Here is a 55825-nt window from a genome sequence, read left to right on the forward strand (position 1 = left end):
AAACAAGTGCTGATGCAGCAAGAATATATGCTGCATGATGTACAGCGCGTACCTCTTTATTAAACAGTCCTATGAGGTTCCGCACCATAGCGGCTATTCTTCAGTTTCCCCTTCGCTTCCAGTAGTATCTTCTTCTGTGTCAATAGCTTCCTCTGCCTGAATTGCTCGTGAACCACTTGAAAGTGAACTTGAGAGCGCTTGCACATCTGTGTTTTCAGGGTTTGTTGTAAGCAAGATGTCTGTAAGCATTCGAGCCTCTTCGTTTCTTCCTAGTTCCCTGTATGTAAGTGCCAAGAAATACTGCGCGTTTGCATACTGAGGATTAATGATAAGTGCTCGCTCAAAATCACGTGATGCCCCCTCAAAATCATCTATGTTGTACTTAAGAATTCCAACCTGGAGATGTGCATCAGCATTTGTAGGAGCAGTGAGTGCACCAACTTCAGCAGCTTCGATTGCCTTTTCTATTGAATTCTCTTGGATGTGGAGCTGTGCCTTGAAGAAATATGCGTCTGTGTAATTTGCCTTGAGTGCAATTGCTTGGTCAGCATATTCGAATGCCTTAGAGACATTACCGTTATTCCTCTCAAGTTGCGCAAGCGCAAGCTTAATCAATGGATTAGATGGGGAAAGCTTCTGTGCTCGATCATACGCAGCGAGTGCTTGATCATATGCACCTTCAACCTTATACGCCGCAAGGACTGAGTATGTGTCTCCTAATGACAACCAGTTTACATAACTATCTTCATTAAGTGCAACTGCCCGTGATGCGATACCGGTAACTTGCTGCACAATTGCTTGTCCTTGTTCCTGGAGTGCCTGTTGTTGGCTCTGGCTAGCGTTTTGAGAACTTGAGACGAATGTTGAAAGCTGTTGCAAACCAACACTGATCAACTCTCGGTAATACGAATCCCTTTCATCGAATTGAAGTGCTCGATTATATCGTGATGTTGCTTCTGGAACATTTCCCTGAGCGAGTGCAGTTGAAGCACGATTCACTTCATATCGAGCATACGCTTGTGTTGTGAAGAGATATCCAAGCATGATGATACCCAAAAGAAGGAGAACAAGTCCTGCAACAGAGGCAAACGCTGCTCGTGGATCAGAGAGGTATGAGTACGCACGAGTTCGAACAATTCCCATCGCAAGAGCGACCGTGATAAGAAGCCCGAGAAAGACAAACAAATATGTGTACAGTACTAATCCAGGGTTGCTGAATAGGAAGATCAAGATGAGATATACGACGCTAAATGAAAGCACTGCACCGTGATTACGCTCATGTTCTTCTCCGACTGTTCCAAGTAATAACCTAAACATAAGGATTGCAGCAAACGCAATGAGTGCGATCCACGCCAATAGTCCTGGGATACCGAGAGTTACAAGTGAACTTAAGACTGTGCTAAATCCAAATGAAAAATCTGAGCTCCAAAGAATTGTGTTGTTGACTTCAATTGGCTTGAATTGGTTCCATGCGACATTAAATTGTCCTGGGCCCACTCCAAACACCTTTCCTTCCTTAATAACATTCCAACCAAGTTCAAGTGTTGCAAGTGGAGAAAGCTTTGCTTCAATGTGCGGTGCATTGAAATTATTCAAAAAGCCTAGTCCAGGAACGTTTGACGCGATTGAGAAGACACTTGCACGTCCTGAAATCAAAATCATTGCAAACGACACAAGCACGATAACAAGCGGAGCTGTTGGTATTTTTGTAATAAAACGAGACACAGGAGTAGCTGTTCCAGGAATCACCTCAGCAGCACGTTCTGCCATTTGCTGATTTGCCTGCCGTGTCATTTTAAGGAATGAGTACACGAAGATAAGAACTGCTGAAACACCCACCAACCACCAAACAGTGTTTATGTTAACAACTGAGATAGCAAGAGCTGAAATAACGATCGCAGCCGTTGAGATAACTACCCACAGACGCTTTCGCGCTAAGAACTGGTGGTATGCAAGTGAGAGCACAAGCAAGAAGCCCGCAAAGAGTCCGACATCTGGCCATGCACCAAGTGGAGATGAGAGGAGGTTTCCAAAAATTCCAAAGTTAAGTGTTGCAGGTCCCATCAAGAAACGAATAGTGTGGAAGAGGACAAGAATCGCACCACCGATCCATGTGGCAATAAATACCGAGCGAACAGTTCGGAGGGTTGTAAAAAATCGAACTGTAGCAAGAAGGAAAATAAGTCCCGCAAACACATAAGCAGCAGAATCAACCGTTGCAATATCAATAATTGTTGATGCACGGAGCGCAACAAGTGCTGAACTGATTATGGTAATAAGGAACAGTACCACAACTGCAGTTAATACGTGTGTTCGAGGAAATTCAAATGAACCGAGCTTAAGATCGCTAATAACAACTGATAATGCGAGAAACAACATCACAAGCAAGACCATGATTGGCTTACTTGCAAATAACATGAACGTTGAAGGAATAATGAAAAAGGGTAACGCTGCAATTAAAACAAGCAGTGCACCTCGCGAAATAAATGTAAGCATGATGTATAAGTATATAGTACAACCGCTAAAAAAAGCACAGCTCCCCATGTGGAGAGCTGTGGTGCACTGTAAGCCGAATTCTGTTCTAAGAGGTATTGCTACGTACTTAGAGATATATATATGTCTGGAGAATAGATCGCTCTATCCTTCTTGCGTCTCTCTATGCTCTTGCGCCTCGTACGAGACGTCGCAAGAACACAGCACGGACTTGCACTCAGGCAAGGATTTAGCCGTTTCATTCCCTTATTCAGTATTAGGGATTCACCCACAAGTGGGTGCCTCTGGCTTTCACCTCGGGCGTCACTGCTCGCACCTCGCGGATTACTCCGTGCAGGGGTTACCTGCTGCCTTTCTCCAGGCGGACCTGGGAGTGTTCGGACTTTCCTCACGATGTAGAAAATCTATATCGCGCATATACCCGTGCACATATATATCATGACACAAAAAAGAACTTTATTCAATACTTACGGTGTACCCTCTTTTTTGGTGCTAATGGGAGTGCCCCGCCGGCAACAATCATTGATCCGATGATAATCATGAGGTACATAAGAGCCATGTCTCGTGGTGTTCGTGTTTGTCCAAAGGCAGCGAAAGTGGAAGCGCCAGCACCTGAGCGGATAAGATTATCTTCTAAGAAATCTTCTGTTTCAGCGATCCAGGGAAAAGTCTCCCAGGGAAGCAGGCCGTTTGGAGTCCATCCACTGTCCCAAATAACAATACCATCCACATTAAGCGCTTTTAACGTATCAAGTTGTAGTCGATAAAAATCAAGTGGTAACTGTTGTAGCGCCAATCCTCCCGCTGTCGATTCATGATACCTTGGCCAAATAAATGGATACACCGGTTTACCATATCGCTCTGCAATAGCAACTGTATACTCGGCGTAATACAACCAATCTTGTTGACTATTGTTTGACGTATATAGAGATGGAAAAATATAATCTACCGCATTTGCAATTGGTGCAAGAAAATCACTTGCAGCAACAACCGCTTCGTACGCTGCAGTAAATTGTGCAGCTTGAGAAACCGCCCACGCATCACCATCTTGGAGTAATCCATAGTTAACAGCGTGCGTAAGCTCTGACAAAGGGATAATAGAGTAAATACCGACCTTTAAATCAGGTCGCTCGTCTCGTATCCACCCAATAACTCGCAAATATTTTTCTGTTGAACTTGCTACAGCCACCTCACTATGAAAGTTAATGTTTGCAGGCCAACTTTCGATATCAGGAACAGCTACAGCATTTAACGGGACTGTTTGTGCCCACGCACGAGTTGCAACTTCACTTGGCTCACCCGGGTTAGTTGCAGACGCATTATCAAAGAAATATCCTCCCCAACCTACATAAATCGGATTTACTGCTGCACTAAAGATTGTTGGTTTATCGGTATACCCACCTATCGCATCAAATATTTTAAATATAGTGTTGTAAACAGGATCTGGAGGAGCATTGTCGTTTGAATTATTTCGACCTCCACCACCTCCACCTCCACTCCTTCTACGCTTAACTGTAGTTGTCGCCGTAGAATTTGTTCCCGTGTTTTTTGCAAGCGTTTGATTAACTAAAGTTGCATAGGCAAGATTTAATGCCGATCTTGTTTGTGGTCCAATTGATCCAACTGGTTCAAGTCCTTTCGATAGCTGAAAACTTGCTACCGCCTGAGCGGTGATAGGGCCAAAAAATCCTGTTGGCGGTTCAGTCATAAAACCAAGCGCAACAAGCAATTCCTGAAGAGCCGTTACCTCAGCACCCCGAGCTCCAATTGTTTGTGGAAGAGTAAATGTAAATGAAGGAATTATTGTTGTGCTGGTTGTAGCTGGACTAGTAGGAAGAACATTCTGTGGTGCTCCACACACAAACAATCTAGTTAGAGGACCAAAAAATCCAGTTGCAGGAGTTATATTGACTGCCATTTGAAAATTTTTCAAAGCTTGCTGGGTCTTAAGTCCAAACGATGTAGTCTCTTGTCCAGGAGAACCGAGACCGGTTTGAGAAATGACATAGCCGTTGGCATTTAAGAATTGTTGGAGTGCGCGGACATCTTCACCTTCTGAATCAACCCTTAAATCACGAGTATAGATACAGGTTGTGTTTGTTTGAGCATTACTTTCTTTGAAAATAAATGCATCGTGCGTTAGCGATAGCCCAAAAATCAATCCGCTAATAGTTACATAACACACCAATCTCAAAAACTTAAAATTATTCATTTGTTTCTTCTGCTACTGACTGATTTTCTGCCTCTCCTGAGTCATTGCTTTGTGGAGACCTATTTGAGTCTACTTGCACCTCTTCAGTTATTTCTGTTGATACTTCTATAGATTCAAGTATATCCTCTTTTTCAACGTGCGATCCACCCACAACCTGTTCTTCACTGATGGGATCAATTGGGAGTGGAATTGGAGTAGGTGCCGGACCTGGATCGTCTATTGGTTTAGCCCCACACTCTAATTCAGTCGTTGTCATTTTTCCATTTTTAATCTTCACACAATATGGCTCTCCTGTTACTTCATCGTATAACGTAATACCTGTTGGGTTTTCTTGAGAGCCCACAGTAAACGTCTCGACAACTAATTTCTTTAAGGAAGTGAGGGTGTTCGCCATAAAACTTTCATATGAAATCGTTTCTAGTTGCTCATTGATTGTCTTAACTTTCAGGTCTAATTCTTGGATAGAGTTAATAATAAATGGAGTGAGATTTCCATACGCAACTGATTTATATCCAGTTTTTGAATCAGTTGAGACAAGCTCTGGGAATATCTTTTCTACTTCTTGAGCAATCAATCCAAACCGCTTTGTATCATCAGACTGAGAATTCCATTGGAATGAAACCGGGCGAAGTGCTGTGATACGTTCAAGTGATGTTAGTGGATCAATTGAAGCCACGTCTTTCTTTAATCGTTCGTCGGAAGTACATGTCCACGTTGTTGATGTTGGGTTGATTTCACAATACCCGTTTGTATCTTCAAATCGAACGGGAGCATCATCACTTGAAACATATACATGAAGTTTCTTTGCAGGAGAGGTTGTACCGATTCCTAGGGAACCAGCTGCAGTTATATTTAAGAGAGTATTCGAGGAACTATCTTGAATTTGAAAAAGATCAGCACTTTGTGCCGCAACACCTCTGATTATAATACCAATTCTACTATTCGTACTTGGAACAAATGTAACATTCCCAACTCCATTTCGAATATTTCCTCGTAGATCTGCATCTGGGCTAACAACAAATGAAGTACCACTAACAAGAAAACTATACGCAGACCCGGTATTGATGTTGGTATTAAAAAACAAAGTTCCACTACTTCTTATGTCGTTGGTAATCAACCTAGTATTTGCAGTAACTATGTCACCACTAATATTACCTCCTACAGTAAGAAGCGAGCCTGGTGTCGTAGTGCCAATTCCAACGTTCCCACTAACAATCAGTCCATTACTTGGCGCAGCGGTTACACCACCATATGTACCAATAGACACCCCTCCAACAACATCCAATGCTGACTTAGGAAAACCGGTCTTGAGACCGAGACGAATGTCCATTCGATCGTTGTCGTTTACCCATAACACTGACCCAGTACTCGTCGATGAAGCACCGTATGGAAACATATGAATATACTGACCACTTGCAATCGTTGTACCATTTCCATATCCTGTACCCAAAATACGGTTTGCGGTTCCATTTACAGCAACCTGAAGCCCGTATCCAGTATCAATTGCAATATCTCCTTGTAACACATTGAATCGAGAAGGATAAGTACCTCTGCTGGTAGTTCCAACTGCAACACGCACATCTCCCGCCACAGTATCGCTACCTGAGATTGTAATACCTCTACTAGTTGCACTTGTTCCACCCGGAACGACCAATGTTGCATACCAACCGTATGGAATAATTGTTCCGTCACCATATCCTGCCGTAAGATTCGTGCCTGTCACGGTACCCCCGAATGATCCGCTACTTGAAACCGTTAATGCTCCAGTTTGTGAAACGGTAAGTAAAGAGGTGCCTGTTGATGACGCAACCACTAACGGATTAGAGCCCGCTGATCCAACAATTGACAGCTTGGCGATTGGCGAAGTAGAACCAATACCGACGTTTCCTACAGAAGTTATTCTTAATTTTTCTCCTATGGTATTTGAACCCCTTGTAGAAAAGGCCAGGTAAGAATCATTAGTTGATGCAGCTTCCCAAGCACCAGTCACCAGTCCAGTAGTAAAATTACTTCCTGCTGACCAACCGTAAAAACCAAGTGATGATCCTACGTTTGCTGCCGCTACCGCATTATTAGTTATTCCTAGTGCAGGTGCAATACCTGAGGAAGTTGTAGCTATTGTTAAAGTAAATTGTGGAGAAGTTGTTCCAATCCCGACATTACCACTACTTCCTTGGAATCTCAGATACGGTGTACCACCCACTGTTGTTACAAAATCAACATTTCCACCTGTTGATCCATTACGTCCAGTAAAAAATTCAATATTTCCTGAATTGGTTGTTACATCCTGAGAAAATTTAATGTGAGCATTGTAGTAAGAGTTTTGAGCATAAAATTTTATAAACGATGAACTGTTATATGTAGGCTGTCCAAATCGGATATTTCCATTGTAAATATCAAATTTTTCCGCTGGAGTCGTTGTGCCAATTCCAATACTTCCGGACGCATTAATTACCGTAAGTGCCGTGCCAGCAGAATTTTGCCATTCTTGTAAAGTAGAACTTTGATTTGAAGCACCACGAATAATTAATCCTTTAGTTGTGCTTGCTGTTGCTGTTACATGAAGTTGTGCCAATGGACTTGAGTTACCGATACCAACTAATCCTGAACGATCAATTATTAACCGAGTAGTTGGGTTATATGTTGAGCCTGGCGTTAGTTCAGAATCAGTTCGTAGCTGTACATATCCATTATTAAAAAATAAATCTGATGCATATGTTGCTCGAGCAACAAATCCTGAAGAGTTATACTCTCCACCTTGCATTACAAGACCAATAGAATCACCTCCTGCACCAAGAAACATTCCCCCTCCCAAAGTGTTCGAACCATTGAAAAAACGAACACTGGTATAGCCTCCACCATCCACAGTAAGTGTATGTGTTGGTGTGTTAGTCCCCACCCCAACATTTCCACTCGCCCTCCAGACATCAGTTCCATTCGATGCCCAGTTTCCAACGGCAGCACCAGCTAGGAGGTTTCCTGCCCAGTACAAATTACCCCCATCGTTATAGAGAGAGTTTGAGGTATCAGAAGGGGGAGTAATTTCCGCAAGGACAACATACTGTGCCAAAGAGAGTAGCCCTGCAATTGATGAAGTAGCGGTGTCCGTAACTGAAAGCGCACGAGAGAAGTCAATGGCACCTATGTCATCTTGAAGGTCTGAGATGTCCCCATTGACATCACTGAACCGATCAGCCATATCTTCACGAAATGAATCGATGCGCTTGTTCACACGATCAAGAGAGACATTCGGTTGAGCTCGGAGGAGTTCTCTCATACGAACATCGATTTGAGCAATCACTTCTTCACGGGTGATCCCTGGTACTGTCACTTCACGGATGGTTTGGACAGTGTGGGTATCATAGACATATTCTGTTGATCCCTGAGGATACACAATGATAGGGGCAGTTTGTGGAGTTGCAACGTATGCAAAAGACGACGGCCCTTTCATTTCACATGAACCGAGGGTGGTGCAGTATATTCCACCAATATAATTTCCAAATGAAAATGCACGTAATTTTTCAACCGGAACCGCAGAAAGGAAGATAGTTGATACAGCTATTAATCCAAAGAAAAAAGCCGTAATTCGGAAGTACGATTTCACGGGTTAATTTTACCAGCAAAAACCTTTATTTTTCTTCCAATTTATTAAGATTTGGGGATATCTGACGGCACATCAAAAATAGATTTTTCCTGTATTTGTCCAGCCAACACAGACGCTATTTTTCTTCCACCATGAAGTGACGGTAAAATACCCACTCCGTTACAACCTAAGTTATACATCAATGGTTGATGCTTTGGGTCTGGTCCAATTAGCCTCATGCGTGATCTTGTGTACCCCATAAGACCGTGCCACGTAAATCCATATGACACCTTTTCTCCTTTTTTTAGAGTTTTTTCAACAAACTTTTGTATTCCTTCTGCTGCAATTTCCGGATATTCGTCGTTTGTTGAATACCCCTCATGATCAGCCAGTTCTCCCTCTGGTCCTCCAATGCAAATAAGACTCTGACTATCTGTTACAGGTGCTTCATCGGCATATTCAAATTGCCTGCGTGTCATGTAGAAATACGGATCATCATTCGTGTGGGCAGGATCAATGAAATAACTAATTGCCGTTGGTGGCTTTGAAGTATTTTCAACATATCCTGACATGTACCCAACTGTACCCTTTACCAAGTGGTGGAATTTCGCATTGGATTCCAGTCCGTCTTCCCCAATAATGGTTAAATGTTTGAAACCATTGGTGCACAACACAACTTTTTTTGCACACACTTCATATGTACCAACATCGAGCACTGCATTGTCTTTTCTAAGTAAAATTTTACCCACCCGACTGTGTTCAAAAATGCGAAATCGATCTTTGTATGCACGAAGCATATATGACGCAGCTTCATAACAAAACAGTGCGCTGTTCATGCACCCTTTTTGAAATGACATGCTCGCAATATACGAATCGTCTTCTGTCTCAAGCATCTGAAGAATCTTTTCTTGAGGGATTCGTTCGTACAATCCTTCATATTGATCAAGTGGCACACCAACATCGACATGATCAGCAATTCTAATAAATTCGGTTGCAGTACCACCTTCCTTTCTGACTATATTTTCTTTCAAGAAATGTAATATTTGAGAAGTACTCGAAAGGCCACTATGTCCAATGAACCGTGCAAATGGAATGGTTAATTGTGCATCAGTATATATCTCATCAAGTAATAACCACGCAGTATCAATTGCCTTTTGTGCCGCGACTGTCTGCTCTAGTCCATATTCTTCCTTGAGGCTTTGGAGTGACCGTTCGAAATAGCTCGTAATTTGCCCAGCGTTGTGTCCGGTAGCTCCGTGTGCGATCTTATATCCTTCTAAGAGTACTACTGACTTATTGGTGTATTTGAGTGTAAAAAAGGCAGTAGCGATTCCAGCAATACCCCCACCGATAATCGCAACATCAGTTTCGATGTCCTTGCCTTCAACCTGACTAGTTAAGTTATAGCCTTGTTTATTGACTTGATAGATCCACGGAGAGTTATTTTTAAACTCACTCATGACTATGAAAGCTTAGCGGTAAATATTTCTTTGAGCATGACTGGGTTTGCAGAACCCTTTGATGCTTTCATACCTTGTCCAATGAGGAATTGTAGTGACGCAACTTTTCCAGCTTTAAATTCAGCAACAGGTCCAGGGTGAAGTGAAATAATTTCTTCAACAATTTTCTCAATTGCTCCACTATCATTTTTCTGTATCAAACTATGTGCCTCAGCAATAGCACGAGCACTACCTGCATTTTCTTCTTTTACAATATGTGCAATGACATCTTTTGCACCGCGCGATGAGAGCTCGCCACCAGTAAACATACCAACTACCTCTGCAATGTGTGCAGGCGTTACACGAAGTAGTACCGCTTCAGCACCACCATCCTCATTCTTTGCAATACCAGCAATATCAGAAACTATAAAGTTTGAAAGTGTCTGTATTGCACTCTTTTCTTTTGAAACGAGTGCAACCACCGCCTCTTCAAAATACGTGTCCCACACTGGATGACCATACACATAAAATTCTACATCCTGTTCTTTGAGGCCAAATTCTTGTGCATATCGAATTCGCTTCTGTGCAGGAGTTTCTCGGATTTCCTTTTCTAATACTTCACGAGTAAACTCTGGAATTTGAGAAAGGTATAATTTAGGCAAATCAGGGTCTGGGAAATATCGATAATCGTGAGAGTCTTCTTTCTTTCTCTGTGAAAAAGTTGTACCAGTACTTTCATCGAATCCTCGCGTTTCTTGTGTGACTGTTTCTCCTTTTTCGAGAAGTGCGATGTGTCGTGCAACTTCATATTCAATTGCCCGCTCTGCTGACTTAAATGAATTTAGGTTCTTAACCTCAACTTTTGTTCCAAATGTTTCTGTCTTACTCACTGAAATGTTTGCCTCAACACGCATTTCTCCTTTTTCCATGTTTGCTTCAGCAACACCTAGATACTGTAAAAGAATTTGTAGCTCACGTGCAAAACGAGACGCTTCAGCGGCACTACTAATTACCGGCTCAGTCACAAGCTCCATAAGAGGAACTCCTGCGCGGTTAAAATCAACAAGACTTCCACCTTCTGATTCATGACTTGATCGAGCTGTGTCTTCCTCAAGATGAATACGAGTGAGTTTCACTCCAGCAAGTTCACCACCTGAAACAAGTGGATACTTGTACTGACTCAACTGATATCCCTTTGGAATATCTGGGTAGAAATAGTTCTTTCGGTCAAATTCTGTAAAGTCTGGCAGTGTTCCACCAACTGCAATACCAACCTTTAATACATTCTTAACTGCCTGGGCATTGATTGTTGGAAGTGTTCCAGGGTGTCCCATACAAACTGGACAAATATTCTGATTCGGACGACGTTCGTCTGGATCGTTCTTACACGAACAAAACATTTTTGTAAGCGTTGCTAGTTCAGCGTGTATTTCAAGTCCGATAGTAGTTCGATACATGAGAGTATTTTACCCAGCCCGTAATATTTTAACCAGCGTATCTTTTGCTTCTTTCATTTTCTCATCATCGAGAATTGTAACCGCCATGCATGCGCGGATACGATCGGCAGCTGTTTTTCCTGCAGCTTTACGAACCTGTTTCTCCGCATCCTTGATACGCTTTGCAAGTACTTTCGGGTCTTCAATAATATCTGACTTGGTAAACAAAATAACTTCAGGCTTTTCTGCGAGTGCGTGGTCATAGAGCTCGAGTTCTCCACGAATAGTTTTATACGCCCCTTCCATGTCTTCATTTTCAAGAGAAATACAGTGAAAGAGCATTTTTGTCCTTCTGATGTGTCGTAGGAATTTATGTCCCAATCCTTTTCCTTCTGAAGCACCTTCAATCAATCCCGGAATGTCAGCGACAATAAATCCTTCCATGTCACCGAGGTTTGGTTCAAGTGTCGTGAATTGGTATGCGGCAACTTTTGCGCGAGCACGAGTCAGTGCATTGATGAGACTAGACTTACCAGCGTTTGGAAATCCAACGAGACCCGCGTCAGCGATAAGTTCAAGTTCAATAGAAAATATTCCTGACTCACCGTCTTTTCCAGGAGTCCATTCAATAGGTTTTGTATTTGTTGAGGCTTTGAAGTGTTCGTTACCATATCCGCCATTTCCACCTTTCAAGACTTCAATCTCTTGTCCTTCAACATCGAGACGATATTCCTTGCCGGTTTCTTTGTTCACAATAATGGATCCAATTGGCAACTCAAGTACAAGGTCTTTTCCACTTTTCCCGTGCATGCTGTTCTTCATTCCAGCTTCACCAGGATCAGCTGCGAACTTGTTGTTGTTTCTGTAGCGCATCAAAAGAGCCACATCTCGAATTGCTCGAAGATGTACATCGCCGCCGCGTCCACCATCACCACCAGAAGGACCTGAATACTCCTTTCCCTTCTCATGCCTCCAGCGAACTACACCATTTCCACCCTTTCCAGCTGACAGTTCCAGCTCAATTTCATCAATAAATGCCATATCCCTGAGTATCCCAAGAAAATGCCTTAAATACAAGGTTTTTGAGGTATTTTTACGTCATTGTTTATATAAATCGTAAATATTGACAATACTAGTCATATATGCTATAATATACATAATCCTACGTAAAGGCATAAGTTTGCCTATACAGGTACGGGATACGGAGTTGGTACGCATGATGTGTATCAAACAAATGGAGTTCGTTATGATCCGTCGTTCTTTGTCACTGTTTGCAGTTACCTTCGCTTTGATCGTTTGCGTAAGTCAGGTGGCTTCTGCGGCATTTGTGAATCAGTCGTACCATCTGCCCAGCATCGGCCACATCTACACATGGGGTGAAAACCATTCAACCAGTGAAACCACCCTCAGTCTCGACCTTCAATCTCCGGAATACGAGGTGCGAAGTACGGGATCAAGTGTGCAGTTTACCAATGATGGACAAGGGTACGTATTCCTGTCAATCGGCGCAATCAAGCGCGATTCGGGAGTTCGTAACCTCTCCAACATGAACTCGAACAGCAATGTTGTCTTTGATGACGTGGTGCTTTACAGCTACGCATCAACCGGCCACTACCTCGACGAGCACACCGGCGCCAAGATGAGCACCGGAAACGCATTCATTGAAATGTCGCCGTTCATTGCCACCTGGTCTGATTTTCAGCTCAGTTCGCACTACGATGACGTTGACGCTGCACGCTATCTCTGGCTCAGTCTCTCGGCCCGTATCGAGTACATCGGTACGAACCCAGACACCATCGCAATGCTCGACGGTTTCAGCACCATGAGCATGGTGCCCGAACCGAGCTCGCTCGGCCTTCTCGGCGGCATGGTGATTTCCACCTTACGTCGTAAGCGCTGAAAACTACAAACAGTGAAAACCCACCTAAGACGTGGGTTTTCTTTTTGCCAAAAAATTACTCTAATGGTTTAGCAGGTGCGTCAGCTGCAATCTCTGCAAGTTTAATACACGTCTCTTTGTCTTTTGCGGTTATAAGAAATCGTTTGTTGTGGCAGAATATTGATCCTGGAACACCAGTAGCTGCTTCAAGTACACCATCTCTCTTTCCTCCCCATGATTTTGGAAGCCACTTTCTATTTTCAAATGAAGCTAGCTTTGCTGGCACGCACTCAACTTTCCATGTTGTACTTTGAGTGTTTGGTCTAACAACATATAGCGGCTCTGGAAATTGAATGAGTGCTTCTGCGTATGGATAATTGCTATCAATGACAATAATTCGTTTGTCAGGTGCAGCATGGTACGCCTCAAGTACTTTATCTCTTGCTTCAAGACCCGCTTTTGCATGAGCAATTTCACGCACAAGAATGATCTCTGCAAATTCACTGACTTTTAAGAAGTTTTGATCTGCGAGTTCATCTCCTTCTTTCCATGTTGGATTCATCGCAATAACAACATTGAAAAATAAATACGGATGAAGTCCAGGTCGTGTAGCTTCATGGAGTGAAAGTCCATTATCCATTGCGTCTATTGCCTGAACTAACCGAGAGTCCACTCGATCTGCTACTTCTTGAGACCCGCAAATACCAGCACCGAATTTTTTCCAGACTAATCCAAACGATGCATATGGAACACCATTTGCTCTCTCTCCTGCTCCACCAAATTGATGGTGATCAAAACGAAGTGTTTCATCGTCATGAATGTCCCCCACATCAAATACGAGATCAGCTTGTGCAATCTGATCAGGATCACGAGTGCGTATGAATTTAATTCCCGGACTTACCAGCCTTATTACCGCTGATGCAAACACATCATCTGCATGGAACCGTGCGTTGTGTGTAACTGCGACTTGGATTTGTGTAGTTGATCCTGCTCCGCGAAGGTCTTTATTGTCGAGGGGTTGATGTAGGGACATTTCCGTTAGAAGAGAATTTCGGATAAAGCTTCAGAAGCTCAATTGCAACAACAAGCAAGATTGGACCTGCGAGGAAACCTACTGGACCAAAGAATGCCAAACCACCCAATACTGAAAGCAAGATGAGGAATGGATGTACCTTTACTTTTTGTTCAATGAGTTTTGGACCGAGGAAATTATCTACAAGTCCTACAATAGCAACTGCCCAGATGAGGTATCCGATAGCAGCAAATTGATCTCCGGTTGCAAAGAGAATGATTACCGTTGGAATGTTAATGAGACCTGTTCCAACACCGGGAATGAGGGATGCGATAGCAATTACAACTCCCCAAAGAGCAGGGTTGGCAATACCAAAGATTGCAAAACCGAGTGCCGCGAGTAATCCTTGGATAATAGCAATAATAAGTGAACCTCTTATTACAGAGTTAATAGTCAGCTCAATTCGCTTCATCAACTGTTCATCGTCTGAAGAATCAAGTGGTGAAAGACGGATCAAATATGTACGCCACTCCTTTCCATCTCTGAAGAGATAGTAGAGAGCGATGAGGAGAATGAATACATCAAGGATGAGAGTAATAGCACTTGAGAACAATACCCCTGTGTTATTAATCAACCACGCCAACGCACTTTGTACATACGCAGAAATATCTACCTGGATTCCAGGGATAATCCTTTCTGCAAACTGCTGAATGCCCTGCTCTGCAGTTCTATATAACGATCCGGCAGAGTCGCTTGCAAGAGAAATGTAAAGATCACGTGCTTCATTGAATACAAGGAAACTAATAATTGAAACCGGAATAAGGATTATACAAACTACAGTAAGTACCGAAAGGATTGCTCCTAGACTCTTGTTTCCTGTCTTTTGGATCAACCGCTCATGCCATTTCTGGAAAAACACTGAGAACACAAGCGCAAGGAGTACTGGTACAAGAAATGGTGCCAAGACGTTGTACATCAATACCCAGGCTAAAACGAAAATTGCAAAGAAAAATATATGTTGCGCGAGGGAATTATTCATAAACAAGAATTAACTATACTAATCGCCCTATAACGACCTCATACTACCAGATTTCTTCCCGTCATTTGAGTAGGGGTCGGAATTTCAAGAAGTGAGAGTACGGTTGGGGCAATATCAGCAAGTGATCCACCAGAAGATACTTGTGCTCCAGGATGTAGTCCTGTGATGATTGCTGGTACCGGATTTAGGGTGTGAGCAGTGTGCTTTTCTCCCGTCACCGCATCAATATTCACTTCTGCATTTCCATGGTCGGCTGTCACAAACGCACTTCCACCACGAGTATGAAGCGCATCAAGTACCCGTCCTAACTGAGTATCTACCGTTTCAACAGCGGTAATTATTGCTGGCACATTTGCGGTATGCCCCACCATATCTGGATTTGCAAAGTTAATGAAAATGAAATCTACACCTGCTTCTATTCGCTTAATTGCTTCATCAGCAATCGCCTCTGCACGCATCTCAGGAGCTTGATCATGCGTTGACACATCTTTACGTGATGCAAGAAGAACATGTTCTTCTCCTTCGTGTGGTTGCTCTCTACCTCCATTTAAGAAGTACGTTGCATGTGGAAATTTCTCAGTCTCAGCAAAATGAGCTTGGGTTAGTCCCGCCTTTGAAACTTCAGCACCGAGTGTGGTTTCAATTGAAATTGACGGGAACGCAACGAGCGATGGGTACTCACTTCCATATGACGTCATTGTTGTAAACAACACATTGTGAGCTGATACCTTTTCAAGAAACTTCTTTGAAAGCATTCTGGCTCTATCTGGTCTGAAATTAAAGAAAAATACTGCATCACCATTAGAAAGTGCTGAACTCCTTCCAAGTGGTGATGTTCCAATCGCCCCCTCTTCTTCTTGAGTAAACACCAACGGCTCAATGTGTTCATCAAGCTTTCCATCTTTATATAATTTTTCAACATGTGCTGAAGCAGGCATGTCTTTTAACTCACACACATTACCTTCACAATGGAAAATGGCCTTCTCAGCTTTCGCCAAACGGTCCCAGTTGTTGTCTCTGTCCATTGCAAAGAATCGGCCAGAAAGTGTGGCGATAAAACCAATCTGAATTTCTGCCAGTACTTTTTCTAAATCACGTAAGTATCCTGCCGCACTTTGAGGCGGCGTATCTCTTCCATCAGTAAAAAGATGTAACGCAACCGTACCAATTCCATGTTTCTTTGCCGCACGAAGAAAAGCAAACAAGTGTTCACTGTGTGCATGTACTCCACCATCACCAAGTAGCCCCACTGCATGAAGTAATGATCCGTGTTTTTTTACATGATCAAACAATGCAATAAACGACGGGTTGTTTTCAAACTCCCCATTTTTAATCGCCTTTGCAATTCGAACAAGGTCCGTATCAATTGGTTTTCCAGCACCAATCGTTGTGTGCCCAATTTCACTGTTCCCCATCTGACCTTCTGGAAGACCAACAGCCAGTCCTGATGCTTCAAGTAGCGTATGTGGGTATTCTTTCCAAAGCGCATCAAAGACAGGTGTCTTGGCCTCTGCAACAGCATTGTGCGTAGCGTCTTCTCTATAGCCCCACCCATCAAGAATAATTAGTGCGGTTTGCTTTTTCGACATACAAGTTTTTATCGCTTCTGCTTGATAGCATTTGCACCAGCATACTGTGCTTCCGCACCGAGTTCCTCTTCGATCCTCAACAACTGGTTGTATTTTGCCAACCTATCACTTCGTGAGAGTGACCCAGTCTTGATCTGTCCAGTACCAAGTCCAACTACAAAATCTGAAATGGTTGAATCTTCGGTCTCACCTGAACGATGTGAAACGATAGCTGTGTACCCCGCTTTGTGTGCCATCGCGATTGCATCAATAGTTTCTGAAACTGTTCCAATTTGGTTGAGCTTAATGAGGATTGAATTTCCAACATTTGTGTCAATTCCCTTCTGTAGACGTGTGATATTTGTTACAAACAAATCGTCACCGACAATTTGCACATTCTTTCCAAGCTTTGATGTGAACTCAACATATCCATCCCAATCATCTTCACCGAGACCATCTTCGATAGATACGATTGGATATTTCTTCACCCAATCTGAGTAGTACCCAACCATTTCAGTTGAGGTGAGCTTTTTGTTTTCTGTCTTTAGGTTGTAAATTCCATTTTCATATATTTCTGCTGCCGCTGCGTCAATTGCAATGCACATATCTTTTCCAGGAGTATATCCAGCCTTTTCAATAGCCTGAAGAATGACCTCAATTGCAGCTTCATTTGATGGAAGTGATGGCGCGTAACCTCCTTCATCCCCAACTGAAGTGTTTAATCCTTTTGATGAAAGGATTTTCTTGAGCGCATGGAATGTTTCAGCACCATACCGTAGGGCCTCTTTAAATGATTCTGCACCAAGTGGCATAACCATAAACTCTTGCAGATCGGTTGAGTTTTCAGCATGTTTTCCACCATTTAATACGTTCATCATTGGTGCTGGCATGAGGAACTTGTTTCCAAGTCCGGCAACATCATGGAAGTATCGGTACAAAGGCTTCTTCTCTGAAGCGGCTGTTGCATGGGCAAATGCCATAGAAACACCAAGGATTGCGTTAGCACCTAGGTTTCCTTTGTTTTCTGTTCCATCAAGTTCAATGAGTGCATTGTCGATTGACCGCTGGTCATATTCTTTACCAACAATCTCAGTTGAAATAGTGTTATTTACATTTCGAACGGCATGCTCAACACCCTTTCCACCATATCGCTTTTCACCATCTCGAAGTTCCACTGCTTCATGTGACCCAGTTGAGGCCCCTGACGGTACCGCAGCACGGCCGAATGAACCATCATCGAGCCACATCTCAACTTCTACAGTCGGATTACCTCTTGAATCGAGAATTTCACGTGCCCAAACTTTTTTGATGGTTGCCATATACAGATTAATTAGTTGTAGGGGAATATTGTAACAGGTTATAGGAAGTCGTGCAGAGGCAGGCACAAGAATTCAGTGAACCTTGAAGCGAGCGATCGCTTTTTCCACGACTCTTTAGTCAGTTCTGTGGATTGTGTAAAATCTTCCTCCGCATGACCCTGAAGCATCGAGATTAGAGACATGTCTTCAGTTCCAATATTCAATTCGTGGTTAAACCTAAAGCTTAAGTTATCGAAATTACATGATCCAAGTGTTGCCCATTCTCCATCAATGATGGCGTATTTTGCATGCATAAAACTTGGTCGATATAGGAAGACCCTTCCTCCTTCACGAAGTATTCGAGTGACATACCAAGGCTGTGCATAGCTTACGAGTGGGTTATCTGACACTTCGGGGACTGTGAGTCGCACATCAACACCTCGACGCATTGCAATACGAAGTACTCGCATAAATCGTTTATCAGGAACAAAGTATGGTGTGAAAAGCCAAATGGACTTTTTTGCTGCGCGAATGTGTTCAATGAGTGCGTAGTAGATCAAACGTTGTTTAAGACGTGGAGAGTTGATGAGAACTTCGTGCTTTTTATCAAATACAGGAGGTTTTTTATACCGCTTATATTTACCGGTAAGTACACGGCTCCATGTTAGGTCGAATGTAAAGATTAAATTTTTTACAAACTCACCACCAACCTGGATAACAGTGTCCCGCCAATCTTTCATGTCTTCACGGAAATTAACACCACCAACATATGCGTCCGTTCCATCAACGATCAATAACTTCCTGTGATCACGAAAGAAATTACCGGTAAAATTTAAGTTCACGAATCTCCAGAGACTGACTGGATTGAAAAACCTAATATCGATACCAAGTAGTCGCAATTCATCTGGAACAGAGGAATAGTACAGTGAGTTACTTCCAACCATATCGCACAGCACCCGAATTTTCACACCAGCTTTTGCTCGCTCCACAAGTGACTGTAGCAACCTTCCGCCAACCGAATCAGCTGCAATAATGTATTGCTCAATATCAATACTTTTCTTGGCATTTGCTATTGCTTGAAACATTCCTTCCCATGCTTCATCTGTACGAGTAAACACCTTCCCCATTTCCATCATGGAGATCTGTACTTCACTACCAGGTGTTTTGACGGTCACTACACTATCGTTGCCATCCGTCTTTGAGGTATTTATCAAGGTGTTTAAATTTTATTTCTTTTTGCTCACCACCCTTACGAACAATAATTTTATCGTTCCTTCCTAATTCTTCACCGTGTGTTTCTCCTCCGGACTTAGATACTCCTCCACTCCCATCGTCTGTAATAAATGTTGCCTTGCGTTCAATGTCTTCCATTGCTTTCTCTTCTTTTGCAAACGCACCTGCTCCAATTCGAGGAATTGTTTCCATCACCTGGGAAATCAGGACTGATTGCATTGACTTGAAAATTCTTAGACCCTCTCGCTTGTACTCTATAAGTGGATCGCGTTGTCCGTATGAACGGAGATTTACTGAACTTCGGAGATACTCCATTTCTTCTAGGTGATCTATCCACAACATATCGTTTGTCTGGAGAAGCAACCGACGTATTCCCGCACTGGCTTCTTCTTTTCCAAGTGCCTGTACACGGTCCTCTATTACTTTATCAACTTCCTCTACTGAAACCCCGTAATCTCCTTTAGTAAGAAACTCTTTTGCAATCTCAAGAACCTCGTCACCTTCAGCCGTAAGAAGCTTGCGACGACGTTCATACATAATCTTACGCTGATGGTTCAAAATGTCGTCATACTGGAGTGTCTGCTTTCTGCTATCGAAATTAATTCCTTCGATTTTTGTCTGTGCTGATTCAAGTGACCTACTCAACATTCGATTTTGGATAGCCTCATCTTCTGGAAGTCCCAACCTACCGATCATTTTCTTTACCGTGTCAGCCGCAAACACACGCATAAGCATGTCATCAAAGGCCACAAAGAATTGAGTTGATCCTGGGTCACCCTGACGTCCTGAGCGACCTCGGAGTTGGTTATCAATACGACGTGCAGTATGACGCTCGGTACCAATAACATGTAGTCCTCCAAGGCTTTTTACCTCTTCAGACAATTCCTTTGGTGCCATTGCTCCTCCGAGTTTAATGTCGACTCCACGACCAGCCATGTTTGTTGCCACCGTTACAGCGCCTTTCTTTCCAGCCTCTGCCACAATTTCTCCTTCTCGCTCGTGGTTCTTGGCATTAAGCATTTGGTGCGGAACACCAGCAACTTTCAAGTACTCAGAAAGTTCTTCGTTCTTTTCAATTGAAACCGTACCAATAAGTACCGGTTGTCCTGTCTGGTGGATTTTTTTTACATGTTTCGCAAGCGCAGTGAACTTTCCATGTTCTGTTTGGAAAATGAGGTCATTTTTATCATCACGAACTACCGGACGGTTTGTTGGGATTGGAACAGTATCAAGTCCATATACCTTAAAGAATTCTTCTCGTGAAGTATATGCAGTACCAGTCATTCCTCCTAACTTTTCGTACAGCCTGAAATAGTTTTGGTATGTGATTGAAGCAAATGTTCGTGTCTCACGTTGCACAAGCACTCCCTCCTTGGCTTCAACAGCCTGGTGAATTCCACCTGACCATCGTCGTCCTGGTTGCAATCGTCCAGTGTATTCATCAACGATAATTACTTCGTTATCTCGCACAACATATTCTTTTTCTCGCTTGTAGAGTGCCTTTGCCTTAACCGCAGTCTCAAGGTGATACGCATATTTAATTCCAGCGTCAGTATAAATATTTTCTACACCTAACTGCTTTTCAGCTTCGCGAATACCCGCGTCAGTTAGCGCGATCTGGTGGTGCTTTTCATCAACCGTGTAATGCTCTTCTTCTTTTAATCTGTCAGCAATCTGTGAAAATCGAGCGTAGAGATTTTCTGATTCTTGTGCGGGTGCAGAAATGATAAGTGGAGTACGTGCTTCGTCGATCAAGATTGAGTCAATTTCGTCCACGATTGAAAATGGATGTCCGCGCTGCCTCAGGTTGCGCTTATCGTACTCAATGTTGTCTCGGAGATAGTCAAAACCGAATTCAGAGTTTGTTCCGTATGTAATATCTGCTTGGTACGCTTCTCGTCTTGTGCAAGGCTTTAGAAATTCATACACAACCTTAAACGCAGCAACTTCATCTCGATGTTCGTCTGCTTCTACATGAGTTGGATCATAGAGATATGATGCCTGACCGTTGATGACACCGACAGTCATTCCAAGAGCGTTATAAATCTGACCCATCCATACACCGTCACGACGTGCCAAATAGTCGTTAACCGTTACAACGTGTACACCCTTTCCTGCAAGTGAATTTAGGAATACTGGAAGTGTTGCAACGAGTGTCTTTCCTTCTCCAGTTTTCATTTCAGCGATCGCACCTGAATTAAGTACAAGTCCTCCAACAAGCTGCACGTCATAGTGACGCTGACCAAGAGTTCGTTTTGCTGCTTCACGGGTAAGTGCAAAAGAGCGAGTGAGTACTGAGTCTAGTGACCTACCTTCTGCCTGCACTTCTTTTTTAAGCACAATAGCTTCATCCTTCAACTGTTCAAGTGAAAGTGGTTCGTATTTCTTCTCAAGAGTGTTTATTTCAGCAATCTTAGAGGCGTATTTCTTTACAGCCCGCTTTTCTGGGCTTCCAAACAATTTTTCCAGCATCGGGATATTTTAGCACAAAATATGCACGTTTTCAGCTTATTTTCGCTTGAATTTCTCCAATATATTCAACCTCAGGCTCGATGGTAATGCCGGTCTTTTCATGTACCTTTTTTGATACAAAATCCGCTAACTTAGCAACATCCTCTGTCCTTGCGCCACCATGGTTTACGATGACCAGTGCCTGCTTTTCATAGAGACCTACAGACCCTTCGGTGTATCCTTTTAACCCACACACCTTATCCAATATCCATCCAAGTGGAACTTTCATTCGTCCTCCATCAACTGGAAACCCCGGTATTTCTGGATATGTTCCTGTAAGTGTTTCGTATATCCCACTTTCTATAAATGGATTTTTAAAAAATGACCCTGCGGTACCAATGTGTTTCCAATCAGGCAACTTTGCCATACGGATTGCAATGACTGTGTTGCGTATGTCTTGTATGAGTGCTTCTTTTTTTCCTCCTAATTTTTCTTCAACTTCTTTAAAGGTGATTTTTCCACTGTTACTTTTTGAAAATCGTAATGTTGCACTGGTAACTATCCAATTTCTTCCTTCTATAGTTTTAAAAAATGAATACCTGTATGAAAACAAACATTCTGCTTTGGGGAATATTCGCTTTTCTTGCGTATGAATATTAATGGCGGTAACCGTAACGACAACATCTGCAATTTCTCCCCCGTACGCTCCGATATTCTGAACAATCGCTCCTCCTAGAGTTCCTGGAATATACGAGAGCATTTCAATACCCTGAAGATCATTCATCACTGCAAAGTGCACAACGTCATCCCAGTTTTCACCCGCACCAAATTCATATTCAGTTTCAGCTATCTCATTGCGAGCTTGAATATTATTTTTAATGACGAGTCCAGGAAAGCCCGTGTCAGATATCAAAATGTTTGAGCCACCACCTAAAACAAAAACTGGATACTGCTTCTTTGTATTCCAATCTAAAACTTCTATTAATTCTTGTTCATTTTCAACTTCTACAAAAAACTCTGCCTGTCCTCCAGTTTGAAAAGTAGTTAGTGAAGCAAGGGGTTCGTGTTCTCTAATATGCATGCTCTGTACTCAGTCGGTCACCGGGGCGAGCTCCAATGACAAATGTAAAATGTGAGTGCGACCGGTGACCGACTGAAAACAGTGCTCTAAAAGTATACCGCGTAGAAAATGAAACGTCCAAAAACACGAAAGCCCGCTTTCGCGGGCTACGTGCTACATTTGTCCTGTAGTACGCTTTTAAGCGCACTCACCTACATAATTATACTTCACTTTCCTCGCGAGTCAACCGTTATTGCTTTGGAATAATACTTTTTGTTCCGGCGTTAATTGCGCCTTCATATGAAGTAATTTCTTGAACGATCTGGGTGTTACCCGCTGTTGCTGCTTGAGTCTTAAGTTCAGCCAAAAGTTCGAGTGCGCCCTTTCTGTTACCAACCTCAAGTCGTGCCGCAGCAAGAAGAATGTGAGATGTTGGAGAAATCCTCTCTTGTTTCTTCAGTTCTGCAACCTGTGCTTCAAGTACCGGAAGTACTCGTGCTGTGTGTCCTGTTATAAGAAGTGCTTGTACTACTCCACTGTTTTCCATGACTTGTGGGTATTTTTCAATAGTATCGAAGGCGAGTTGATCTCTATTGCTATAAAGCGCTGTAACTACATACAACCCTTCAATAGAAATATTTTTCTCTTGAACACTGACTGCATACTCAGCTCGCTTAAATGCTTCTTCAAATTTATCCTGGGTAAGCAAGAAAGATATTTCATCAGAGATAAACATCTGCTTCTTTGGAGACAATTCCTGTGCTTTTCGGATTAATTCCATTGCCTTATCAATTTCTCCTGTCCTTGAGTAACTTGTTGAAAGAATGTAGTACGCACGTGGATCATTTGGAGACTCTTCAATTTGATCCTGACCCGCCAAACGAGAGTCATTCAAGAAAGCCATTCCAACTTCATTTCCAGCACCAGCTTGCGAAGCAACATTTACAGCATTTGTAATGTATTGCTCTCGAATTTCTTGGTTTCCAAACGAATCATATGAAAGCGCCTTATCGAAATACATTTTGGTGGCTTCGAAATTTGCCATTTGCTCTGCCTGGGTCTTGGGCGGCTGGGCCATAATGCGTAGCGCAGAGAGAAGTGACCTATTTGCTGCATACGGCTTATATGTACCGGCGTATAACGTATACGGAACAACAACAAGTGAAAGTACTGCGCATACAAGCATGACTTGCGTCTTGAGTACTGAATCACCTGCTTCTGCGTTTCCCTTTTTAGAAACAACATCTCGAGGAACAATTTGTGAATGGAAGAATGCAAGTATTCCAAAGAACAAAATATAACTTGCCAAGTTATCAAACACGAACAAGTTATGGATAAAGTAACCAACGAGTATTCCAGTGAATACTGATTTCTGTAGAATTGAGAGGCGATCGCCTGGTATTTTCCAGAGCGTGTACCCAAGCATTGCAATTAGTGCGATATAGGCCAAGAAACCAACAATTCCTGTTGTGACCAACCACTCGATAAACATATTATGTGAGCGGTCAAACCATTGTTCGTGAGAATAAATTGCAGGATCGTAGTAGGTAGAAAAGATATAGTTAAAACTTTCCTGTCCCCAACCAAAGATTGGTCGATCCTTTACTCCCTCAAATGCCATTTTCCATAGTGTTGGACGGGCCTGAGTTTCAGCGTTTGTGAGTGTTACCTCTGTAAATCTCCTAAGAATTGAAACGTTCTGCACAACGCCCGTATCCTTTAACAAGAAAAACAATCCGACAAGTGCAGTGACGCCAATAACCATTCCAGCTGCAATTTTCTTCAAGAGCGGATGATTACGTTCATAGATTGCGAGAAAAATTCCAGCAACAAACGAGCCACCTAATATACCAAGTACTGTTCCTCGAGTACCGGTAAAGAATACACCTGCAATAAACGCAATGATTCCAACAGCATAGGCTGCAATACGCCATTTTTCTTGTCGTACTTTTTTATCAGACACTGCAATCAGTAACAATATGCCAGCGTGAATGAAAAAGTATGCACCAACATATGTTGAGTTTCCGAGCATAACATTAATACGTGGGGCAACACCATTACTTAGAAGTCCTCCAATTGCGTCAGACAATCCAACTAAGAGCATGATTGCGCTTATTGAAAGCGATGTAACCGCATACCACAACCACTCTTTTGTTGTACGAAAAACATTTGAAGCGATGAATGCAAAGGCACCGAGGTGCAAGAGTGCAATGTACCCTTCCATTCGCTCATAGTTACTCCAGAAACTCTTATATGGATTTTCACTAAAGATATTTGCAACACCTACAATCACCACAAAAACCAAAAGTGACCACATAAGACCAGACGCCTTTGGCCTAAAACGTGCGTCCCTCCACGCAAGAAACAAATATGCCACCAATGCAATTTCTACAAGCGCCCTAAATGCAAAGTTTTTTCCAGCGATATATGGGAAAAACATTTCATTTGAAACATATAGCGGTACTGCCAGCACCAGTCCCAAACAGCCGATAACAATATATTGTAGTGTTTTATTCAAATTCATGGGCTACACTATACAGTATGGATCAAAAAAGGAGGAGGAAGATTCTCTTTGTTATCACCAAGTCTAACTTTGGGGGTGCACAACGATATGTATTCGAATTAGCCACAGAGCTTCACCAACAAAAGTCAGAGGAATTTGAGATTTGTGTTGCTTTTGGAGGCTCTGGGTTACTCAAGGAAAAGCTGGGGGTAGCTGGTATTGGGACAATTGAGATTAAAGGATTAGAGCGTGACATTGGAATTTTTAAAGACCTCAAAGCATTTTTCTCACTGCTATCAATCTTAAGAAAAGAACGACCCGACATCATTCACTTGAATAGTTCTAAAGCTGGGTTACTTGGCGTACTCGCTGGACGTATCGCACGTATTCAGAAAATAGTATTCACGGGACATGGTTGGGCATTCAACCAAAAGCGCTCGTGGATAATGAGCACAATCCTTAAGGCTTGTTACGTTGTAATCATCTCCCTCTGCCACAAAGTGATTGCAGTTTCCCAAAAAACAAAAGAGGATGTACTCCAGTTACCGTTCATTAATGAACAAAAAATTATTGTGATCCATAACGGCATTCCACAGCAAGAATTATTATCAAAAGAAACGGCTCGAGAAAAACTACTTTCACATACACCTGGACATGTGCCCACCTCCCCAGAAACACTATGGATTGGCACACTTGCAGAACTCCACCCGAGAAAAGGATTAGATATACTTATCAATTCTCTTACGAATGTTTCTCGTCCATTTCACGCATGGATTATCGGTGCAGGAGAAAGCAAAGATTCACTTATTGAATTGGCGACTACCACTCGGCTCCAAGATAAAGTTTCTTTCACAGGTTTTATTTCTAATGCGTCAGCGCTATTACCTGCCTTCGACATATTTATTCTGCCTTCACGAGACGAGGCACTCCCATACGTGTTATTAGAGGCTGGTGCCGCGTCCCTTCCAACTATCGCAACAGCAATTGCTGGAGTGCCTGAAATCATTGAACACAATAAGACAGGTATACTTATTCCACCAGAGAACATCGGTGAACTTACTCGAGCAATTGATGCGCTATGTACTAACCCAGAACGTTCTCAATTTGGTATGAATTTACGAACTACAATCCTAGAAAGATTTTCTCTTACTGGCATGGTAGAAAGAACTATCAAAGATGCATACTAAAACCCAGAGACTCCAGACCTTCCTGGGAAGTGCTGGTTTTAAGAAATACTTTAATAACACCTCGTGGTTATTTATTGGTCGCCTGACAAACATGGTAGTTGGCTTTATTGCCACAACATATGTCATCCGAACACTCGGACCAGAGTCATATGGAACGGTTAGTTATATCCTTAGTTTCGCTGGCCTTGGATCAGTATTGGCAAACTTAGGAATAGATCAGATTTTGTCTCGTGAATTATTAGTACAGAAAGAAAATCGTGGAACATTGTTAGGCACAGCGTTTATTATAAAAACAACCGGTGCTGTTGTCTCGACACTACTCTTAATTACCACCAGCATCGCGATCGACAACAGCGCGTTCTTGACGCTTTTGATTGCATTTATGTCGTTTTCATATTTCTTTTCTGCGTTCGGTGTCTTTAATACACTATTTCAAGTTGATGTTCGTTCTAAATATCCATCGCTCCTTTCGATATGGGTCGTGTTGATTTTGAGTGTCCTTAAAATTATTGTTGTCTTCTCAGGTCTGCCAATTGAGTTTATTATCGGGGTGTTCTTCATCGAACCAATTCTCTATGCCGTTGGACTAGTCTTTCTATATGTAAAACACTACAGCAGGCATATCTACAAACTAAGTTTTGATATGAATATTGCAAAAATATTCATCAAAGAATCATGGCCACTAATTTTATCGAGTGCCTTTATCGTCATCTACTCACGCATAGATCAAGTGATGCTTAAAAACATGGTAAATGAAACATCTGTAGGATTTTATGATTCTGCTGTTCGTATTGCAGAACTGTGGTATTTCATTCCTGGAATTTTAGGATCAGCACTGTTTCCTGCAATGGTTAATGCCCACCTAACAGACACATCTATATATACCCTTAGGATGAAACGCCTATATTTCCTACTCTGGTGGCTTGGAATTGCGATTAGCGCCTCAGTATTTGTCTTAGCGCCATTTATCATTCACACACTCTATGGACCAGCATACGATATGTCGATATTAGTCCTTAGGATTTATGTGTGTGCAACCATACCAATATTCCTCGCAATGATTATCCAGCAACACCTTGTCACAAAAGGATTGACACGAGTAACATTTTTCATGACATTCCTTGGAATGGTTGCGAACATTGTTTTGAACATTTTCTTAATTCCTCGCTACGGAATATACGGTGCTGCAGTCGCAACCCTTGTTTCATATTCACTCATGCCGCTGTCGATATTGCTACTGAAATCAACCCGCGAACACGCGCTCCTTGTGCTAACATCTATTTCACATTTCCGTTAATTAATGGATTAACCAAAACACTATGGAAAACGTTTCTTGTTCAATCATCACTTCCCTCTACAAGACAGACGAGCATATTGAAAATTACGAGCGACATATTCAAAAATGTGCAAAAAAACTACTGAAAGACAACGTCTCGTTTGAAGTGATCGCAATAACAAACGACGCAACGGAACTTGAAACTGCAGTATGTGAGCGACTACAAGCAAACCCATGGTTTAGATGGATCGATGTGCCAAGAGAAACACTTTATGCAACTTGGAATAGGGGTGTCCGAGAATCAAAGGGATTTGCATGTACGTTTTGGAATGTAGATGATATTCGAACAAGCGAAGGAATCGTTGATGGAATAGAGCGAGTAAAAAGCGGTGCACCAGTTGTGTACTTCCCGTTTACATACAAGCGATATGTAAAAGTTGGACCATTTAAACTCTTGGCGAAGATAAAGAAAATTGATTTGCCTGCATTTTCAAAAGAAACATTTACCAAACACATGAACTGCGGACCGTTCTTTATGTTTTCTAAGGACTTTTATTCAAAAGTTGGTCCGTTCGATGAGTGGTTTACGATCGCTGGAGATTTTGAATGGTGTACAAAAGCAGCACACATGGCAGTGTTTCAAAAATCAGAAATTATCGGCGGAACATTTACGAGCGACGGACAAACTCTTTCTGGAAAAAGGAGCGAGCGACTCACGAAAGAAAACGAAAAAGTTGCCGAAAATATTAAAGTTCGGAACGGTAATTAATGCATGAAAATAATTGCAGTTACACCAGCACGAAACGAAGCTAGGCTCTTACCTTCATTTCTTACATTCTTGTCCTCTTTTGCTGACTATATAATTATTGCCGATCAAGAATCGACAGATGGAAGCACTGAAATATACAAGCAGTTCCCAAAAGTATCAGTCATACAAAACCATCGCCCGTCACACTCAAATGAAGTGAGGTGGGATCTGCTTACCAAAGCTCGAGAAATTGAAGGAGAAAACATTATTGTTTGCCTTGATGTCGACGAACGGATTCCGGCACATTCTGTTCCATTAATTATTGATCACCTTAAACAGAAGGGGTCAGGCTTTAACGTTTCACTTCCCTGGATACAGTTATGGAAAAAACCAGAGGTGTACCGAACTGACTGGCCGTGGGGAAATAACTACAAAGCGTGCATATTTTATGATGACCGAATCATGTCGTATGAACAATCTGTTGTGATCAATGATCACACCAATCGCATCCCAACCATTACTGCTGAAAAAAATACCATACTACCCTCACCACTTCTTCATCTTCAATACCTTTATTGGAACGAAGTGCAGCTTAAACAAGCGTGGTACAGGTGCAAGGAATACATTGCTGATCCCACAAAAATAAAGGCTATTAATTTAAAGTATGAATCCTCTCTAGACACTTCCCGAACAAAATTATCAGCAACACCCCCCGAGTGGATTGATGAGAAGTCTTTCATTCCCACAAACATTGTAGAGACCACAAATCCGTGGCACCTACAAGAACTGCACGAAATGTTTAAGACACATTCCATTGCATACTTTGAGCCAATAGATATGTGGCACATTCAGACACTACAACAAGAATTTCAAACACAAGTTGGAAGAAAGCCTCACCCTACAAGATATAACTCAATACTCCGTACACTGTATTATATTCTTCAATCCATCCGACAAAACCTTAAACACCAATGAACACCTGCATCATCACATCCGCATCCAATAAATTCTTTCCATCGGTTCTGAATTTAATTGGTTCTATAAAAACAAATCACTCTCCAGTGATTCGGATTTTTGTATACGACCTAGGACTATCAAAAATCTTTAGAAAAGAACTTGAAACGATTGAAGGCGTGACAGTTATTACCCTTCCACCGTTTGTATCGTTCTGGCGTAGCTGCTACACATGGAAGTCCTACATTTTCTGCAATCCATTTGCAGAATTAAACTTCTATCTTGATGCTGGTACTCAAGTACTCCGCAGTCTCGATGAGATTTTTTCTATAATAAATAAGGATGGGTACATTGCTGTCTCACAAGGTGTGTCGAATAAGGAGATCATCCCCGTCGATTACATTGAGACATTCAAGGCAGATCCTGCGATTTTAAATGAATCCTCTGTTACTGCTGGAGTGTTTGGATTTAAAAAAGACGGCTCTGTTTCGAACCAATTATCCTCAATGCACGAAGCATCAAAACAAGGATATTGCCTTGGTTTTTCAAAAGGTGACCAATGGAGAAACAAAGGAGTTAACAAAACAGACATTGTTCGATCCTGCGAAAAATTTAGACACGACACCACCCTGCTTAATATCTTCCTCAGAAAAGACAATCCAAATTTCTACGCACATGACGGTACTAAATATGCAGGCTGGAACACTCCACAGGACCATCCAAATCAACTTATTTGGAACATGCGTATGAATTACACCCATTTACAGTATCTCCCTATTCGATACACACATAAAAAATTTTCACTCCTTGCAATTGTAAACCGAACCATCATTTATGTGTTTATATTGCTTAAACGTATGCGGTTAGTGATTAAAGGAAAATAATGAACCACGATTTACTATCAACACTTAGCATCCCTCAAATGGATCAGTTCCACGAGTATCCTGATCCATGCGTAAACAATCGATATTACCACCATCGTAAAGCACAAATTGTTTCTACGTTCATACAAAAGTATGCAAACCCATCTCACACACTACTTGATGCAGGGGCAGGTCGCGGTCCATACAGCGCGTTTGCTGCACCACTCTACAAATCAGTGTATATGTTTGAGTTCGATGCCTCTGAGCTTGAACACGCAAAAAAACATACAAAAAATATTTCAAATATTCATGGAGAAGCTGTTGACCTTAGGCAAATTCCTCTCGGTGACGCAATGGTTGATGTCTGTATCTGCTCAGAAGTGTTAGAACACATTCCCAACCACGAAAAAGCAGTTTCTGAGCTTTTCAGAACACTTACACCAAACGGTGTCGCACTAGTCTCTATTCCTAATGCTTTTAGTCTGTTTTACATAAAAGTACGTTTCGGAAAAAGACACAGAGAATTACTCACTCGACTTGCACAGAGAGACACAAATGTTTTTAGTACACCTGAAGAATCCGGACTATCGTACCTCGAGTGGGAAATGATCCGTCATATTTCTTTCCCTTTTTGGAAAACCAAAGCTTTATTAAAGAAAGCTGGTTTTACCATCATCGCATCCCAAGGAGCAAATATAGTACCCATGCCATATAGAGTTCGATCGTTTCTCTTAAAAAAATTCCCGATTGGGTTCAAGGTGTGGATAGGGATCGATAGTGCACTAGGAAAGATATTTCCTTTCTTGGGTTCCTTTTACTTCCTTACACTTAAAAAACTTCCTTAGCTTTAAACACTACGATTTTTGCACCGATAAAGTTAGTGATTGTAGATACTCCAATTGCGCACACATTTGCCAACAGCACATTCATAGTAAAAACCTCTACCAGTAGACGAAGTGTAAGTAGACTCAACACAAGCGAGAATAGACAGACTGCTGCATACAACATAAATTCTTTTCTTTTTCGATATCCACCTGACTCAAAAGACACCCTTCGGTTCAATTCATAGCTAATGAAGATGCCGACAATGAATCCGATTGCACTCGAGAGAAGGTACTGAACGTTTGCAGTACGTAATAGAACGAAAAATATAGAATAGTTACAGATAGTGCTAATGACCCCGACAACAGCAAAATTTCGAAATTGTATTGCTGTTTTTCGATTAAATACATCCATAGAGGTCTACGTGGCTGAAAGTATACCATTTGCATAAATATGCTACGATACCGTCTACAAACAACGGGACACTATATGCAGGTCATTATCCATCGTGTAAATAAGATCGAACAACTTGCCAAGATTCCAACACACTATGGAGTCGAAATTGACATCAGAGGGTTTGGAGACAAACTAGTACTCACACACGAACCTTTTGAAGACGGAGATGAGCTTGAGGAATATCTAAAGGGATATAAACACGCATTTGTAATTTTCAATATCAAAGAAGCTGGAATTGAAAAGCGTGTTATTGATCTCGCAAAGAAATATAAAATCAAAAACTACTTCCTTCTCGATGTAGAGCCGTACTGGATCCATCACGCAACAACTGATGGATTTAAAAATATCGCTATTCGATACTCAGAGAACGAACCAATTGAAATGGCACTTAAGTACAAGAAAAAAGCTGATTGGTTATGGATCGATATTCCAACAAAACTTCCCCTCTCACCTAAGATTGTTAAGCAAATGAAAGGATATAAAACATGCCTTGTGTGTCCTGAGCGTTGGGGCCGCCCTCAAGAGATTTCTAAGTACATCAAGAAAATTAAGTCATTGAAATTTAAGCTTGATGCAGTGATGACATCTCTAAAATACGCTGATGCATGGGAAACATTGAACAAGAAATAATATGCAAGTAATTATTCCAATGGCAGGATTAGGCCAACGATTCCAATTTGCAGGATATAAGGATCCTAAGCCACTTATCGATATCGACGGAAAACCAGTTATCGAACACATTGTAAACATGTTTCCTGATGTAGAAAAGTTAATATTTATCGCAAATGAAAACCACCTCGCAAATACAAACATGCGAGATGTACTACAAAGAGTTGCTCCTCACGGTAAAGTAGTTGCTATTCCTGAACACAGACTTGGTCCGGTATACACGGTTCTCCAAGCAGTCGAGCACATTGACGACAACCTTCCTGTCGTCACGTGTTACTGTGACATACACACACCGTGGAACTTTAAAGAATTTGTACAACATATGCAGGATACTAACGCCGAAGCTGGTGTCGTTGCTTTTAAAGGTTTTCATCCACCACTTCTACAAGAAGGCCTCTACGCCACAGCTCGCACAGACGAAAATGATGACGAAGTACTAGAAGTACGTGAAAAATTTTCTTTCACACCAAATAAAATGGACTCATGGACTTCCGCTGGTGTACACTACTTCAAAAGCGGAGCTTTGGTTAAAAAATACTTTAAAAAATTAATTGACCTTGATATCCGATGTAACGATGAGTTTTATATCAGTATGATCCACAACCTCCTTATAGAAGACAAGCTCAAAAACGTATTGCACCCAATAGACTTTTTCATCTCATGGGGTAAACCAGAGGATGTGAGAGAATATCAATATTGGTCAAAACACTTCAATAAGTAACATGCGGACAAATTTAATGCTACTGGCTGGAAGAGGGAAAAGATTTGCAGACGCAGGTTATAGTATTCCCAAACCCCTAATTCCTGTAAACGGCCTTCCTATGGTCATTTCTGCTGTTCACAGCATGCCAAAGGCGGATAAGTTAATCTTTGTTGTTTCAGGTGATTATGTTAATAACCACGACATAACAAACCTCCTACTTTCATATTTCCCCGAGGCACAAATTATTGTCCAAACAAGTCCGCTACAAGGACAAGCCCATAGTGCACTTGAGGCTGTTGATGCCATCGATCCAGAATCAGTGCTTACAATTGCAAGTTGTGACGCAGGTCCAACATACGATATGAATAAGTTTGAAAGCGACCTGCTTTCTGAAGATCAAGATGCACTTATATGGTCATTTAGACACTATCCTCCAATGCAGACACAACCAAGTGCCTATGGATGGATTGATGCAGACGAGCAAGGTCTAGTAAAAAAGGTACAGTACAAAGTTCCACTTTCTGACCACCCCCTTGAAGACCATGCTGTTGTTGGGTGGTTTAGCTACAGAAAAGCAAAGACCTGTTTTGACAATGTAAAGGAAATGATTGAAAAGAACCTAAAGAGCGGCGTTGAATTTTCACTTGATGAATGCACCAACGTATTGGTAAAAAACAATCACAAAGTTAAGGTTTTTGAAATCGACACATTCCTTTCATGGGGAACCCCTATTGAATTAAAGACATATGAATACTGGCAGCGATACTTCGAAACAAAGAAAAAATAGAGTCAGCGTACTTGTTTTACTTTTCATCACCGTCCTAGCAGCAAGCTGGGTATGGCATATCACTTCTAGAAATTATCACTTCCAAGAAGTGGACTCTTCAGGGACCTATAACATCCTATACGAATTTCCTGGGTCAACATTACGCTTTATTGCACTTCTCTATCCTCACGGTAGTTTTATTTCAACAAGTACAGCTGAAAAAATTCTTTCGCACGATTCAATTCGTTCGATTAAAAACACATACCTTTCATCTTTTAGTGATGAATTTCTCATTAATCAACTAACACAAGCATCACTACTAAGTACATTTAGGTACGGTCTAACACAAGCAATTTCTTCCGCTCCTTTGCCTTTTGCAGTACAGAGTTTTTTCTCAATGGGAATTGGATCAACATACTCACCAGGTGCTGGTTTTGTGTATGGATTGGTTTCCGGACCAAACGCAGATTATTTGACGTTTATGTCTCGATCAATGGTCGTATCCATTACACTATTTCATGTATCTGTTTTACTACTATTTCTCATTAACAGAAAACTTGGAGTTTCAGATGGTGTAAATTCGCTTGTATGTTTTCTCATGTTGTTCTCGATAAGTATCTACTCGTCTGGAATTCATGTTGGTAGTACTGTGTGGAATTTCACAACAGAATTCTTGTGGTTATACTTTCTAGTCACCTATTACAAACACCCTGAGATACACCGACATATTGCTTGGTTAACAGGAGTATTGATCTTTTTCAATTACCTCATTTTACTGTTTTGGCTTGCCTTCATGTTCATTCGATTATTTGAATGGTGGAAACAGACACAGTCTCGTTCACTTAAAAAGTTTGGTGTATGGTTTTGGGGAACAATAAAATCACAACTTCCAGCAATTATATTAATTGGTACAGCTACAATTCTTTTCTTCCTTCCAGGTCAAGGTTTTAGAGGATCTGCAACATTTGCAACGCTTCCTTCTGATGTCTATTACACCGTACTTAACTTCTTTAGTTGGTACACACACTCAGCACCATTCAATCTTTTACAGTACAGCATGGGTGTATTACTACTCGCCTCATCACTATTGTTTTTCATTCCCAAACAAACAGAAGGGTCCGTTCATTCATTAGTTAAACAAATCTGTCTTCTCGTACTTGCTCTATATATAGTATTAGCAATCCTCCACACCCTAAGTTTTGCTCCAACACGCCATATCCTTTTCCTTATACCAATACTATTTATCTCCATTGCACAGGGATTATCTATCCTCTCGAAAAAAACTGGGATTCATATACCTACATACGTATCAGTTTCAGCGCTTACCATCCTCTCTGTACTTGGTATGTATTGTGTATTCCTGCGTGGGTTTGATACTGCCGACCGAACGGTGTTTCTAAACACCACTGATCCTGAAGTGTCTACAATTGGAATACACGATGGCTCGTATGATATTTATTACAAGTATGCAGAGAACAAGACTCCGGTGACGTTCATGCATCCTAAAATATTTGAAGCAGGTAAGACGTATTTGTATGTCAGCCCTTCTGTCGCATTTGAAACTCAGATGCGGGAATGGAGAAAAGAGCACGATATGGAAATAGAAATCTTGTATGATGCAAGGGAGATAACGGACGCATATTTCATCGCTCACAATCCAAATTTTGAGCGATTCCGTTACAGTCGCCCCAACAACCTATACCAAACAAAATTTACCGTTCGATCAGTATCAAAAAAATAACATGAAACTTTCAATCGTAGTTCCCTTCTATAACGAAGAAAAAAATATTCCATTAGTATTACAAGTATTTCAAAAGTTCGCTTCTTCATACGACTTTGAACTGATTTGTATTAACGATGGATCAAAGGACAATACCGCTGAAGTGTTTACACAATTTGCAGGAAATAACTCATACCCGTTTGCAAAATTTATTTCATACTCTCCTAATGGCGGATACGGCAACGCCATAATGACCGGGGTCCGAGCTGCGACGGGAGACATTGTTGGATGGACCCACAGTGATATGCAGACTGATCCAAAAGATGTATTCACTGCATTTGACGTGTTAAAAAACGAGACCAATAAAAGGACACTCGTCAAAGGAGCACGTATCAATCGCCCACTTCCCCAGGTAGTTCTCAGTTACGGTATGGCAGTTATTGCAAGTGTAATCCTCCGAAAGGTACTCGTTGAAATTAATGCACAACCAAAAGTATTTTTCAAAGAATGCATTGAGCTACTTACCAACGCTCCAAAAGATTTTTCTCTAGATCTATACTTGCTATACCAAGCAAAAATTCACGGATACACAATCAAGACTATTGATGTTGAGTTCAAAAACCGATTACATGGAGAATCAAGTTGGGGTGGAAGTTTCCAAAATCGCATCAAGACAATCAAGCGCACATACGCATACATTTGGAAACTAGCAAAAAGTAAATAAAAAAAAGCCGACGTACATTGTACACCGGCACACTTCAGAACGAGACCGTTCAATCTTCTACATCGTAAACAAATCCATCGCGGGACTGAAACGTGCATGCTCAATTTTGAGTACAATTGGCGATTCACTGAAAGTAGTATCGCCAATGTGTACTCGATCCCGGTACACATCGAGCTTATTTCCCACTTTCATCATCCGAGAAATCGTACAGTGGAAAATATCTGCGATTGCTTTTGGTTTGAGACCACATTCTGCAAATTCCTCCCAAAGGATTTCTCGCATGTTACGCACCTCGTCAGGAACATACTCTGCACAAAGTATGATGACACTTTTGTCAGCAATCAACCGAGTGAACTCCACCTCAAGACCTTCGAGCGTTGGTAGTGACGGAACGACTTTCTGTTTGAAAGTTTCAAATGCTTCCTTGGGACCGGTTGCGTTCATCACAGTCGTATGTAAACGGAAGTCTCTACCAACCATGAACAACTCGGAATTACTCTCTTGCTCAATGTTCTCCACAAGTGGGCGAAGCATACTGAGACACGTGGATTCTGATTGAGCAGTGTACCGTGCAAAAACACCGCATTGATCTCCAAGAAATTCAGGAGTAAAGCCTTCGAAAGGGGCAATATTTCCTCTTGCAATCGCCTCAACACCCTCCGATTGGATCTGCTTGATACGAGCAACGACATTTGCCTGTTTAGCTGCCACTTTAAGCTCCTCTGTTGGAATTTGTGTAGTAAAAGAATTTTGTATATACTATAACATATTTTATAGAAAAATCAATATCTCCCAGCAAATACAAGCAACGTAACAATGCTAAAATCTTCCTATGAAAAAAGTATTCGTCTCTGGTTGTTACGACATTCTTCACGCTGGCCATATTCAATTTTTTAAAGACGCACGAGCACTCGGTGACCACCTCACTGTTTCTTTTGCAAGTAAAGACGTACTCGCACTTTCTAAAAAGCGTAAACCTTCACTCCCAGACGACCACAAGATGATTATCATCGGTTCCCTTTCCTGTGTTGATGAAGTGGTCACTAGTTCAGACCTAGACCCAGTTTTTGATTTCAAAAAGAATATCAAACGAATAAAACCAGAAATTTTGGCAGTTACGGAAGACGACAGGAATGCTGAAGTAAAACGCCAATTTTGTGCTGAACAAGGAATTAAGTTCGTTGTCTTACCAAAACGCCGAACCGCAAGCTTGGCATCAACAACATCAATCCTTGCTGGCATCCACAATGTGTCAGAACTCCCCCTTCGTGTTGATTTTGCTGGTGGCTGGTTGGATGTTCCAAGATTTTCTAAAAAAGGTACATTCATCGTAAATTGCACAATCACTCCTAAGGTATCTCTATCAAATTGGCCATACGAACAAGGTGGTGGACTTGGTGGATCTGCGGCATACGCACTACTACAAGTTAAGAATGGCGTAGCATCAGAAATTGATTTAGGTGTTGGCTGGCAAGACCCTGCCGTAATCAATGAAACCGGACTCTGTGTATGGCGCTCAGGAAAAGAACCTGTCCTCGATGCAAAGTTTCATCCAGACTGGCTAGCAGGAAAAATGTTAATCGTGTGGACAGGTACATCTCATGTAACACCCGGACTGGTTGATAAAAAACGAGATTTTAAATTAATTGCAAAAGCAGGAGGTTTGGCAAAGGACGCTGTATACAAGAAAAGTCTCCCGGGGTTAGCAAGAGCAATCAACACAAGCTACAAAGTTCAAATTGGTGAAGGAATGGAACCCCTACAAAATATTGTAGGATCAATTGCAAAAAAATATCTTGGTGGAGGCCACGGTGGATACTCTCTCTATTTATTTGATAGCGAAAAGAAGCGAGAAAAGGCATTCAAAAAGATCGGTGAAGCAGCGAAAAAAATTGAGCCTTATATAAAGCCAATACAGTAACCTCTACAGCGAACCTATGAGATCAGTCTTTTTATCCCTCCCAAAGCCTCTAAAAAAACTGCTCTTGCGAATATATGAGGATATCTGGACACTCGTATGTCTTTTTCGGTCTGGAGTATACACAACAGGAAAAAAATCTACTCCGCACACAAAACCTCGTATTTTATTTTTTCACCCAACAGCACTCCGGTTTGGCGGCACTGAAAAATTACTCCAAGGACTTGCCAGACACTTCAACCCTGACAAATACGATGTGTATTTTATGTATGGAACTGAAACCGATTCAGAGCAGATACAAAATGCACAAGATCGAAAGACATATGTTTCCCAAAACTCTTCGGTGACCTTTATTCCTTTTTCATATTCCACAATCGAGAAAAAATTTCCTTTCTTTATCAAGGACATGAAACCAGACCTTCGAGGAGTCATTTCTACATATGAAATCAATGTACTGGTAGTCGCATGCTCTGGACACTCTCAATTCCCACATAATGTTGTTCGATCTATTCCGATCATTATTTTTAATATTTTTGGCTCACCAACTGCACAACCAAATGTAATTAAACACCTTTGTGTGTCTCATGAAGTAGGGAGCAAGGCTCTACGAGTAACAGACAGTTCTAGTGTTGGAGTTTTTTATAACCCATCCGAAGAACCTGATACCCGGGCAACAGAAAGAGGATTAGAGCTACGAAAAAAATTAGGTATTCCAGATAATGCCACAGTATTTGGAAGAATCGGCCGTGCAGATAATGCTATTTTTGACCCAATTGGTATCAATGCATTTGAACAGTTAGTTCATACATATCCTGAGGCGCATTACATAATTATGGCAACCCCACCAATCCTTCGAGATATCGTTAGAGATCGAAATATTCCAAACGTACATTTCATAGAACCTAGCGCAAAAGAAGATGACATCTGGGCATTTCACAAAGCTATTGATGTGCTTGCGCACTTTCGAGCAGACGGTGAATCTTGTGGGTTAAATATCATCGAAGCAATGATGGCTGGTCGTCCAGTTATTTCTCACAAGACAAACATGTGGAACGCACACCTCGAATACCTTGATACCACTTTTAGTCGAATTGCAGAGCAACACGACTGGAAAACATATCTCACACACATGAAAGAATTTGTTGAGTTACATCGAGCGGGAACATTGATATCTTTAGGAAACGCAGCAAGTAGTAAGGCACTCGACATGTTTTTGTTCAAGAAAAAGGCTCAGGAGTTTGAAAAGATAGTTGATACCGTATTAAAGAAATAGATTATAATTCGTACATTCATGAAACAATTCCTTCGAAAATTTGTCCTCTCAACCTTTGGAAAATCAGTGTTATTGCTTCCCCACTCACTTACTAATCAATCACAACCAACAGCGGCAAAATCAGTCCATGGATTTTGGTACGTAGGTAACGTATTTAATACAAGTTCAATTGCCTATGGAGTAGCCAAGAACGGAGAGGTTGAGAAAGAAGAGGTAGCTGTTGCAATTTCAGTTCTAAAACAACTACCACCAAATTTCTCCTTCGTAGATATTGGAGCACACACTGGGTACTACAGCATTCTTGCATCAACACTTTTTCCACAGTCAAAGATCACCGCAATTGAGCCAGGTAAAGAATTCATTGAGGAATTCAAGATGAGTGTTGATCTAAACAAGATTACAAACATTTCAATACTGGAAGTGGCAGCTGGAAAAGAGAGTGGGGCCGGCACACTCCACATGCAAGGATCTGGTAGCAGCCTCTCTCCATGGTTTAAGAGTGAAACATCAACTGAAGCACGAACCGTACAAATTAAAACACTCGACGAACTATTCCACAGTAAACAGCCAGTAGATTTTATTAAAATAGACGCTGAAGGCTTTGAGTATGAAATCCTTCAAGGTGCAAAATCTCTACTCTCTTCTGAAAAACCACTACTATATGTAGAAGTTGGCGGAGATCTTTCGGTACTAGATAGAAAATCAACTAACCCACACTTTAGCCAGACCTTTGAATATATGAAGTCTCTTGGATACACCGCATACGAATTCGAAAGTGGAAAAGGTCAAAAAGTGAATCCAACTAATCCGTGGAGTGGTATTCGAATGTGTCTTTTTACTCACAATGAAAAGCACAGAGACGTTGCAAGAAACATTTCATGATTACTATTTTAACCAGACCTCCTACCCTATCAATTCTTACTATTAAAGAATTGGCTGCTGAAATTCTGGGTAGAACTCGGGGACCTAGAGCTGTTGTTGAGAGCTTAAAGCGAGGACTCACAGAAATTGGAAGCGAATTCGCTGTTAATTCTCTTGGTGTAACTGATACCACCCATGTCATTAGCGGCGCCACAACTTTAAAGTACGCAATTAACAAAAAGCGTCAGGGAAAAATCAAAAAACTAATTGCAGGACCAGTAATTAGTATCACTCCAACTGATCACGACAGTATTATTTTGTCCCCCGAGATCGACCTCATTTTGTTTCCATCTCAATGGACAAAGGATTTCTTTGTTCACCAATCCCCCTCGCTTGCCGACAAGATTAAGATTTGGCCAGCAGGTACCACAATATCTAATGACGTATCTCCACGCTCTCACAAACGTGCACTATTGTTTATAAAAAACCAAGATATTGTTACAGAAGCACGAGTTACTAAAGAACTTATACAGCTGGGCTACCAAGTCGTTCGTATGGAGTATGGAACTTTTGGCCAGAAAGAATACTTCAAAAACCTCTTAACATGCAGTTGCATGGTGTATATGAGTTTTTCTGAAAGCCAAGGACTAGCAATACAAGAGGCGTGGATGCGCGACGTGCCTACACTTGTATACAACCGAGGTTTTTGGCAAAGCGGAACTGACATCTGGAAAGACTCAAGAATATCTGCACCATACCTCGACGCACGTGCTGGCATGTTCTTTTCTCCCGATGAAAACATTGAGATGGACACTCGAACGTTTATTGAAAAACTTCCCTCTTACACACCACGAGTGCGGGCACTCGAACTGTCAGACGAAGCATGTGCCAAAAAATATATTGATATAATTAGTTCCAATGAAGCTGCGTAACCTCCTTACTCCCTCTCGATATTTTGAATTTGCACTCCGCATTCTTGCTGGAGGACAGATTACGTATAGCCAACTCGGTGAAGATCTGATTCTTAAACATTTGATGCACGGACAAAAGAGCGGTACGTATATTGATATTGGCGCAAATAATCCACGCTTTTTAAGTAACACGTATCTCTTTTACAAAATGGGCTGGAAGGGACTATGTGTTGATCCAAATCCTTCCAAAATTAATGCTCACAAAATTTTCAGACCAAAAGATATTGCTGTCATTTGTGGCGCAGGACCCAAGGGAACACTTACGTACTACCTATATTCTGACGACGGATTAAACACATCTTCGGAAGAGACTATGGAGTCGTACGCAAAAAAAGGGATACAGCCGATCAAAAAAATCGAAACTTCACTCTTCCCTCTTCACGAGCTTGCAAAGGCACACCTGCCTCACCTGCCAATAGATATTCTCTCACTTGATACTGAAGGAAATGACATGGCGATCCTCACATCAAATGACTGGTCAGTGTGCTCGCCTCGATACATAATTCTTGAGACACTTGAATACTCTCCAACAGGACTAGGCGCCAAACTCAATCCTATGTATGATCCATATTTAGTATCGCTTGGATACACCCCAATTGCTGAAACCCACATTAACACCATTTACAGGAAATCGTAGTATATGAATTTTTCACAAATGCCACTCAAAAGAAAAATACGCCGTATTGGCTTTAGAATCATTCGTTGGTCAAAGCTACCGTTTATACTCCCCGATTGGTTTTCATTCGCAAAGAAACTTTCAGATCGTTTCCCGATGCGCCTCGCTGATGCGTATCCTTGTATTGGAGACAAGACCGCTGGTACTAAATTTGAACGTCATTATGTATATCACACTGCATGGGCTGCACGAGTAGTTAAAGAAATTAACCCAAAATTCCATACAGACATTTCTTCAAGTCTATATTTCTGTGGAGTTGCCTCAGCATTTGTTCCAATTAAGTTTTACGATTATCGCCCTGCCGCATTACATCTTTCAGGTCTTGAAAGTGAACATGCGGATTTAATGCATTTACCTTTTGGTAACAAGAGCATCAATTCAATCTCATGCATGCACACCCTTGAGCACATCGGTCTTGGAAGGTACGGAGACCCAATTGACCCAGACGGAGACATCAAGGCAATCAAGGAACTCAAGCGAGTGACGGCTCAAGACGGGAACCTACTTCTTGTCATGCCGGTTGGAAAACCTCGCATTGAATATAATGCCCACAGGATTTACTCATATGAAATGGTCAAGAAAATCGTGTGTGACGAGGAATTTTATATCCACGAATATACCTACATCCCTCAATTTGAAGAAGAGGGTCCAATGGTTCGAAATGCTGACCCAAAGTCGGGTGACAGTGCATCGTACGCATGTGGATGCTTTTGGATAAAGCGAAGGACACAGCCACTATGATCACAGTTAAATTAAAAGGAGGACTTGGAAACCAGATGTTCCAATATGCACTTGGAAGAAAATTAGCTGTTAAACACAAGACTGACTTACTACTCGACACCTCACGGTTCGAATACAACGCGCTATACCCTAATGATGCTGCAAGACAATACTCCCTTGATTGCTTTAGACTCTTCCCGGGCGCACGCGCTACAAACATCTCTCAATACAAAGGAGGTGTTATTGAAACAGCAATACGAAGAATCACTCATAAGCTTATTAAACCTGACCATTTTGCGTATGACAAGAAAGCTGACCACGCAAAAGACGGATCATTTTTAGAAGGTTTTTGGCAAAGTGAAGTGTATTTCAAAGAAATACAGAACATCATTAGAGATGATTTCGCATTAAAAAATCCACTCGGTGGAAATGCCCGTACCGTGCTCCAACTCATTGAAAATTTAGAGACTCCAGTGTCAGTACATGTTCGCCGTACAGACTACGTCTCAAACTACCGTTCAGTTCAACTGATGGGATATATGACAGACCAATATTATGTTCGTGCCTCTGATGCAATGAAAGAAAAAATAGGCAAGACACCTAGCTGGGTTATATTTTCAGACGACATTGCGTGGTGCAAAGAGAATATGAAATTTTTAGACAGCGCTCTGTTTGTAGACAAACCAGATATCAAAGATTACGAAGAGATGGCATTAATGAGCAAGTGCAAACACCACATCATCGCAAACAGCACCTATAGCTGGTGGGGTGCATGGCTCAATCCACACAAAAATAAAATTGTCATCGCACCAAAACAATGGACCGCAGACCCTCGCCTTGATACATCATTAGTATTACCCCCCGAGTGGCACAAACTATGAACGAATCACATGTACAAACATCAGTCAGCGTCATTTGCGCCACAAGAAATGGAGGGGCATTCATTACTCGAGCAATAGAAAGTGTTCTTCATCAGACCATTCCTCCCAATGAAATTATCATTGTAGACGACGCAAGTACTGATACCACTCCCACGGTCATCCAGAACCTTATTGTGGCACATCCACAAGCCAATATTCGACTCATTACGAATACTAATAACGTTGGACCAGGAAAAGCACGCACCCAAGCAATTAACGCCTCTACTAGCCAATATATTGCCCTCATCGATGATGATGACTGGTGGATCAGTTCTGACAAACTTCGTGCACAAATATCCTTTTTAGAGGCTCATAGAGACCACTGTCTTGTAGGGTGTACAAACACCCATCTGATGAATGAAGATGGTGCCCAAATTGGTATATACACTAACCCAGCTACTGATGCTGATATTCGTGCAATTATTCTCAGAAAGAACTGCTTTACAACTTCTTCAGTGGTCTTTAAAAAAGATACATATTTAGCTACCGGAGGTTTCAAACCACTCTACTTGGCAGAAGATTATGATATGTGGCTTCGAATGGGAAAGATTGCAAAGTTTTCTAATATTCCTGAGGCTGACACTGCATACACAGTTCGAACGGGAAGTATTAGCAAGCGCAGAGAAAAAGACATGTACACATCAATACTCTCAATTGTAAAAGATCACAAACACGAATACCCAGGTGCATTTATTGGCATCACCAAAGCATACGTACGGTTATTGTACCTACGAATGAAAAATTTTCTGTAATTCTTCTCTTGGAATTTCAGCGTGAGTTCGTGTGTCAGTTGGTGGAGTTGGAGACTTTGACGCAACGGACACAGTTTCCTTCTTCTCGAGTTCCTTTGATATTGCTAGTAACTGCTCACGGAGAGAATTCTTCTGTTCATTTTTCTCAACTTCAGAGCGCGGCATTACTTTCGGTTTAACTTGAGCCTTAAGACTTTCTTCCACTGGTGATCTATCTGATGCTGGCATAGGCTCCGACGTATACATTTTCTTTACCGATCGCTTCAAAGAGTCCTGCATATCTTCTTTCCCAACAAGCTCTGGTTCCCGTGGACGCACTGCTGGTCGTTCTGGTTGTCTTATATCAGGTTGTCGATTTTCAGGTTGTCGGCGGACAGGTCGCTCAGCTGACTCAATAGGCTTATGCCACTCCTTAATGTATTCTTCTACTTCCCCACGAGGCTTTGAGAAATTAGCACGCGACGCATCAATAATTTGCTCTCTAAATGACACCAGTGGTTTTGCAATTGGAGGGAGTGTGACAGCGGAAAACGGCTGAGATGTCACACCACCAATCATGAGCTTGAGATAAATCTGTACGAAACCAAGGTTAACTAGATCATTTGCCTCAAATTGCGGCGCAAATTCTTTTTCCAAGACATCAGCATCATAGGCACCGACGCGAAAAGCAATCATTGTTCCGACGTTTCCAAACACCGCAGAACGTACCTCTTCAGACATTTGTTCAATGTACTGGTGTGCCATAGTTAGATTTAACTTGTATTTTCGAGCCTCCGAAAGAATGTTTGCAAATGACTCGTTAGCAAATGACTGGAACTCGTCTACGTAAAGGTAGAAATTGGGCATGTTCTTTATAACTGCGGGAGCAGCGTCAGCTCGTGACATTGCAGCAAGGTATATTTTTGTAATCAACATGCTTCCAAGGAGATTTGCATTTCCTTCTCCAACTTGCCCCTTTGAGAGGTTGATGATGACAATTTTTTTCTTGTCCATCAATTCGCGGAAATCAAATGACGATTTCGGCTGGCCGATAATATTTCGGATCATTGGGTTCGAGGTGAACTGTCCGATCTTGTTCTTGATCGCGTCTCCCGCTTCCTGCATGTATCGCTCGTTATACTTTGCAAACTCATCTACCCAAAACGACTTTACAGCCGGATCCTTGATGTTTGCAACTACCAGATTTCGATACTCCTTATCCGAAAGCATTCGGTTAACTCCAATGAGTGTCGAGCCGGGATACTCCAAAAGAGCAAGAATAGTATTCGAGAGAATATACTCCATACGAGCTGACCACGCATCCTGCCAAATCTTCTTGAATGCACTCATGAGACCTGAGACCACCAAGAAGCGACGTTCATACCCAACGTCCTCCATCACGTTAAATGAAATTGGATAGTTAAGATCAAACGGTGCAAAATATACAACGTCTTTTACGCGCTCCTTTGGAACATAATCAATGAGGAGGTCTGCTGTTTTTCCGTGGGGATCAATAAAGGCCATTCCTTCCCCGTTTTGCATGTCCTGGACGGCCATGTTTTCAAGGAGTGTAGACTTTCCCATACCCGTCTTTCCAATAATATAGACGTGTCGAGTTCTGTCCGAGGCTTTAATGCCGAATTTAACTCTTCGGCCCCTCGTATCAGTTTCTGCAAAGTACGCTACTCGATCTTCCATTAGAGACTAGTATACCATTTCACACACAAGAACTATTGTGTTGATTCAGGAAGATATGCACCATTCGTGTACTTGTTTGATGCATTCCATATCATCCAACTATCAAGACCAATATCATTTGTAGCTTTAATCTGTGCACGGACCATGTCTGCTGTGTAATCAGCACCAAGGTCAAAGTCTTGAAGCCATGGACGTAATTTATCTGTTGAAATCCCCATTGCAACAGCACGCTCCATCGCACGGCTCATAGATATCTTAATCACTTCATATGGATGTTCTGCAGGATTGGCCAAACCATTCCATGTTGCTGGGTAATGTGACGGGTACACCATTGGTGCAACATAGTCTACGTACGGTAGTGCTTTTTCTAATACTTGTCCTATACCAAGGTCATCTGTATTTGTTGTCACCATTCCAAAGAGATCAACTGATATTGGAATGTTCTCTTTTTTTAGTTCGCCTGATATATGCTTCAAAAAACTCTCTAAAACATCTTGCTTAATCTTTCCTTCACTTGCAGGAAAGTATATATCCTTCATATTTCCGTCAGATGGGAATCGAATATAGTCAAGATTAATTTCATCAAACCCTCGGTTCCATGATTCAAGTGCGATTTTTGTTGCATAGTTCCAGACACGTTCATCTCCCGCATCTAGCCAACTGACTCCTTTATAGTCTTTCCATACCGCTGATGTGTCAGATGATTTTTTTACTGCCCATTCTGGCTCAGCCTTAACCATGTACGAATCCTGAAACACACTGAGTCTTCCAATAACATAGATTCCTTTGTTGTGGAGTTCTTGGATAAGCGCATCAATGTCAGCAATGCGTGCTTCTCCCGCACCGGTTGCAAGAAGGTCTGGATCGTTTGGAATGAAGCCAATCTTTCCTGTGTAATCTTTAATATCAATTACCACTGCATTAATCTCAGTATCTTCAACTAACTTAATGAGTGGGTCTCGGAGATGTTTTGTACCCGCAACCCAGTTGGTTATATAAATTGCCTTTACAGCTTCTGGTGTAGGAATGCGAGAAATAACTTTCTTTTTCTCTTCAGCGACTGCAATTTTTTGTATAGCAGTTTGAGCAGCTGAAACAACTTCGTCAGCTGTACGCTGGTATGACACCCTAAAATATTTAGGAGCGAGGTTAAACGAGGCAGCAAGAGCTACTGCAAATATACAAATTACAAGCGCACCAATGAGTACTGCCTTAGCGGCTTTCCACATACGTTTCAGGTACTGTGCCTTCACGGTGCGGAGCAGCATCAGTCACAAGCGGACGGAGGATTGGTGCATCCTTTGAAATGAGGGCGATAATAGTTAGAGATACGATTACGAAAAGAATAAGCTTAAGTGTTGACGGAACACTAACAATAAAGAAGAGGATATTCAGGAGGGCTAAGCCTACGATCGCGTTGTATTTCATCAAACAATAATCTCACGGGGACGCTACTCCCGCAAGGTGTGTATAAGCCTGTCCCCAACTTTATAGACATCTCCTGCTCCAATTGTGATCAAAACTGATGTTGGAGTCAGTTCTTTTGTAAGTTTTGCAACAGCTTCATCAAAATCTCCCACCGCAACAGCGGCAGTTCCATGGGTTCTCGCTGCATCAGCCAAAAGTGTATGTGTTACTGTCGGGTCAAATGCCTCTCGCGCTGCGTAAATTGGAAGCAGTATGACACTGTTGGCATCTGTAAACGCTTCGGCAAATTCATTAAAGTGCTCTTTTGTTCGACTATATAAGTGTGGTTGAAACACCGCAACTATTTCTGCTTTGTCTCCAAATTCTTCTCGTGCAGCAGCAAGAGTCGCCTTGATTTCAGTTGGATGGTGACCATAATCATCATAAATTTTCGCTCCTGATGCTGCTACTCCTTTATATTCAAACCGTCTCCATGTTCCAGAAAATGTTGTAAGTCCCTGTTCTAAAATTTCTGTATCCATTCCCATGAAAGCTCCTGCTTCAAAGGCAGCTTTTGCGTTCATTCGGTTGTGGACACCTGGAACCGAAAGCTTCCCGTTAAATCCACCGACTGTGTAATCAATGACAGTAATATTTTTTCCTTTAGCATATTCAACAACAGGCACAACAGAAGGATGTGTTACGTCAGTAATGAGTACACCTCCTGGTTTTATACGATCAACAAACTCACAAAAAGCACGTTGGATATCCGCGAGATCCTTGTAGTAATCAAGATGGTCGTCATCAATATTTGTGATAACTGCAATGTCTGGAGAAATGTTTAAAAATGAACGTTTGTATTCACACGACTCAACAACTAGAAGATCGCTCGCGCCAGCAATGAAATTCGAAAATTCATTATGTGCCCCTGGAACCTTAAGAAAGCTTCCAATTATGACAGTTGGTTCCTTTTTTGCATGCATGAGCATTGAAGCAACCATACCTGTTGTTGTGGTCTTTCCGTGAGTTCCGGCAATAGCAATCGTATACATCCCAGAAGAAAAAGCACCGAGTGCTTCGGGGTATGTCATGACTTTCATGCCAGACTCTGCCATTTCACTGGCACGTACTAGTTCAGCGTTGTCTTTAGGTATCGCAATTGTATACACCACAAGCTCTGTGTCTTGTGGAATATTTTCTGCGGCGTGGCCAATGTGAATTGTTGCACCGAGCTTTTTCAATTCTGATACCACTTTCCCATCAGCCTGATCAGACCCTGAGACAGCAACACCACGAGCAATGAGCATGCGCGCAATTGCAGAAATACCAATTCCACCGATTCCAATAAAATGCGCTTTCTTTACAGCGAATACATCCATACTGCCATTCTACTATTTTTTACAGAGTTATGAATTAACTTTGATGTTGTAGTTTTTTGACTTCTGACACAAACGTATCTCCCCTATCATATTCATTTTTAAAAAGTCCAAATGAGGCAAATCCTGGACTCATCAGTACCGCATCAGCACCAGTTTCAAGTGCTGTTTTTTGAGCTAACAATACAGCTTCATGCATGTCAGAAACCTCCACATACGGAAGCCCTGAAGTGGCTAATTCTAGCTTTAATCGATTAGTTCCCGTACCAGGTAATAATATGCACACCTTGGCCATTTTTAGAGCTTCCAGGGCCTTTCCAAGGCCTAATTCCTTGTCCGCTCCACCGGCAATTAATACGATGTTTCCATGCCCCGATTCTATAAGTCCGGTAATACCGACAAAGAGTGCATCAGGTGTTGTTGCGGTCGTATCATTGACCCACACCCTCACCTTATCTGTACTATCAACCTTCTCTTTTGAAACTACTTCCAATCTACCCGGCACACCCACAAATGACGCCACTGCTTCGTTGCTTTCTTCAACTGTAATTCCCAGTTCCTTTAACACGTTCTGGGCAATAGCAGCATTATAAATATTATGCTTCCCAATTAATTTCAGTGAAAAATTTCCTTCTGGAATATCTTTTGAGAGAACCAGCCGACCATTAATCCTCCGTTTATATGTTTCCGATATTAAACCCGCACACTGCGGTCCGAGAATTAGTACGTCGTGTACATCTTGCCACAAGAAAATATTTGCTTTGTCAGCAAGGTATTGTTGTGGCTTATCTTTGTAGTAATTTTGGTGGTCTTCAAGAAAGGTTGTAAAAACTGCAATGTGCGGACTGATTTTCCAATCTCCAAAACCTTGTAACTGCCAAGAATCAAGCTCAAGCACAAACACTTCACCAAATACAATATCTTTCAGAAATTGAATCGTTGATACTCCAAGAATATTTCCACCCAGTCGAACTGGAATAGATCTTTCCTTAAGCACGTGGTGAATTAAGTATGCAGCAGTAGTTTTTCCTCGAGTTCCTGTGACACCAACAATTCTCGCTCCTGACATTACAGCAAACCGTGCAAACACAGCAGAACTCATCACCACTTCCTTTCCTGCGTTTCGAGCAGCTTCAATATACGGTGAATTTAGTGGAACACCGGCACCTTTGCACACAATATCAGCCGATATAAAGTCTTCTACAACATGACCACTGAGACGGTATGTTATGTTCAAGTATTGCTTCAGTTGATCTATTGAAGTCTTTAACTGCGCTTCTGTTTTTACATCAGTCACAATTACATGCGCTGCGTGCTCAGCAAAAAACGCAACATCACCAACCCCGCGACCAAGTAGTCCAAGACCCATGACGGTCACATTCTTCCCTTTGAGCCATTGTTTACATGCCTCATACCCCCTATTGTCCATGCAATAAATATACCAGAAAAGTTACTCAACCGTACACTTTGAAAGCAGGCATTTTACGTTAATAATCTCAGAAAGCAGGTGCTGCATCTTGTCTGTGTCGACTTTAGAAAATTCAGGTGATGACTCAAATTTTGCAAGCTTAACAAGTAGAAGTTTATAAAGGTCAGTAAAATATACTTCTAATATATCTCTATCGCGTTCAGGATTATCTGTTCGGGGTGCATCGTGTAGGACCTGTACTAACCGTCCGAATGAATATGTCCTATGAATTGTTGCGCTAGGCATTGTAATCAACATCTATGCTAATAAATTTTTCACCACTGACAATAATGTGGTCAATCAACGTAATTCCTAATATTTTTCCAGACTCAATAAGTTGATTTGTAACTTCAATATCTGATATCGAAGCTTCCATAACACCTGACGGATGGTTGTGGGCAAGAATTACTCCAGCTGCTCCATACTGTAATGCTGGGCGAAATACTTCTCGAGGGTGGATAAGATTTGAGTTAACAGTTCCAATTGAAATTACCTCATCATGAATCACTTGATGATGCGCGTTTAGATATATTCCACGGACATGCTCTTTAGGAAGATTATGCATGTCATGCAAATAATTGTATGCATCTTCAGGTGTCCTAAGTACCGCCATACCACCTGCAGTCTTATCAAAAAATCTCCTACCTAATTCACTTACCGCAACAACCTGCATCGCTTTAAATAATGGAATGTCTAGTTCAGTTGCCATTTCTTCTGCATTTACCTGTCTTGAGAGCACCCGTTCTCCATATTCTTTAACTATTTTTTCTGACATCTCTAATACCCCCTCTTTTTTCGTACCGCTACCGAGAACAATCGCTAGTAGCTCTGAAACAGAGAGCGCTCCTGGGCCAGTAGATAATAATTTTTCTCTCGGTTGGTCTTCCTTGGGCAAATCCCTAACTCGCAATACATACTCTCTTTCCCGAGGAGTTGAGACGTCTAAGAACAAATCGGTATCCTTAATTGAGTACCGTATCTGCTTCTTTGTATCGATTGTAGTATTCATGCAAAAAGTATACCAATCTGTTATGAAGAAAAAATAAAATCTAATTAAAAATATTTCTATACCAAAACAAAAAAAGCAGGTACAATACCTGCTTTTTTTGCAACCAAACTAATTTTTAAATTGTTTCTACAATGAGCGCGTTTGTGTCAATATTCTTGTCGAATGGAAGACCGGCAGCAAGAACAACAACATCTCCTTTTGTGATCATTTTGTTTTTGATCATCACCTTCTTTACAGATTCAAACGTATCAACGGCTGAAGCACGCTTTTCAACGAGTACTGGAGTTACACCAGCTGTTAGGACAAGCTGTGTTGCAACCTTAGGATCTGGAGTAAGTGCATAGATGTGTTGTGCTGGCTTAAAGCGTGAAAGCATTCGAGCAGTGAGACCTGAGTGGGTTACTGCAATAATTGCCTTTGCATCAAGCTGTGTAGCAATGTGAATTACAGCGCCTGAAACAGCATCAACAACGTTCTTTTCATCGGTCATAACCTCTTCAACCGTTCGAATTGGATACTGGGCTTCAATTTCTGCTGCCACACGTGACATCACTTTGATTGCCTCAACTGGATACTCACCAAGTGTTGTTTCCTCAGAAAGCATAATCGCATCTGTTCCATCAAGAATTGCATTTGCAATGTCTGAAACTTCAGCACGTGTTGGAACTGGGCTCTTGATCATAGACTCCAACATTTGAGTTGCAGTGATGACAGGCTTTCCTTGTTCGTTACACATCGCAATAAGTCGCTTCTGGATCATAGGAACCTTTTCAGCAGGAACCTCGATTGCCAAGTCGCCACGAGCCACCATCACACCATCAGTGAGCGCAACGATTGCTTCTAGGTTATCAATAGCTTCTTCTGTTTCGATCTTTGCAATGATCTTTGCTTTTGACTTTGCCTTATCGAGCATTCCACGAAGTTCAGTAATATCTTCTGGTCGTCGTACGAATGAAAGAGCAATGTAATCAACCTTGTTCTTAATACCAAACTCTAGATCCTTTCGATCCTTGTCAGTAATAGAGCTGATCTTTAGGTACGCCCCTGGGAGGTTAACTCCACGTCGTCCTTTTGTATCACCTCCAACGATCACCTTACAATGAATGTCATTGCCTTTGATTTCAGTAACCTGGAGACGCTTCTTTCCATCATCAAGGAGAACAAAGCCACCAACTTTAAGTTCTTGAGGAAGTGTTGGGTAGTTAACAGAAACCTTTTCTTCTGTTCCGATCACCTTATCTGTTGTAATTGTGAATTTCTGACCTGCCTTGAGAGTTACTCGTCCACTTTCAGTTCCAAAATCACCAATACGAATCTTTGGTCCAGAAAGGTCTTGGAGAATTGCCATGTGCACACCCAACTTTTCACTCACCTTCTTACACACCTCAACGCGAGCCTGGTGTTCAGGGTGGTCTCCGTGAGAGAAGTTGAGACGCATGACGTTTAGTCCTGCCTTAACAAGTTCTGTAAATTCTGGCTCCTTTTCTGTTGCAGGACCAATAGTTGCAACAATCTTTGTCTTTTTTAATGCAGGTGTGTGTGGTGTGGCGATATTTTTCATAGAGGGTGAATCATAGCCGTAAAATGACTTATTTGCAAATAAAAAACACCCTAGAGGGTCTAGGGTGTTTTTTATTCTAGAAAAACTAGACTGTCATCATCTGGTCACGATTGCCACTTAAGAGTCCGAATCCTGCATAGAGGAAGACTGCTGTAAGGACAAGGTGTAGGAAGTTATCAGCTGTGTTTACAACGATAAGTCCTAGTACTGGATCATTTCCAATGAATCCAAGTACAGTAACGAGCAAGTATACAATTCCGAAAATCTTGAAGTACCAAGATGCGTATGCAGTTGAAACTGCAGCAGCAACGATAGCAGCAAGACCTGAGAGGATGTGAACCATATTGTGGATCCCATCAACCTCAAATACTCCGAGAAGAAGACCGTTTGGAGTAAGTGCTGGAACGAATCCCAATACACCCACAGCCAAGAATACGACTCCAACGATATATGCGAGTGTCTTAACCATAAAATTTAAATGTAACTTAATCTTGTAGCGCCCACTTAAGTATACTCCTTAAACCTCATACATCCAGAGACGCTTGTTCACACCCAATTAGGATCAATATAGTGCGCGTGCCAGGGATCGAACCTGGGACCTACCGAGTATCAGTCGATTGCTCTACCAGCTGAGCTACACGCGCGTGCAAAAAACATTACCAGAAAAACCGAATAAAATAAAGCCGTACCCAGAGGATACGGCTTTTTTGAGGTTAGTGGATTGAGATCATTCCAAGTCGTCGAGAGCTTCGCCAGCCACACGATTATGCATCGCATCGCTTTCGTATGTGCCATCCTCGAGCCTGGCCCTGATGTCCGCAACCTTATCGGCTCGGACTTCATTGGCTTTGAGCTTCTCAAGAAGCTCCTTTGCTACCGTAGGACTTGTTGTTCCTACAGCAAATCGAGCAGCGTCGAGCATTGAAATTTGCTCATGGACAGAGAGACCAGGATTACCACCATTTGGATCTAAAGACATCGGACTTCCCTTCACCGCTTTCGCAGTGATTAAATTGCTTGTTTCTTCCCAAATCGCTCTGTCCCACACGGAACAGAGAACGTGAGCATCATTGCGCGAATATTTGCTTGGTGCGCACTGATAGTTTTAGACGCATCCCTGATTCGAGTGATTTCTTCCTGAACTTCTCTAAACGTCGGATTTTTCGGCGTTTTAGAGTTAGGATCTTTCTCCCGTTTGATGCGAGACATGATTTCTTCCATTATCACATCCCATGTCTGTACCGGACCATTCGGATTAAGGACGTTTAAGTCGCCCACACTCTTTCCTTCAAGGCTATCCATAGCCTCACCTTCCACTTGCTGCATTACAGCTGCCAAAGAACTGATTGACCTAAACCTGGTATCTATTATAGCACAAATCACACATTTGTCAATATAGGCCAACGTAGAACAAAATTTGTCAAATACACTAAAAAACCGCCCCCAAAAGAGCAGTTTTTTGTACTGAACGAAGTGCTTAAATATGTACCTTTGAAGCAAATGTACCGATCAATGGCAATTCTTTCTCCTTGCCATTAAGTGCGTTTAGAATACCGATAACAACAAACACCAATCCTGCAATTGACAGAAGTGCACCAATAAATCCTAAGACCGGGACAGCACCAATGACCATTGCGACCACATGGTAACAGAAGAGCACCATTCCCTGTTTAGTATGGAACTTCACGAATGGCTGATTCTTTGATGCCATAAGAAGTGGAATAAAGAAAATGACATATGCAAGTGCTGCTGCAGTTGTGTCTTTTTCTGTAGCTGGTTCAACCTGAGGTGCCTCACCTTGTGTATTAGCTTTCGGCTCACTAAATGCTGACTGACTACTGTCTGTTTCGCCTATCGGGTTACCTGTAGGCTGTTCTTGTGTTGGTTCCATGAATGAAAATATATTGTTTGATTTGTATAGGCACATCATAGCAAATACACACAAAAAACTTGCCCTTAACCCCACTTATGTGGTGTTATAATCGAACTCACTATTCAGCCATTTTCCAATGTCAAAATTCCAATCCATCAGTGCAGTAGCAAACAAAACAACCGTCCAGAACCACAACAAACTCCTGTTCCTAACATTCTTCTTTCTAACTAAAGTATTTAGCTTTTGCCTTAGAAAAATTCCTACACTCGGAAGACAACTCCGCAGGATTCGATCATGGCTTCCGGCACCTGAATTCATTATCCAAAATTCAATAGGCACCTGGTCAGTTAGACCCTTCAATGACTCCATGACAATTTCTGCTGAATACTTTGAGTCACACCTAGCTTCGTGGCCTGGAAAACCAGCATACAAAAGAGTATGTATTGATATTGGTGCAAACATTGGAAAATACACCCTCATGGCAGCAAGCCAATATGGATACAAAAAGATACTTTCGATTGAAGCAAATCCTGTTACCTTTCAAATACTATTTAAAAATATTGCCCTTAATTCGTTAGTGCAAAAAGTGACCGCTATAAATATTGCAGCTGGTGAAACAGAAGGCACTGTCACTATCCAAGCGGACTCACACCATCTTGGTGGCGGAAACATCGTTGACTATCATGTGAATGATGCAGTTATGGATACACGGCATGTTGTTCCTGTTTTTAGAATTGACACACTACTTTCAAAACAAAACGTCCCTACTACTGAAGTTGATTTTATTAAAATTGACGTTGAAGGTGCTGAAGGAGAGGTGTTAAAAGGAATGACATCGACACTTAAAGATATGCCGATAGGATCATACATCATGATTGAAATGAGCAGAAACGAAGAAGCGGTATCTCGTGTATTTACATCAAACGGATTTATAAAAGTTGAGTCTCATTCTCACGACACATTGTTTGTTAAGCAATAACAAAAGCCGCTTACTGATTTCTCAATAAGCGGCTTTTGCCAAAATAATGTGCTTTATTTTGTTCCGTTCTGCAAGTTGGACACATTCGAATCGTGTCCAACTGGCCCGGTACGCCGTCTCCGGGATTGCGAATGGATCGTTCTGGAACCACCATCATCTTCCCATCACCCGAGGGTGATGATCGACTGCTAAGCACCTAGACCGCGATAAAAATCGGGGCTTCGATAGCAATTTCACTTGAATTGTTCCACGAGCAGCTTCCGCTACCCGTGCCTTGTTACGACTTACTC

General features: G+C 41.8%; 50 protein-coding genes, 1 tRNA gene and 1 other RNA gene (1 of these 52 cut by a window edge). 21 read left to right on the forward strand and 31 right to left on the reverse strand.

The genetic code is table 11. From position 1 onward, the window contains the following. The 8 genes from PLF31_01130 to obgE all read right to left on the reverse strand — a co-directional run. Nucleotides 1-88, reverse strand: the 5' end (the start) of a protein-coding gene (locus PLF31_01130; protein HRH26056.1) for a lipid II flippase MurJ. It extends 1589 nt beyond the left edge of the window; the window shows 88 of its 1677 coding nt (coding positions 1-88); it begins with the start codon at nucleotides 86-88; its stop codon lies off the left edge, out of view. A 5-nt stretch (nucleotides 89-93) separates the two neighbouring features. Then, nucleotides 94-2496, reverse strand: a complete 2403-nt coding sequence (locus tag PLF31_01135; protein ID HRH26057.1) for a tetratricopeptide repeat protein — start codon at nucleotides 2494-2496, stop codon at nucleotides 94-96. Between the two features lie 53 nt (nucleotides 2497-2549). Beyond that, nucleotides 2550-2923, reverse strand: an RNA gene (rnpB, locus tag PLF31_01140) — RNase P RNA component class A. Between the two features lie 30 nt (nucleotides 2924-2953). Then, nucleotides 2954-4705, reverse strand: a complete 1752-nt coding sequence (locus PLF31_01145; GenBank protein ID HRH26058.1) for a peptidoglycan-binding domain-containing protein — start codon at nucleotides 4703-4705, stop codon at nucleotides 2954-2956. Next, nucleotides 4698-8309, reverse strand: a complete 3612-nt coding sequence (locus PLF31_01150; protein ID HRH26059.1) for a tail fiber domain-containing protein — start codon at nucleotides 8307-8309, stop codon at nucleotides 4698-4700. The genes PLF31_01145 and PLF31_01150 overlap by 8 nt, the downstream gene beginning before the upstream one ends. Nucleotides 8310-8353: 44 nt before the next feature. Next, entirely contained in the window at nucleotides 8354-9748 is a 1395-nt protein-coding gene (locus PLF31_01155; protein HRH26060.1) for an FAD-dependent oxidoreductase, read from the reverse strand. Between the two features lie 2 nt (nucleotides 9749-9750). Next, nucleotides 9751-11184, reverse strand: a complete 1434-nt coding sequence (gatB, locus tag PLF31_01160; protein HRH26061.1) for an Asp-tRNA(Asn)/Glu-tRNA(Gln) amidotransferase subunit GatB — start codon at nucleotides 11182-11184, stop codon at nucleotides 9751-9753. Between the two features lie 9 nt (nucleotides 11185-11193). Next, on the reverse strand, nucleotides 11194-12204 hold the full coding sequence (gene obgE, locus PLF31_01165) for a GTPase ObgE (GenBank protein HRH26062.1): 1011 nt from the start codon (nucleotides 12202-12204) through the stop codon (nucleotides 11194-11196). Nucleotides 12205-12379: 175 nt separating this feature from the next. On the opposite strand from obgE, the gene PLF31_01170 reads away from it, so the two are divergent. Beyond that, a complete protein-coding gene (locus PLF31_01170) occupies nucleotides 12380-13063 on the forward strand; it encodes a PEP-CTERM sorting domain-containing protein (GenBank protein HRH26063.1) in 684 nt (227 codons plus the stop codon). Between the two features lie 55 nt (nucleotides 13064-13118). Here the strand turns inward: PLF31_01170 and PLF31_01175 are convergent, their stop codons facing one another. From PLF31_01175 to PLF31_01210, 8 genes are all read right to left on the reverse strand, one after another. Beyond that, a complete protein-coding gene (locus PLF31_01175) occupies nucleotides 13119-14075 on the reverse strand; it encodes an MYG1 family protein (GenBank protein ID HRH26064.1) in 957 nt (318 codons plus the stop codon). Beyond that, entirely contained in the window at nucleotides 14047-15093 is a 1047-nt protein-coding gene (locus tag PLF31_01180; protein HRH26065.1) for an AI-2E family transporter, read from the reverse strand. The genes PLF31_01175 and PLF31_01180 overlap by 29 nt, the downstream gene beginning before the upstream one ends. 38 nt (nucleotides 15094-15131) lie before the next feature. After that, nucleotides 15132-16682, reverse strand: coding sequence for a 2,3-bisphosphoglycerate-independent phosphoglycerate mutase (gene gpmI / locus PLF31_01185; GenBank protein HRH26066.1), 1551 nt, complete (start codon nucleotides 16680-16682; stop codon nucleotides 15132-15134). A gap of 8 nt (nucleotides 16683-16690) precedes the next feature. After that, nucleotides 16691-17980, reverse strand: coding sequence for a phosphopyruvate hydratase (gene eno, locus PLF31_01190; GenBank protein HRH26067.1), 1290 nt, complete (start codon nucleotides 17978-17980; stop codon nucleotides 16691-16693). A gap of 38 nt (nucleotides 17981-18018) precedes the next feature. After that, complete coding sequence (locus tag PLF31_01195) at nucleotides 18019-19095, reverse strand: phospholipase D-like domain-containing protein (GenBank protein HRH26068.1); 1077 nt, start codon at nucleotides 19093-19095, stop codon at nucleotides 18019-18021. Between the two features lie 43 nt (nucleotides 19096-19138). Next, nucleotides 19139-21664 carry a preprotein translocase subunit SecA gene (gene secA, locus PLF31_01200; GenBank protein ID HRH26069.1) on the reverse strand — a complete coding sequence of 842 codons (2526 nt, stop codon included), beginning with the start codon at nucleotides 21662-21664 and terminating at the stop codon, nucleotides 19139-19141. A gap of 31 nt (nucleotides 21665-21695) precedes the next feature. Beyond that, nucleotides 21696-22724, reverse strand: coding sequence for a UDP-N-acetylmuramate dehydrogenase (murB, locus tag PLF31_01205; protein HRH26070.1), 1029 nt, complete (start codon nucleotides 22722-22724; stop codon nucleotides 21696-21698). Between the two features lie 229 nt (nucleotides 22725-22953). Continuing rightward, nucleotides 22954-25227 carry an O-antigen ligase family protein gene (locus PLF31_01210; protein HRH26071.1) on the reverse strand — a complete coding sequence of 758 codons (2274 nt, stop codon included), beginning with the start codon at nucleotides 25225-25227 and terminating at the stop codon, nucleotides 22954-22956. A gap of 17 nt (nucleotides 25228-25244) precedes the next feature. Between PLF31_01210 and PLF31_01215 the strand changes: the two genes are divergently transcribed. Genes PLF31_01215 through PLF31_01240 form a run of 6 tightly spaced genes read left to right on the forward strand, consistent with a single transcriptional unit; the run spans nucleotide 25245 to nucleotide 31079 of the window. After that, on the forward strand, nucleotides 25245-26393 hold the full coding sequence (locus PLF31_01215; GenBank protein HRH26072.1) for a glycosyltransferase family 4 protein: 1149 nt from the start codon (nucleotides 25245-25247) through the stop codon (nucleotides 26391-26393). Beyond that, nucleotides 26383-27690 carry a flippase gene (locus tag PLF31_01220; protein HRH26073.1) on the forward strand — a complete coding sequence of 436 codons (1308 nt, stop codon included), beginning with the start codon at nucleotides 26383-26385 and terminating at the stop codon, nucleotides 27688-27690. The genes PLF31_01215 and PLF31_01220 overlap by 11 nt, the downstream gene beginning before the upstream one ends. 22 nt (nucleotides 27691-27712) lie before the next feature. Further along, complete coding sequence (locus PLF31_01225; protein HRH26074.1) at nucleotides 27713-28438, forward strand: hypothetical protein; 726 nt, start codon at nucleotides 27713-27715, stop codon at nucleotides 28436-28438. 3 nt (nucleotides 28439-28441) lie between these two features. Continuing rightward, nucleotides 28442-29392, forward strand: a complete 951-nt coding sequence (locus PLF31_01230; GenBank protein ID HRH26075.1) for a glycosyltransferase family 2 protein — start codon at nucleotides 28442-28444, stop codon at nucleotides 29390-29392. Then, a complete protein-coding gene (locus tag PLF31_01235; GenBank protein HRH26076.1) occupies nucleotides 29389-30255 on the forward strand; it encodes a hypothetical protein in 867 nt (288 codons plus the stop codon). Before PLF31_01230 ends, PLF31_01235 begins: the two co-directional genes overlap by 4 nt. Continuing rightward, nucleotides 30255-31079, forward strand: coding sequence for a class I SAM-dependent methyltransferase (locus tag PLF31_01240; protein HRH26077.1), 825 nt, complete (start codon nucleotides 30255-30257; stop codon nucleotides 31077-31079). The genes PLF31_01235 and PLF31_01240 overlap by 1 nt, the downstream gene beginning before the upstream one ends. On the opposite strand, the gene PLF31_01245 is transcribed toward PLF31_01240, so the two are convergent. After that, nucleotides 31063-31470: a GtrA family protein gene (locus PLF31_01245; GenBank protein HRH26078.1), complete on the reverse strand. Its 408-nt coding sequence runs from the start codon at nucleotides 31468-31470 to the stop codon at nucleotides 31063-31065. The genes PLF31_01240 and PLF31_01245 overlap by 17 nt on opposite strands. A gap of 75 nt (nucleotides 31471-31545) precedes the next feature. Here PLF31_01245 and PLF31_01250 point away from each other — a divergent pair, with 75 nt between their 5' ends. Genes PLF31_01250 through PLF31_01270 form a run of 5 tightly spaced genes read left to right on the forward strand, consistent with a single transcriptional unit; the run spans nucleotide 31546 to nucleotide 36094 of the window. Next, entirely contained in the window at nucleotides 31546-32142 is a 597-nt protein-coding gene (locus tag PLF31_01250; GenBank protein HRH26079.1) for a hypothetical protein, read from the forward strand. 1 nt (nucleotide 32143) lies between these two features. After that, nucleotides 32144-32902, forward strand: a complete 759-nt coding sequence (locus PLF31_01255) for an NTP transferase domain-containing protein (protein HRH26080.1) — start codon at nucleotides 32144-32146, stop codon at nucleotides 32900-32902. Between the two features lies 1 nt (nucleotide 32903). Further along, the gene (locus PLF31_01260) at nucleotides 32904-33671 is read left to right on the forward strand and encodes an NTP transferase domain-containing protein (protein HRH26081.1); all 768 of its coding nucleotides are present in this window, start codon (nucleotides 32904-32906) and stop codon (nucleotides 33669-33671) included. Then, nucleotides 33631-35391: a hypothetical protein gene (locus tag PLF31_01265; GenBank protein HRH26082.1), complete on the forward strand. Its 1761-nt coding sequence runs from the start codon at nucleotides 33631-33633 to the stop codon at nucleotides 35389-35391. The genes PLF31_01260 and PLF31_01265 overlap by 41 nt, the downstream gene beginning before the upstream one ends. Before the next feature lies 1 nt (nucleotide 35392). Beyond that, entirely contained in the window at nucleotides 35393-36094 is a 702-nt protein-coding gene (locus PLF31_01270; protein HRH26083.1) for a glycosyltransferase family 2 protein, read from the forward strand. Between the two features lie 57 nt (nucleotides 36095-36151). Here the strand turns inward: PLF31_01270 and PLF31_01275 are convergent, their stop codons facing one another. After that, nucleotides 36152-36805: a hypothetical protein gene (locus PLF31_01275; protein ID HRH26084.1), complete on the reverse strand. Its 654-nt coding sequence runs from the start codon at nucleotides 36803-36805 to the stop codon at nucleotides 36152-36154. 121 nt (nucleotides 36806-36926) lie between these two features. On the opposite strand from PLF31_01275, the gene PLF31_01280 reads away from it, so the two are divergent. From PLF31_01280 to PLF31_01315, 8 genes are read left to right on the forward strand one after another with little or no spacing between them, the layout of a single operon-like run. Next, the gene (locus PLF31_01280; GenBank protein ID HRH26085.1) at nucleotides 36927-38015 is read left to right on the forward strand and encodes an adenylyltransferase/cytidyltransferase family protein; all 1089 of its coding nucleotides are present in this window, start codon (nucleotides 36927-36929) and stop codon (nucleotides 38013-38015) included. Between the two features lie 16 nt (nucleotides 38016-38031). Then, nucleotides 38032-39285 carry a glycosyltransferase gene (locus PLF31_01285; GenBank protein HRH26086.1) on the forward strand — a complete coding sequence of 418 codons (1254 nt, stop codon included), beginning with the start codon at nucleotides 38032-38034 and terminating at the stop codon, nucleotides 39283-39285. 18 nt (nucleotides 39286-39303) lie between these two features. Next, nucleotides 39304-40167 (forward strand): FkbM family methyltransferase, encoded by an 864-nt coding sequence (locus PLF31_01290; protein ID HRH26087.1) that lies wholly within the window; start codon nucleotides 39304-39306, stop codon nucleotides 40165-40167. Beyond that, the gene (locus PLF31_01295; protein HRH26088.1) at nucleotides 40164-41078 is read left to right on the forward strand and encodes a hypothetical protein; all 915 of its coding nucleotides are present in this window, start codon (nucleotides 40164-40166) and stop codon (nucleotides 41076-41078) included. The genes PLF31_01290 and PLF31_01295 overlap by 4 nt, the downstream gene beginning before the upstream one ends. Next, nucleotides 41065-41754 (forward strand): FkbM family methyltransferase, encoded by a 690-nt coding sequence (locus tag PLF31_01300; GenBank protein ID HRH26089.1) that lies wholly within the window; start codon nucleotides 41065-41067, stop codon nucleotides 41752-41754. The genes PLF31_01295 and PLF31_01300 overlap by 14 nt, the downstream gene beginning before the upstream one ends. Nucleotides 41755-41757: 3 nt before the next feature. Next, entirely contained in the window at nucleotides 41758-42534 is a 777-nt protein-coding gene (locus PLF31_01305; GenBank protein ID HRH26090.1) for a DUF268 domain-containing protein, read from the forward strand. After that, the gene (locus PLF31_01310; protein HRH26091.1) at nucleotides 42531-43394 is read left to right on the forward strand and encodes an alpha-1,2-fucosyltransferase; all 864 of its coding nucleotides are present in this window, start codon (nucleotides 42531-42533) and stop codon (nucleotides 43392-43394) included. The genes PLF31_01305 and PLF31_01310 overlap by 4 nt, the downstream gene beginning before the upstream one ends. Continuing rightward, nucleotides 43391-44185: a glycosyltransferase gene (locus PLF31_01315; GenBank protein ID HRH26092.1), complete on the forward strand. Its 795-nt coding sequence runs from the start codon at nucleotides 43391-43393 to the stop codon at nucleotides 44183-44185. Before PLF31_01310 ends, PLF31_01315 begins: the two co-directional genes overlap by 4 nt. Here PLF31_01315 and PLF31_01320 read toward each other — a convergent pair. From PLF31_01320 to PLF31_01380, 13 genes are all read right to left on the reverse strand, one after another. Continuing rightward, nucleotides 44162-45862, reverse strand: coding sequence for a type IV secretion system DNA-binding domain-containing protein (locus PLF31_01320; protein ID HRH26093.1), 1701 nt, complete (start codon nucleotides 45860-45862; stop codon nucleotides 44162-44164). The genes PLF31_01315 and PLF31_01320 overlap by 24 nt on opposite strands. Nucleotides 45863-45894: 32 nt before the next feature. Next, entirely contained in the window at nucleotides 45895-47091 is a 1197-nt protein-coding gene (locus PLF31_01325) for a putative glycoside hydrolase (GenBank protein HRH26094.1), read from the reverse strand. Beyond that, entirely contained in the window at nucleotides 47075-47290 is a 216-nt protein-coding gene (locus PLF31_01330) for a hypothetical protein (GenBank protein HRH26095.1), read from the reverse strand. Before PLF31_01330 ends, PLF31_01325 begins: the two co-directional genes overlap by 17 nt. Nucleotides 47291-47313: 23 nt before the next feature. Beyond that, entirely contained in the window at nucleotides 47314-48648 is a 1335-nt protein-coding gene (gene murC / locus PLF31_01335) for a UDP-N-acetylmuramate--L-alanine ligase (protein ID HRH26096.1), read from the reverse strand. Nucleotides 48649-48682: 34 nt separating this feature from the next. Continuing rightward, nucleotides 48683-50074, reverse strand: a complete 1392-nt coding sequence (murD, locus tag PLF31_01340; GenBank protein HRH26097.1) for a UDP-N-acetylmuramoyl-L-alanine--D-glutamate ligase — start codon at nucleotides 50072-50074, stop codon at nucleotides 48683-48685. A 21-nt stretch (nucleotides 50075-50095) separates the two neighbouring features. Further along, nucleotides 50096-50359: a hypothetical protein gene (locus PLF31_01345; protein HRH26098.1), complete on the reverse strand. Its 264-nt coding sequence runs from the start codon at nucleotides 50357-50359 to the stop codon at nucleotides 50096-50098. After that, nucleotides 50352-51122, reverse strand: coding sequence for a DNA repair protein RadC (gene radC, locus PLF31_01350; protein HRH26099.1), 771 nt, complete (start codon nucleotides 51120-51122; stop codon nucleotides 50352-50354). Before radC ends, PLF31_01345 begins: the two co-directional genes overlap by 8 nt. A 115-nt stretch (nucleotides 51123-51237) precedes the next feature. Further along, on the reverse strand, nucleotides 51238-52683 hold the full coding sequence (gene pyk, locus PLF31_01355; GenBank protein HRH26100.1) for a pyruvate kinase: 1446 nt from the start codon (nucleotides 52681-52683) through the stop codon (nucleotides 51238-51240). An 85-nt stretch (nucleotides 52684-52768) separates the two neighbouring features. Then, entirely contained in the window at nucleotides 52769-53152 is a 384-nt protein-coding gene (locus PLF31_01360; protein ID HRH26101.1) for a DUF4383 domain-containing protein, read from the reverse strand. A 102-nt stretch (nucleotides 53153-53254) separates the two neighbouring features. Further along, a tRNA-Ile gene (locus tag PLF31_01365) sits at nucleotides 53255-53327 on the reverse strand. 83 nt (nucleotides 53328-53410) lie between these two features. After that, the gene (locus tag PLF31_01370) at nucleotides 53411-53662 is read right to left on the reverse strand and encodes a flagellar biosynthesis anti-sigma factor FlgM (protein ID HRH26102.1); all 252 of its coding nucleotides are present in this window, start codon (nucleotides 53660-53662) and stop codon (nucleotides 53411-53413) included. Between the two features lie 29 nt (nucleotides 53663-53691). Beyond that, nucleotides 53692-54066 (reverse strand): hypothetical protein, encoded by a 375-nt coding sequence (locus PLF31_01375; protein HRH26103.1) that lies wholly within the window; start codon nucleotides 54064-54066, stop codon nucleotides 53692-53694. Between the two features lie 94 nt (nucleotides 54067-54160). Next, entirely contained in the window at nucleotides 54161-54574 is a 414-nt protein-coding gene (locus PLF31_01380; protein ID HRH26104.1) for a hypothetical protein, read from the reverse strand. Nucleotides 54575-54692: 118 nt separating this feature from the next. Between PLF31_01380 and PLF31_01385 the strand changes: the two genes are divergently transcribed. Beyond that, the gene (locus PLF31_01385; GenBank protein HRH26105.1) at nucleotides 54693-55535 is read left to right on the forward strand and encodes an FkbM family methyltransferase; all 843 of its coding nucleotides are present in this window, start codon (nucleotides 54693-54695) and stop codon (nucleotides 55533-55535) included. The last annotated feature ends 290 nt before the right edge of the window (nucleotides 55536-55825 follow it).

Source organism: Candidatus Paceibacterota bacterium, from assembly GCA_035438625.1.
Taxonomy (GTDB): domain Bacteria; phylum Patescibacteriota; class Minisyncoccia; order Phycocordibacterales; family DAORIS01; genus DAORIS01.

Excerpts from the sequence above, each read along its gene's own strand:
- PLF31_01135 (HRH26057.1), bottom strand. The coding sequence starts at position 2,496 with ATGCTTACATTTATTTCGCGAGGTGCACTGCTTGTTTTAATTGCAGCG.
- PLF31_01145 (HRH26058.1), bottom strand. The coding sequence starts at position 4,705 with ATGAATAATTTTAAGTTTTTGAGATTGGTGTGTTATGTAACTATTAGC.
- PLF31_01155 (HRH26060.1), bottom strand. The coding sequence starts at position 9,748 with ATGAGTGAGTTTAAAAATAACTCTCCGTGGATCTATCAAGTCAATAAA.
- gatB (HRH26061.1), bottom strand. The coding sequence starts at position 11,184 with ATGTATCGAACTACTATCGGACTTGAAATACACGCTGAACTAGCAACG.
- obgE (HRH26062.1), bottom strand. The coding sequence starts at position 12,204 with ATGGCATTTATTGATGAAATTGAGCTGGAACTGTCAGCTGGAAAGGGT.
- PLF31_01170 (HRH26063.1), top strand. The coding sequence starts at position 12,380 with ATGATGTGTATCAAACAAATGGAGTTCGTTATGATCCGTCGTTCTTTG.
- PLF31_01175 (HRH26064.1), bottom strand. The coding sequence starts at position 14,075 with ATGTCCCTACATCAACCCCTCGACAATAAAGACCTTCGCGGAGCAGGA.
- PLF31_01180 (HRH26065.1), bottom strand. The coding sequence starts at position 15,093 with ATGAATAATTCCCTCGCGCAACATATATTTTTCTTTGCAATTTTCGTT.
- gpmI (HRH26066.1), bottom strand. The coding sequence starts at position 16,682 with ATGTCGAAAAAGCAAACCGCACTAATTATTCTTGATGGGTGGGGCTAT.
- eno (HRH26067.1), bottom strand. The coding sequence starts at position 17,980 with ATGGCAACCATCAAAAAAGTTTGGGCACGTGAAATTCTCGATTCAAGA.
- PLF31_01195 (HRH26068.1), bottom strand. The coding sequence starts at position 19,095 with ATGATGGAAATGGGGAAGGTGTTTACTCGTACAGATGAAGCATGGGAA.
- secA (HRH26069.1), bottom strand. The coding sequence starts at position 21,664 with ATGCTGGAAAAATTGTTTGGAAGCCCAGAAAAGCGGGCTGTAAAGAAA.
- murB (HRH26070.1), bottom strand. The coding sequence starts at position 22,724 with ATGCATATTAGAGAACACGAACCCCTTGCTTCACTAACTACTTTTCAA.
- PLF31_01210 (HRH26071.1), bottom strand. The coding sequence starts at position 25,227 with ATGAATTTGAATAAAACACTACAATATATTGTTATCGGCTGTTTGGGA.
- PLF31_01215 (HRH26072.1), top strand. The coding sequence starts at position 25,245 with ATGGATCAAAAAAGGAGGAGGAAGATTCTCTTTGTTATCACCAAGTCT.
- PLF31_01220 (HRH26073.1), top strand. The coding sequence starts at position 26,383 with ATGCATACTAAAACCCAGAGACTCCAGACCTTCCTGGGAAGTGCTGGT.
- PLF31_01225 (HRH26074.1), top strand. The coding sequence starts at position 27,713 with ATGGAAAACGTTTCTTGTTCAATCATCACTTCCCTCTACAAGACAGAC.
- PLF31_01230 (HRH26075.1), top strand. The coding sequence starts at position 28,442 with ATGAAAATAATTGCAGTTACACCAGCACGAAACGAAGCTAGGCTCTTA.
- PLF31_01235 (HRH26076.1), top strand. The coding sequence starts at position 29,389 with ATGAACACCTGCATCATCACATCCGCATCCAATAAATTCTTTCCATCG.
- PLF31_01240 (HRH26077.1), top strand. The coding sequence starts at position 30,255 with ATGAACCACGATTTACTATCAACACTTAGCATCCCTCAAATGGATCAG.
- PLF31_01245 (HRH26078.1), bottom strand. The coding sequence starts at position 31,470 with ATGGATGTATTTAATCGAAAAACAGCAATACAATTTCGAAATTTTGCT.
- PLF31_01250 (HRH26079.1), top strand. The coding sequence starts at position 31,546 with ATGCAGGTCATTATCCATCGTGTAAATAAGATCGAACAACTTGCCAAG.
- PLF31_01255 (HRH26080.1), top strand. The coding sequence starts at position 32,144 with ATGCAAGTAATTATTCCAATGGCAGGATTAGGCCAACGATTCCAATTT.
- PLF31_01260 (HRH26081.1), top strand. The coding sequence starts at position 32,904 with ATGCGGACAAATTTAATGCTACTGGCTGGAAGAGGGAAAAGATTTGCA.
- PLF31_01265 (HRH26082.1), top strand. The coding sequence starts at position 33,631 with ATGAATACTGGCAGCGATACTTCGAAACAAAGAAAAAATAGAGTCAGC.
- PLF31_01270 (HRH26083.1), top strand. The coding sequence starts at position 35,393 with ATGAAACTTTCAATCGTAGTTCCCTTCTATAACGAAGAAAAAAATATT.
- PLF31_01280 (HRH26085.1), top strand. The coding sequence starts at position 36,927 with ATGAAAAAAGTATTCGTCTCTGGTTGTTACGACATTCTTCACGCTGGC.
- PLF31_01285 (HRH26086.1), top strand. The coding sequence starts at position 38,032 with ATGAGATCAGTCTTTTTATCCCTCCCAAAGCCTCTAAAAAAACTGCTC.
- PLF31_01290 (HRH26087.1), top strand. The coding sequence starts at position 39,304 with ATGAAACAATTCCTTCGAAAATTTGTCCTCTCAACCTTTGGAAAATCA.
- PLF31_01295 (HRH26088.1), top strand. The coding sequence starts at position 40,164 with ATGATTACTATTTTAACCAGACCTCCTACCCTATCAATTCTTACTATT.
- PLF31_01300 (HRH26089.1), top strand. The coding sequence starts at position 41,065 with ATGAAGCTGCGTAACCTCCTTACTCCCTCTCGATATTTTGAATTTGCA.
- PLF31_01305 (HRH26090.1), top strand. The coding sequence starts at position 41,758 with ATGAATTTTTCACAAATGCCACTCAAAAGAAAAATACGCCGTATTGGC.
- PLF31_01310 (HRH26091.1), top strand. The coding sequence starts at position 42,531 with ATGATCACAGTTAAATTAAAAGGAGGACTTGGAAACCAGATGTTCCAA.
- PLF31_01315 (HRH26092.1), top strand. The coding sequence starts at position 43,391 with ATGAACGAATCACATGTACAAACATCAGTCAGCGTCATTTGCGCCACA.
- PLF31_01320 (HRH26093.1), bottom strand. The coding sequence starts at position 45,862 with ATGGAAGATCGAGTAGCGTACTTTGCAGAAACTGATACGAGGGGCCGA.
- PLF31_01325 (HRH26094.1), bottom strand. The coding sequence starts at position 47,091 with ATGTGGAAAGCCGCTAAGGCAGTACTCATTGGTGCGCTTGTAATTTGT.
- PLF31_01330 (HRH26095.1), bottom strand. The coding sequence starts at position 47,290 with ATGAAATACAACGCGATCGTAGGCTTAGCCCTCCTGAATATCCTCTTC.
- murC (HRH26096.1), bottom strand. The coding sequence starts at position 48,648 with ATGGATGTATTCGCTGTAAAGAAAGCGCATTTTATTGGAATCGGTGGA.
- murD (HRH26097.1), bottom strand. The coding sequence starts at position 50,074 with ATGGACAATAGGGGGTATGAGGCATGTAAACAATGGCTCAAAGGGAAG.
- PLF31_01345 (HRH26098.1), bottom strand. The coding sequence starts at position 50,359 with ATGCCTAGCGCAACAATTCATAGGACATATTCATTCGGACGGTTAGTA.
- radC (HRH26099.1), bottom strand. The coding sequence starts at position 51,122 with ATGAATACTACAATCGATACAAAGAAGCAGATACGGTACTCAATTAAG.
- pyk (HRH26100.1), bottom strand. The coding sequence starts at position 52,683 with ATGAAAAATATCGCCACACCACACACACCTGCATTAAAAAAGACAAAG.
- PLF31_01360 (HRH26101.1), bottom strand. The coding sequence starts at position 53,152 with ATGGTTAAGACACTCGCATATATCGTTGGAGTCGTATTCTTGGCTGTG.
- PLF31_01370 (HRH26102.1), bottom strand. The coding sequence starts at position 53,662 with ATGTCTTTAGATCCAAATGGTGGTAATCCTGGTCTCTCTGTCCATGAG.
- PLF31_01380 (HRH26104.1), bottom strand. The coding sequence starts at position 54,574 with ATGGAACCAACACAAGAACAGCCTACAGGTAACCCGATAGGCGAAACA.
- PLF31_01385 (HRH26105.1), top strand. The coding sequence starts at position 54,693 with ATGTCAAAATTCCAATCCATCAGTGCAGTAGCAAACAAAACAACCGTC.